Annotated in this window: 47 protein-coding genes and 4 pseudogenes; 23 read left to right on the top strand and 28 right to left on the bottom strand. The window is 65.8% G+C overall.

The window, feature by feature from the left end:
• Positions 1–363: 363 nt before the first annotated feature.
• From AC1DQR_RS33915 to AC1DQR_RS33900, 4 genes are read left to right on the top strand one after another with little or no spacing between them, the layout of a single operon-like run.
• Positions 364–627: a hypothetical protein gene (locus tag AC1DQR_RS33915; RefSeq protein WP_477134594.1), complete on the top strand. Its 264-nt coding sequence runs from the start codon at positions 364–366 to the stop codon at positions 625–627.
• Positions 624–1673: a multidrug transporter subunit MdtN gene (gene mdtN / locus AC1DQR_RS33910; RefSeq protein WP_416052623.1), complete on the top strand. Its 1050-nt coding sequence runs from the start codon at positions 624–626 to the stop codon at positions 1671–1673. The genes AC1DQR_RS33915 and mdtN overlap by 4 nt, the downstream gene beginning before the upstream one ends.
• Complete coding sequence (locus AC1DQR_RS33905; RefSeq protein ID WP_477134593.1) at positions 1654–3681, top strand: FUSC family protein; 2028 nt, start codon at positions 1654–1656, stop codon at positions 3679–3681. The genes mdtN and AC1DQR_RS33905 overlap by 20 nt, the downstream gene beginning before the upstream one ends.
• On the top strand, positions 3668–5206 hold the full coding sequence (locus tag AC1DQR_RS33900; protein ID WP_477134592.1) for a TolC family protein: 1539 nt from the start codon (positions 3668–3670) through the stop codon (positions 5204–5206). Before AC1DQR_RS33905 ends, AC1DQR_RS33900 begins: the two co-directional genes overlap by 14 nt.
• A 43-nt stretch (positions 5207–5249) precedes the next feature.
• Here AC1DQR_RS33900 and AC1DQR_RS33895 read toward each other — a convergent pair whose 3' ends face one another.
• The 5 genes from AC1DQR_RS33895 to AC1DQR_RS33875 form a co-directional block, all read right to left on the bottom strand.
• A complete protein-coding gene (locus tag AC1DQR_RS33895) occupies positions 5250–6584 on the bottom strand; it encodes a spinster family MFS transporter (protein ID WP_416052626.1) in 1335 nt (444 codons plus the stop codon).
• Positions 6585–6766: 182 nt separating this feature from the next.
• On the bottom strand, positions 6767–7738 hold the full coding sequence (locus tag AC1DQR_RS33890; RefSeq protein ID WP_477134591.1) for a quinone oxidoreductase family protein: 972 nt from the start codon (positions 7736–7738) through the stop codon (positions 6767–6769).
• Between the two features lie 228 nt (positions 7739–7966).
• Positions 7967–9025 carry a beta-keto acid cleavage family enzyme gene (locus AC1DQR_RS33885; RefSeq protein WP_477134590.1) on the bottom strand — a complete coding sequence of 353 codons (1059 nt, stop codon included), beginning with the start codon at positions 9023–9025 and terminating at the stop codon, positions 7967–7969.
• Between the two features lie 65 nt (positions 9026–9090).
• The gene (locus AC1DQR_RS33880) at positions 9091–9939 is read right to left on the bottom strand and encodes a TauD/TfdA dioxygenase family protein (RefSeq protein ID WP_416052629.1); all 849 of its coding nucleotides are present in this window, start codon (positions 9937–9939) and stop codon (positions 9091–9093) included.
• A gap of 163 nt (positions 9940–10102) precedes the next feature.
• Entirely contained in the window at positions 10103–10702 is a 600-nt protein-coding gene (locus AC1DQR_RS33875) for an RBBP9/YdeN family alpha/beta hydrolase (protein ID WP_416053260.1), read from the bottom strand.
• A gap of 224 nt (positions 10703–10926) precedes the next feature.
• On the opposite strand from AC1DQR_RS33875, the gene AC1DQR_RS33870 reads away from it, so the two are divergent.
• From AC1DQR_RS33870 to AC1DQR_RS33845, 6 genes are all read left to right on the top strand, one after another.
• Positions 10927–11964 (top strand): AraC family transcriptional regulator, encoded by a 1038-nt coding sequence (locus tag AC1DQR_RS33870; protein ID WP_416052630.1) that lies wholly within the window; start codon positions 10927–10929, stop codon positions 11962–11964.
• A gap of 495 nt (positions 11965–12459) precedes the next feature.
• Positions 12460–13146, top strand: coding sequence for a hydrolase (locus tag AC1DQR_RS33865; protein WP_416052631.1), 687 nt, complete (start codon positions 12460–12462; stop codon positions 13144–13146).
• Between the two features lie 217 nt (positions 13147–13363).
• Positions 13364–14185: an alpha/beta fold hydrolase gene (locus AC1DQR_RS33860; protein ID WP_416053261.1), complete on the top strand. Its 822-nt coding sequence runs from the start codon at positions 13364–13366 to the stop codon at positions 14183–14185.
• Positions 14186–14340: 155 nt separating this feature from the next.
• The gene (locus AC1DQR_RS33855) at positions 14341–16206 is read left to right on the top strand and encodes an amidohydrolase (RefSeq protein ID WP_253930547.1); all 1866 of its coding nucleotides are present in this window, start codon (positions 14341–14343) and stop codon (positions 16204–16206) included.
• 42 nt (positions 16207–16248) lie between these two features.
• Positions 16249–16689 carry a DoxX family protein gene (locus AC1DQR_RS33850; RefSeq protein ID WP_416052632.1) on the top strand — a complete coding sequence of 147 codons (441 nt, stop codon included), beginning with the start codon at positions 16249–16251 and terminating at the stop codon, positions 16687–16689.
• A 78-nt stretch (positions 16690–16767) separates the two neighbouring features.
• Positions 16768–17064, top strand: a complete 297-nt coding sequence (locus tag AC1DQR_RS33845; RefSeq protein ID WP_416052633.1) for a XapX domain-containing protein — start codon at positions 16768–16770, stop codon at positions 17062–17064.
• 31 nt (positions 17065–17095) lie between these two features.
• Here AC1DQR_RS33845 and AC1DQR_RS33840 read toward each other — a convergent pair whose 3' ends face one another.
• The 3 genes from AC1DQR_RS33840 to AC1DQR_RS33830 all read right to left on the bottom strand — a co-directional run bounded on the left by AC1DQR_RS33840 (position 17096) and on the right by AC1DQR_RS33830 (position 19143).
• The gene (locus AC1DQR_RS33840) at positions 17096–17611 is read right to left on the bottom strand and encodes a type II toxin-antitoxin system YhaV family toxin (RefSeq protein ID WP_416052634.1); all 516 of its coding nucleotides are present in this window, start codon (positions 17609–17611) and stop codon (positions 17096–17098) included.
• A complete protein-coding gene (locus tag AC1DQR_RS33835) occupies positions 17608–17937 on the bottom strand; it encodes a type II toxin-antitoxin system PrlF family antitoxin (protein ID WP_416052635.1) in 330 nt (109 codons plus the stop codon). The genes AC1DQR_RS33840 and AC1DQR_RS33835 overlap by 4 nt, the downstream gene beginning before the upstream one ends.
• A 267-nt stretch (positions 17938–18204) precedes the next feature.
• Complete coding sequence (locus AC1DQR_RS33830; RefSeq protein WP_416052636.1) at positions 18205–19143, bottom strand: LysR family transcriptional regulator; 939 nt, start codon at positions 19141–19143, stop codon at positions 18205–18207.
• A 97-nt stretch (positions 19144–19240) separates the two neighbouring features.
• Here AC1DQR_RS33830 and pcp point away from each other — a divergent pair, with 97 nt between their 5' ends.
• A complete protein-coding gene (gene pcp, locus AC1DQR_RS33825) occupies positions 19241–19888 on the top strand; it encodes a pyroglutamyl-peptidase I (RefSeq protein ID WP_416052637.1) in 648 nt (215 codons plus the stop codon).
• A gap of 122 nt (positions 19889–20010) precedes the next feature.
• On the opposite strand, the gene AC1DQR_RS33820 is transcribed toward pcp, so the two are convergent.
• The 9 genes from AC1DQR_RS33820 to AC1DQR_RS33780 form a co-directional block, all read right to left on the bottom strand.
• Positions 20011–20916, bottom strand: coding sequence for a transporter substrate-binding domain-containing protein (locus AC1DQR_RS33820; protein WP_477134596.1), 906 nt, complete (start codon positions 20914–20916; stop codon positions 20011–20013).
• Positions 20904–21776: a transporter substrate-binding domain-containing protein gene (locus tag AC1DQR_RS33815; RefSeq protein WP_416052638.1), complete on the bottom strand. Its 873-nt coding sequence runs from the start codon at positions 21774–21776 to the stop codon at positions 20904–20906. The genes AC1DQR_RS33820 and AC1DQR_RS33815 overlap by 13 nt, the downstream gene beginning before the upstream one ends.
• Before the next feature lie 130 nt (positions 21777–21906).
• Positions 21907–22689, bottom strand: coding sequence for an ATP-binding cassette domain-containing protein (locus tag AC1DQR_RS33810; protein WP_477134589.1), 783 nt, complete (start codon positions 22687–22689; stop codon positions 21907–21909).
• A complete protein-coding gene (locus tag AC1DQR_RS33805; RefSeq protein WP_477134588.1) occupies positions 22667–23734 on the bottom strand; it encodes an ABC transporter ATP-binding protein in 1068 nt (355 codons plus the stop codon). Before AC1DQR_RS33805 ends, AC1DQR_RS33810 begins: the two co-directional genes overlap by 23 nt.
• Before the next feature lie 77 nt (positions 23735–23811).
• Positions 23812–24642, bottom strand: coding sequence for an ABC transporter permease (locus AC1DQR_RS33800; protein ID WP_416053263.1), 831 nt, complete (start codon positions 24640–24642; stop codon positions 23812–23814).
• A 161-nt stretch (positions 24643–24803) separates the two neighbouring features.
• Positions 24804–25790: an ABC transporter permease gene (locus tag AC1DQR_RS33795; RefSeq protein ID WP_416052639.1), complete on the bottom strand. Its 987-nt coding sequence runs from the start codon at positions 25788–25790 to the stop codon at positions 24804–24806.
• 23 nt (positions 25791–25813) lie between these two features.
• Positions 25814–27445 carry an ABC transporter substrate-binding protein gene (locus AC1DQR_RS33790; protein WP_416052640.1) on the bottom strand — a complete coding sequence of 544 codons (1632 nt, stop codon included), beginning with the start codon at positions 27443–27445 and terminating at the stop codon, positions 25814–25816.
• A 101-nt stretch (positions 27446–27546) separates the two neighbouring features.
• Entirely contained in the window at positions 27547–29268 is a 1722-nt protein-coding gene (locus AC1DQR_RS33785; RefSeq protein WP_477134587.1) for a hydantoinase B/oxoprolinase family protein, read from the bottom strand.
• Positions 29265–31418: a hydantoinase/oxoprolinase family protein gene (locus tag AC1DQR_RS33780; RefSeq protein ID WP_477134586.1), complete on the bottom strand. Its 2154-nt coding sequence runs from the start codon at positions 31416–31418 to the stop codon at positions 29265–29267. The genes AC1DQR_RS33785 and AC1DQR_RS33780 overlap by 4 nt, the downstream gene beginning before the upstream one ends.
• Positions 31419–31848: 430 nt before the next feature.
• On the opposite strand from AC1DQR_RS33780, the gene AC1DQR_RS33775 reads away from it, so the two are divergent.
• Positions 31849–33576 carry a carboxylesterase/lipase family protein gene (locus AC1DQR_RS33775; RefSeq protein WP_477134585.1) on the top strand — a complete coding sequence of 576 codons (1728 nt, stop codon included), beginning with the start codon at positions 31849–31851 and terminating at the stop codon, positions 33574–33576.
• Between the two features lie 76 nt (positions 33577–33652).
• On the opposite strand, the gene AC1DQR_RS33770 is transcribed toward AC1DQR_RS33775, so the two are convergent.
• Positions 33653–34444, bottom strand: a complete 792-nt coding sequence (locus AC1DQR_RS33770) for a phosphate/phosphite/phosphonate ABC transporter substrate-binding protein (protein ID WP_477134595.1) — start codon at positions 34442–34444, stop codon at positions 33653–33655.
• Positions 34445–34497: 53 nt separating this feature from the next.
• Positions 34498–35520, bottom strand: a complete 1023-nt coding sequence (locus AC1DQR_RS33765) for a fatty acid desaturase (RefSeq protein WP_416053265.1) — start codon at positions 35518–35520, stop codon at positions 34498–34500.
• Between the two features lie 357 nt (positions 35521–35877).
• Between AC1DQR_RS33765 and AC1DQR_RS33760 the strand changes: the two are divergent.
• Positions 35878–36120: pseudogene (locus AC1DQR_RS33760) on the top strand (ATP-binding cassette domain-containing protein); the annotation flags it as partial.
• A 339-nt stretch (positions 36121–36459) separates the two neighbouring features.
• Positions 36460–36870, top strand: coding sequence for a CBS domain-containing protein (locus tag AC1DQR_RS33755; RefSeq protein WP_477134584.1), 411 nt, complete (start codon positions 36460–36462; stop codon positions 36868–36870).
• A 63-nt stretch (positions 36871–36933) separates the two neighbouring features.
• On the opposite strand, the gene AC1DQR_RS33750 is transcribed toward AC1DQR_RS33755, so the two are convergent.
• The 7 genes and pseudogenes from AC1DQR_RS33750 to AC1DQR_RS33720 all read right to left on the bottom strand — a co-directional run.
• Complete coding sequence (locus tag AC1DQR_RS33750) at positions 36934–39015, bottom strand: HEAT repeat domain-containing protein (protein ID WP_477134583.1); 2082 nt, start codon at positions 39013–39015, stop codon at positions 36934–36936.
• Positions 39006–39137, bottom strand: a complete 132-nt coding sequence (locus AC1DQR_RS33745) for a hypothetical protein (protein ID WP_477134582.1) — start codon at positions 39135–39137, stop codon at positions 39006–39008. The genes AC1DQR_RS33750 and AC1DQR_RS33745 overlap by 10 nt, the downstream gene beginning before the upstream one ends.
• 255 nt (positions 39138–39392) lie before the next feature.
• Positions 39393–40601 carry an acyl-CoA dehydrogenase family protein gene (locus AC1DQR_RS33740; RefSeq protein WP_477134581.1) on the bottom strand — a complete coding sequence of 403 codons (1209 nt, stop codon included), beginning with the start codon at positions 40599–40601 and terminating at the stop codon, positions 39393–39395.
• 118 nt (positions 40602–40719) lie between these two features.
• Positions 40720–41868 carry an FMNH2-dependent alkanesulfonate monooxygenase gene (gene ssuD, locus AC1DQR_RS33735; RefSeq protein WP_477134580.1) on the bottom strand — a complete coding sequence of 383 codons (1149 nt, stop codon included), beginning with the start codon at positions 41866–41868 and terminating at the stop codon, positions 40720–40722.
• A 17-nt stretch (positions 41869–41885) separates the two neighbouring features.
• Positions 41886–42452: an FMN reductase gene (msuE, locus tag AC1DQR_RS33730; protein ID WP_477134579.1), complete on the bottom strand. Its 567-nt coding sequence runs from the start codon at positions 42450–42452 to the stop codon at positions 41886–41888.
• 491 nt (positions 42453–42943) lie between these two features.
• A pseudogene (gene groEL / locus AC1DQR_RS33725) lies at positions 42944–43984 on the bottom strand (chaperonin GroEL); the annotation flags it as partial.
• A gap of 4 nt (positions 43985–43988) precedes the next feature.
• A pseudogene (locus tag AC1DQR_RS33720) lies at positions 43989–44153 on the bottom strand (co-chaperone GroES); the annotation flags it as partial.
• Between the two features lie 354 nt (positions 44154–44507).
• Here AC1DQR_RS33720 and AC1DQR_RS33715 point away from each other — a divergent pair.
• The 6 genes from AC1DQR_RS33715 to AC1DQR_RS33690 are packed head-to-tail and all read left to right on the top strand — an operon-like array spanning position 44508 to position 50394.
• Positions 44508–45122, top strand: a complete 615-nt coding sequence (locus tag AC1DQR_RS33715; RefSeq protein ID WP_416052649.1) for a phosphatase PAP2 family protein — start codon at positions 44508–44510, stop codon at positions 45120–45122.
• A 50-nt stretch (positions 45123–45172) separates the two neighbouring features.
• Positions 45173–45787: an ABC transporter ATP-binding protein gene (locus AC1DQR_RS33710; RefSeq protein ID WP_416053266.1), complete on the top strand. Its 615-nt coding sequence runs from the start codon at positions 45173–45175 to the stop codon at positions 45785–45787.
• The gene (locus AC1DQR_RS33705; protein ID WP_416052650.1) at positions 45784–46581 is read left to right on the top strand and encodes an ABC transporter permease; all 798 of its coding nucleotides are present in this window, start codon (positions 45784–45786) and stop codon (positions 46579–46581) included. The genes AC1DQR_RS33710 and AC1DQR_RS33705 overlap by 4 nt, the downstream gene beginning before the upstream one ends.
• A gap of 43 nt (positions 46582–46624) precedes the next feature.
• Complete coding sequence (locus AC1DQR_RS33700) at positions 46625–47296, top strand: response regulator (RefSeq protein WP_183036434.1); 672 nt, start codon at positions 46625–46627, stop codon at positions 47294–47296.
• Positions 47293–48612: an ATP-binding protein gene (locus AC1DQR_RS33695; RefSeq protein ID WP_477134578.1), complete on the top strand. Its 1320-nt coding sequence runs from the start codon at positions 47293–47295 to the stop codon at positions 48610–48612. Before AC1DQR_RS33700 ends, AC1DQR_RS33695 begins: the two co-directional genes overlap by 4 nt.
• Positions 48613–48663: 51 nt before the next feature.
• Positions 48664–50394 (top strand): glycosyltransferase family 39 protein, encoded by a 1731-nt coding sequence (locus AC1DQR_RS33690; RefSeq protein ID WP_477134577.1) that lies wholly within the window; start codon positions 48664–48666, stop codon positions 50392–50394.
• 546 nt (positions 50395–50940) lie between these two features.
• Here the strand turns inward: AC1DQR_RS33690 and AC1DQR_RS33685 are convergent.
• Entirely contained in the window at positions 50941–51222 is a 282-nt protein-coding gene (locus tag AC1DQR_RS33685; RefSeq protein WP_416052653.1) for a hypothetical protein, read from the bottom strand.
• 12 nt (positions 51223–51234) lie between these two features.
• Here AC1DQR_RS33685 and hpnI (AC1DQR_RS33680) point away from each other — a divergent pair, with 12 nt between their 5' ends.
• From hpnI (AC1DQR_RS33680) to AC1DQR_RS33670, 3 genes are all read left to right on the top strand, one after another.
• Positions 51235–52518, top strand: coding sequence for a bacteriohopanetetrol glucosamine biosynthesis glycosyltransferase HpnI (gene hpnI / locus AC1DQR_RS33680; protein ID WP_416052654.1), 1284 nt, complete (start codon positions 51235–51237; stop codon positions 52516–52518).
• 106 nt (positions 52519–52624) lie between these two features.
• Positions 52625–53860 carry a bacteriohopanetetrol glucosamine biosynthesis glycosyltransferase HpnI gene (gene hpnI / locus AC1DQR_RS33675; protein WP_416052655.1) on the top strand — a complete coding sequence of 412 codons (1236 nt, stop codon included), beginning with the start codon at positions 52625–52627 and terminating at the stop codon, positions 53858–53860.
• 117 nt (positions 53861–53977) lie between these two features.
• The gene (locus AC1DQR_RS33670; protein WP_416052656.1) at positions 53978–54964 is read left to right on the top strand and encodes a lysylphosphatidylglycerol synthase domain-containing protein; all 987 of its coding nucleotides are present in this window, start codon (positions 53978–53980) and stop codon (positions 54962–54964) included.
• A 274-nt stretch (positions 54965–55238) separates the two neighbouring features.
• Here AC1DQR_RS33670 and AC1DQR_RS33665 read toward each other — a convergent pair.
• Positions 55239–55380: pseudogene (locus tag AC1DQR_RS33665) on the bottom strand (IS30 family transposase); the annotation flags it as partial.

Here is a 55380-nt window from a genome sequence, read left to right as displayed (position 1 = left end):
TTGAAGCGGTCAACTTCACGCAGACTCATGGTGATCAACCCTCGATCCTTCACGGCGCGCTCCCGTCCAACCCAGGCGCTACCAGTATAGGTCTATCCAGAGGACATTCTGATGTGGCTGGAAGCGGACATTCTGATTTGGCCTTTACACACCTAAAAGACGCATAATTAGCCTTATGTTAAATCATGAAAATTCTAAATCCACGCCTGAGACGCTGACTGGCTGAACGTCCATCCCCCCCATCCTTGGCTCCCCAGCAGCGCCGCGCATCGTCAGCCCGGCGTTGACCAACTTTTCCTTGTCCCTTGGACAATCGCGAATACTCGCTGCTATATTGCGTGAACCAATCCTGCCCCAGATCCCATGGCACGCTCGCTTGTGCTTGTCGCGTTGGCCGCTTCGCTCTACGGTTGCGCCGGTGCTCCGTCCTTCAGCCTGTTTGGCGCCTATTTTCCGCTTTGGCTCTTGAGCGCCCTGATCGGCATCGTGGGCGCCGTCATTTCCTGGCGGCTGTTTATCCTGGCCGGCTGGGCGGATATCGTCGGCTTCCCGCTGCTGGCGAACACGGCAATCGGCCTGATGGTCGCTGAAATCGTCTGGCTATCGGCTACGGGACACATCCTATGAAAATGGCCGGCGTCCGCAAAAGCCCGCTACGCGGGAAACTGATCGCCCTGGCGATCGTCGTTCTGGCCATCCTGCTCTCCATCTATGCCTGGCATCGCACCGTGCGGTTTCCGTCTTCCGATGATGCCGGGCTCGATGCTGACATGGTGCATGTGGCGTCGCCCGTGGGCGGCCGGATCTCGAGGATCCTCGTCAGCGAGAACCAGCACGTGGCCAAGGGCGACGTGCTGTTCGAGATCGATCCTGTGCCATACCGGCTAGCCGTGGCCCAGGCGACTGCCGATCTGGAACTGGCGCAGGCTGCGCTGGGCACGCGCAGACGCACGATTGCCACCGAACACGCCAACGCGGCGATTGCCTCGGAGCAGACCGCCCGTACCGAGCAGAACTACGCGCTGACCGCGCGCACCGTGGAGCGTCTGCGCCCGTTGGCCGCGGATGGCTACGTGCCGAAGCAGCAGCTCGACCAGGCCGAGGTGGCGCAGCGCGACGCGGCGGTATCGCTGAAACAGGCCAATGTGCAGCGTGCCGCGACGGCAAAGGCGGTGGGCACGGAAGACGACGCCACGGCGACCGTGCGAGCGCGCGAGGCGGCGCTGGCCATCGCCCAGCGGGCACTGGACGACACCGTGGTTCGCGCCCCGCATGACGGCCGCGTGAGTGGCCTGACCGTGTTGTCCGGCGAAGTGGTGATTCCCAATCAGTCCCTCTTCCTGCTAGTGCATACCGGCGAATGGTTCGCTGTCGCCAATTTCCGTGAAACCCAGCTGGCCGATATCCGTCTGGGCGATTGCGCCACGGTCTATTCAATGATCGACCGCAGCCATGCCATGCGCGGCAAGGTCGAGGGCATTGGCATTGGCATCACCGATACCGAGCGCCTGAACCTGCCGCGTTCCCTGCCCTATGTCCAGCCGTCGGTGAACTGGGTGCATGTTGCCAAACGATTCCCGGTGCGGATCAAGCTTGAAGAACCGCCGGAAACGCTGGCCCGGGTGGGCGCGAGTGCAACCGTCGAGATCCGGCATGGCGCAGCCTGCCGCTGACAAGTTGCGTCTCGGGCTGGCCGATCTCGGCGCCCTGCTGGCACCGTTTCCGGGCCGCGCATCGGCCACCACGCGCATTGCCGTGGCGTGCACGTTGACGGTGCTCGTCACCAGCATCTATGGCACGCCGGAGGTGGCCATCTCCGCCTATATCGTCTTTTTCATCAACCGGGCGGATCGCACCACCAGCATCGTGATGAGCGTGGCGGCGCTGGTGCTGGTCAGCATCATCATCGGACTCGTGATGCTGCTGGCCGATTTCAGTGTCGATGATCCACTGCGCCGGGTGGCGTGCATGGCCGTGCTGTCGGCCGCCCTGCTCTTCCTGACCTCAGCCAGCAAGCTGCGCCCGGTGGGCGCCATCATCGCCATGATCATCGGGTTCGGGCTCGACGAACTCGGCCTGGTGCCCGGCGGTGAGATCGCCACGCGCGCCCTGCTCTATGCCTGGCTGATGGTGGCGATTCCGATTGGCGTGAACGTGGCGGTCAACCTGGTGCTGGGGGCGGCGCCGCGCCGGCTGGCCTGCGACCGGCTGGCCCATTGCCTGCGCGTGGCTGCGGCCTGCCTGCGCGATCCGCCACCGGACGGCGCCGCGCTGCACGCAGCCTTGCACGCCGGCGTTCAACCGGTGGCGGGCTGGCTGAAGCTGGCAAGGATCGAAGGCTCGGCCAATGCCAGCGACGTAGCCGCGCTGCGTCATGCCGCGGCGTCAACCATGGCGATCCTGCTGGCGGTCGATGTCGCCTGCCGGCAGCCGGGCGCACCCCTGCCCGCCCCGGTTGCCGACCCGATCGCCGACACGCTTGACGCGATGGCGCGCATGCTCGATGCGGGCGGCTATCCGGTGGAAATCGGGCTGAGCCCACCGGACGCCAGCCAGCTTGCGCCGGCGCAGGCGGCGGTTGCCAGGGAACTGCACTCGGCCATCAACGGCTTTGCCGAGCCCCCTGAAGCGGACACGGCGACCGATACAGCGACAGCCCCGATGCCGCCAGCCAGCCATGGCGGCTTCCTCGACGCAGATGCCTTTAGCAATCGCGGCCACATCCACTACGCGCTCAAGACCACCGGCGCGGCGATGTTCTGCTACCTGCTCTATCAGCAGCTCAACTGGCCGGGCATTCATACCTGCTTCATCACGTGTTATCTCGTGTCGCTCGGGACCGCCGCGGAGACCGTGGAGAAGCTTTCGCTGCGGCTGGCCGGCTGCCTGGCCGGCGCGTTCATCGGCACGGCCGCCCTCGTCTATGTCGTGCCTTCGCTGTCGTCGGTGGGCGGACTCATGTTGCTCGTCTTCGCGGGCTCGTGGATATCCGGCTGGGTTGCGCAAGGCTCTGCGCGCATCGCCTACGCAGGCTTCCAGATCGCGTTCGCGTTCTACCTGTGTGTCATCCAGGGCGCAGGCCCAGGCTTTGACCTGACCATCGCGCGTGACCGGGTCATCGGCATCATGCTTGGCAACCTGATGGTCTACCTGGTGTTCACGCGCATCTGGCCGGTCAGCATTGCCGCGCGCATCGAAGCGGCGCTGGGCCGGCTGGTCGAGCAATGGCAGCAACTGGCGCATGCCAGGCGGCCCGACGACCGGCGCGGGCATGCCACGGCCGCGCTGGCCTTGCAGGGCGATATCGCGCAGGACCTGATCCTCGCGCACTATGAGCCGGCGTCCGTGGGCCCGGCACCCGAGTGGGTCGAAGACCGCCAGCGGCGCCTACGCTCGCTCGACGCGATTGCCGGTCCGGCGTTCCTGTTCGCCGAGCGGTACCCGGGCGACCCTGACCTCGCGCGGCGGCTTCGCACGCTGCGGACCCACGATACGGCGCCGCAGCCAGTGCCGCCCGCTCACGCCACTGAGGCCACTAATGCCACCACTGAGGCCCACGCCGCCGGTCACGACGGCCCGGCCCGCGACGCCTTGCTGGCCCTCATCGACAAACGCCTGGCCGCCTCCGTTGCCGACGCCGCGCAGGCGGCCCACCCTTCCCCAATCCATGCGCAAACGTGATTCGCTGGTGATTCCGCTATCGCTGATTGCTGCGACGCTGGCCGGTTGTGCCACGTCGTCGCTGAATCTCGCGCCTGTGCAAGCCGATCGGCCGTGGCAGCCCGCCACCACGGCATCCGGAGACATCGTGCCCGGCGCCGCGGCCAGGGCCGCACCCGCGCCAGGGCCTTCCGACTACACGCTGCCCGCCAATTCGGCGCTGGCGTCGATTGCACCGCCGCCCGCGCTCGATCCGGCGCACGCGTACTCGCTGCCGGAACTAATCGACATGGCCGAGTCCGCCAACCCGCTGACGCGCATCGCGTGGAACGACGCACGCAATGCGGCGCTGGCCGCGGGCATCGCCAAGGCCAGCTACCTGCCGCACATCTCGGCCGCGGCCATGGGCGGCTACCAGAACGGGCATCTTTCCACCAGCACGCCCCTGGGATCGGCTGGCACGAACACATCCACCCACGGCGCGGTGTCGGTACTGTCGCTGCAATGGCTGCTGTTCGATTTCGGTGAACGTGCAGGGATTGTCGATGCCGCGGAGCAAACTTCGATCGCCGTCAATATTGCGTTCACGGCCGTTCACCAGCGCATCGTGCACGATGTCAGCGTGGCGTTCTACCGCTATCAGGCTGCCCGGTCGCGCGGCGGCACGGTGCAGCAGGCCATGACCAACGCCGAWGCCGTGCTCGCGGCCGCCAARGCCCGCTACCAGCGCGGCATCGGCACGGTCGTGGAGGTGGCGCAGGCCACCCAGAACCGTGCGCAGACCAACCTTGCGATGGTGCAAGCACAGGGCGCCGAGACCGACGCGTATCTGGCCCTGCTCACGGCCATCGGTATCTCGCCGTTGTCCAAACCACGCATCGCCGAAATGCCCGTGCGGCCCTTGTCGCCCGCCTTGCGCGGCTCCATCGAGCAGATCGTCGAAAGCGCGATCGCGCAGCGGCCCGACGTGCTGAGCGCCTATGCGGTCGAGCGCGCCAGCCAGGCCAAGGTCAAGGCAGCCGAGGCGGCGTTCCTGCCCAAGGTGTTCCTGTCCGCGTACACGTCGTATGCGTCGGGTGGATCGTCCATCTCCGCGATTCCGCCAATCGGCCAGCAGCCGCCGACGCTGAACCTCAACGGCTATCGCTACGGCGCTAGCGTATTCCTTGGCGTTACCGTGCCCATCTACGACGGCGGGGTGCGCTCGGCGGTGGTCGCGCAGTCGCGCAATGACGTCGACAGCGCATCGGCCCGGCTGACGCGCGCCAAGGAAGAATCGGTGCGGCAAGTGGTGATCAGCCAGAGCGCGCTCGAATCGAGCCTGGCGGCGTACGACGCGGCCAAGGCGCTGGCCGACGCCGCCCAGGTCACCTACAACGCGGCCTTTGCTGCGTATAGCAAGGGCGTGGGATCGGTAACCGATGCCAACCTGGCGCAGAACCAGTTGCTGCTGGCATGGAACGCGTCGACCGATGCGTACAGCGGCGCGCTGGCCGCCGCCGCCACGCTGGCGCTCGCGACCGGGGCGATCGGCTCGACGCGTTGAGCCACCCGAATCCGACTCCGTCCGCCTCGGCTTCCAAAACCCATCACGCGGATGCAGATGCGAGCGGTACTTCGTTGTAAGTCTGCAGGCGGTTGTCGGCCCGATGCAGATCCGATTCATACTGGCGCGCCGCCAAAAGGAAACACGCAGCGGCGACCAAGCCGAATGCCGGCATCACCGCAAGGGCCGTCTGCAGGCCAAGGGCATCTGAAATCGCCCCTCCGACGAATGGCCCAACCGCAAGGCCAAACATGTTCTGAAAGAGCGACAGTAGTGCGGCGCCGGTGGAACGGACGCCCGGGTGAACGACGTCGAGCACAATACCCGCCGCCGGCCCGACCGTACACGTCATCAGGAAGCCGCCGAACGCAATCAGCAGGAACTGCTGGCCGGCCGGCATCGTAACAGTAAAGGCCGCAACAAAAACCAGCAGGGTCGCCACGCACAGGAACGCCACGGCGAGAGGCTTGTTGCGTGGCCGGCGCGCAGCCGCCCTGTCCACCACGAGACCCCATACGAAGGCCCCCAGCGCGCCGCACAACACGATCAGCGCCGCCTGCTTGGCGGCAACATCCGGGGCTGCGCCGTGGAACCGGTTGAAGTAGCTGGGGAGCCAGGCCCAGACGGTAGACACCACGATGAGCTGAAACGCTGCGCCGACGCAGGTCCACCAAACCGTACGCGAGTCAGACAACGCGCTTGCGACGTGCCTGATGAAGTTCCATGGTGATTCCTTCGCCTTGTGCAGCCGGGATGTCAGTTCCACGGTCTTGTAGTCAGGCACGAACAGGTACAGCAGCGCGATTGCCAGGCCCGGGAAGCCCACCACACCGAACGCTGCCTGCCAGCCCCAGCGCTGGGCGATCACGCCGCCCAGCATGACGCCGAGGACAGCGCCAATGGAGCCGGCGGCAAAGAACGCTCCCAGCAACATGGAGCGCATGCGCTTAGGGAACAAGCTCGCAATCAGTGCCGCACCGACGGAACCATAGCCACTTTCGCCAACGCCGACCATGGCGCGTGCGGCAAACAACTGACTGTAGTTGCGAGTAAACATGCATGAAATGGTCGCTACGCTCCATACCGTTGCCATCACGGCGACACTCTTGACCCGGCTCATCCGATCGGCCAGAAGAGCGACGGGCAGGCCGCCCAGTGCGACAACGATCGAGATGATCGACACCAGTGCGCCAAGCTGCTTGTCCGACAAGCTCCACGCCTCCTTCAAGTGGGGAAACAACGAGACAATGACCTGCCGGTCGATGTAGTCGAACAGCATCAGCGCAAAGGTCATGGCAAAGGCAAACCAGGCTCGGGGCCGGCTGACCAGATAGTCATCGCGATCATCGGGTCCGGAATGCGGGGTGTGCGGGTTCATGCGTGTCTCCATAGTGGGTTGGCTCTTGCATTGAGAGCCACCTCTGATGCTTGCACAGTCTGCTACGTGCAACTGACATTGCCGGCAGCCTTCCGGCATGGTGCGTTCAAAGTCAGGCGGACACGCCAGCAATGCGTCCTTGCTGCTTGCCGCTTGTGCTTCGGCAACGTGACAATGCCCTGTCAGGGCACCAGGATGGTCGAGCCTACTGTCTTGCGCGAATCGAGCGCCCGATGCGCGTCGGCGGCATCGGCCAGGGCAAAGGTCTGCTGGGGCTCGCTCGCGATGCGCCCGGCCAGCACGTGGTCGAACAGTTCCTTGGCCATGTCCAGCATGTGCGCGCGCGGCTGGATATAGTGCATCATGGCGGGCCGCGTGAACCAGATCGATCCCTTCACGGCCAGCATCTGGGAGTCGACGATCACCGCTCCCGACGAGGTGCCGTTGCTGACCAGCGAACCGCGCGGCTGCAGGCAGTCCAGAGAGGCTTCCAACGTGTCCTTGCCCACTGAGTCATAGACCACCGGAACGCCCTTGCCGTCGGTGATCTCCTTGACGCGCTGCACGATGTTCTCGCGCGAGGTCACGATGGTGTGCGCACAGCCGTTGGCCTTGGCGATCGCGGCCTTCTCATCGGTACTCACGGTTCCGATCATGGTGACGCCCATCGCCCGCGCCCACTGGCAGGCGATCAGCCCCACGCCACCCGCAGCCGCGTGGTAGAGGATGGTCTCGCCACCCTGGAGCGGGTAGACCTGACGGAACAGGTATTGCGCCGTCATGCCCTTCATCATCAGCGTGGCGGCGGTGCGCTCGGAAATGCCATCGGGCAGCGGGATCAGCACCGCGGCCGGCATCACGCGCACCTGGGAGTAAGCGCCCTGCGGCCCGATCAGGTAGCCGACGCGGTCACCCACGCGGATGTCCGTCACGCCGGAACCCACGGCCTCGACCACACCGACCGCGTCGGAGCCCAGCCCGTTGGGCAGCGCCAGCGGGTAGCGGCCGGTGCGGAAATAGATATCGATGAAGTTCAGCGCGACGTAGCTGTGGCGCACGCGAGCCTCGCCGGGGCCGGGCTCGCCGACCTCGACGTCCTCGAACTTCAGCACTTCCGGGCCGCCGGTTTCGTAGAAGCGAATGGCTTTTGACATGATTGTCTTCCTATGTATGTTCTGTGGGGCTTTGCGCCGCCGGCTCAGTTGGTCACTGACAGCCCGGCGACGGGGTTGGTGGGCGGACCAGAGGCGCAGACGCGTAAAGGGCGAGGGGCGAGGGGCGAAGGGCGACGGCAACCCCGAGAAGCGTCGCGCGCCGGCCATACCTGGTTGCTTGCTTCATCATGGGTCTCCTCGTCGTCGTGAGCCAGGGCGTGGCGGCGCTCAGGCGACCTTGCGCAGGTGGCCCTGCTGGCGGCCGATGCGGTTGGGCGCGAAGCCGTTGGCCGCCAGGGACGCCTCCACGGTGTCGTAGAACACGCCGATCTTGGAAATCTCGCGCGCCTGCTGCGCGGTGGCGATCGGGCGGCCGAACTCATGTGAAATGCGCACCAGTTGCTCGATCTGCTGGACCGTGCTGAATTTACTGGAGCGCTGCTGGTTCCAGAGGTTGTCCTCGATGCCGCAGCGCACATGCAGGCCCATGGCGATGCCCATCATGTTGATCGGCAGCACGTTGAGCACGGAGCTTTCCACCGTCAGCACTGCGCCATCGGGCACGGCGCGCACGATGTTGGCCATGTTGTAGATGTTGGGCGCGTCCATGCCACCGCTGATGGCCACCCAGTTCATGACCAGCGGGCCTTTGTAGATGCCCCTGCGCATCAGGCGCTCGACCGACTCGAAGCTGTTGATGTTGTAGCACTGGAAAGCGCTTTGGATGCCGGCAGCCGACAGGCGGCGGATGTGCTCCTCGACCCAGCCTGGCTGCGAGGGCACCGTCATTTCCTTGTAAGCCTGAAAGGTGGCCGGATCTTCCATCGACGTGCCGCGCAGGTCTTCGTAATCGAAGTGCTCCAGCACATTCATCTGCGAGGTGTTCACAGTCACGGTGACCTGGTCGGGCTTGGGGTCGAGATCGGCCAGCATGTGGCGCGTATCGTCGGAGAGCCACTTGGCGGCGGCGCCATCGGTCTCTGGCGCGAAGGAGATCGAACCACCCACCTGGATGATCATCTCGGGCACGGCCTTGCGCACGCCGGCGACCAGCTCGTTGAATTTGGACAACCGCTTGGAGCCGCGGCCATCGAGTTCGCGTACGTGCAGGTGCAGCACCGTGGCACCCGCGTTGTAGCAATCCACGGCCTTCTGGATCTGCGCCTCCATCGTCACCGGGATGTCCTCGGGAAAGTCAGAGGGGACATAGGACGGCGCGTAGGGCGCGGCCGTGATGATGAGTGGTTGCTGGTTTTCGGGGAACAGGTGTCCATCGAGAAAGTTCATGGCGTGTCTCCAGGGGGAAAGAAGAAAGGGATAGGGCTAGCGGGAGTGAGGGTCAGAACACCAAGTCAGAACACCTTGTCGCCGATGATGCCGGCGCGCTCCATCTTGCGATGGCAGGGCGGGTAGTCCATCACGGCGTAGTGCTGCGTCGAGCGGTTGTCCCAGATGGCGATGCTGTTCGGCTTCCAGCGCCAGCGCACCTGATACTCGGGGATCAAGGCCTGGCCGATCAGGTACTGCAGCAGCGCCGATCCGCCTTGGGTGAAGTCCTGGCCGTAGCGCACGTTGGCCGCCGTGTGGAAGTTCGAAAAATGGGTGGCGAAGCCGTTGACGAACAGCACCTTCTCGCCGGTCTCGGGATGGGTGCGCACCACGGGATGTTCGGCATCCGGGTACTGGGCCTTGAGTGCCAGGCGTTTCTCAATCGGCATGGCCGCACCGAACGTGGCTTCGATGCTGTGCCGCGCACGCAGGCCGGCGATCTGGAGCTTGACCTGGTCGGGCAGCTTCTCGTAGGCCAGCGCCATGTTGGCCCACATGGTGTCGCCGCCCACCGGCGGGCATTCCACGCAGCGCAGCACGCAGCCCATTGGCGGCGTCTCGCGCCAGGTGGCGTCGCAGTGCCAGCCGTTCTCGTAACGGTCGTTGGGAGCCTCTGGCGATTTGTAGATGCGCACCAGGCCCGGGTGATCCGGGTCGCTGCCGACCACGGGGTGGTCCTCGAGCTCGCCGAAGCGGCGCGCGAAGCCCACATGCTCGGCGCGCGTGATGTCCTGGTCGCGCAGGAACAGCACCTTGTGCTTGAGCAGCGCGGCCCTGATCTCGGCGAACAGCCCATCGTCGTGCACGGCGTCTGCCAGGTTCACGTTCACAAGCTCGGCACCGATGGCGCACGTCAGCGGTTTGATATGCATGGTTTGTCTCCTTCGTTTTTTTGTTCAAATCACCACCACGGACGGGCCCGTCGTCTTGCGGGACTCAAAGTCGCGGTGGGCACGCCCCGCTACATGCGGCGCGTAGCGGTGGTCGGGCCGCTCTTGCGTTGAGAGCTGCCGCCAATGCTTGATGCTTGCCCGGTCAGTGCTGCAACGTGGGCTCGGAACGGCTAGAGCGGCGCCCTGTGTCAAGCCGCTCGATCAACTGCGAGGCCATCGGCCAGGGCCCATAGCCAGATGCCGGGTTCAGATGGCCGACCTTGCCCAGGTCCACCGTGTCACTGCCCCAGGCCTGCGCGAGTTCGATCACCCTGGGCAGATCGCCCAGCGGATCGTCTTGGCTGGTAGCGACCAGGCTGGGAAACGGAAGCCGCTGGCGTGGTACCGGGAGCCAGCCACTAGACTTAATCGCGGAGAGTGTCGGGTAGCCTTCCGGCATGGGGCGTTCAAAGTCAGGCGGACATGCCAGCAATGCGCCCTTGATGCGTGCTGCGTGTGCGGTTGTCAGGGCCCAGTGGGCAAGCATGATGCAGCCACCGCTGTGGGCGACCAGCAGTACAGGGCCGCCAATGTCTGCCACCGCCTGCTCAATTGCCGCGACACGGCGAGAACAGTCCAGGTTCTCGCGCCCCATCGGCGGCACTGTGCGTGCACCGGGCAGTTGCTCAGCCAGTAATGTCTGCCAATGGTCGGCAACCTGGTCACGCAGGCCGGGGACGATAAGCACAGTGGACGTTGTCATGATGGATTTCGATTTGAGTTTGTGCTGGGACTCGGGTCTGTCAACAGCTCGCGTCTGCGCATGAGGTCCGGCTTGAAGACTGAAGCCACGCTGTGTGCCATCGATCTCGCACCGCCGGACATCGGGGATCAGATCCACATCAGATCCACATCGAAAGACTATCTCTGCAAGACCAAATGCGATGTATTATTTGGGACATTCAATATCTAAATTGGGACACACCCATGCCCGGCTACACGCCCTTGATCCGAAGCGCCAGTCTTACCGGCTACATGGAACTGGCGCGCCACCATGGACTCAACCCTGAGGCGATGCTGCGCAAGGTGGGATTGAGTCCTCGAAGCCTTCTCGATCCCGACATGCCGGTCACTTCCATGGCGGTACGCCAGCTGCTTGAGGACAGCGCATCGATGGCAGGGGTGGAAGACTTCGGCTTGCGGCTGGCCATGGACCGGCGGCTGGCCAACCTGGGCCCGATCAGTTTTGTGATGCGTGAAGCACCCGATGCCAGGCAGGCACTGGACAACCTGTGTCGCTATATGCGCCTGATCAATGCGGCGCTGCTGACTAGCATCGAAGACTTTGGCGATGCCGTATTGATTCGCGAAGAGATCCTGGTCACCGGCAAGTACCCGGTGCGGCAGTCCATTGAAATGGCCGTGGGCGTGCTATACCGCGCGATCCAGGAACTACTGGGGCCAACCTGGCGGCCCCGAAGCATCTGTTTCGAGCATCGTCAACCGCACGGTGCTACGTGTCACAAAGCGCTGTTTGGCTCCGTGGTTGAATTCAATGCGAGTTTCAATGGCATCGTCTGTGCGGCAAAGGACCTCGCTGCGCCCATGCCGGCCAATGACTACCGTATGACGCCCTATGTCCGTCGCTTTCTCGACCAGGCCCTGTCTGGATCCGAGGAGAGTGCGACGCACACCGTTCGGCAGGTCGTGATTGCCATGTTGCCCGGGGGCAGGTGTACGTCGGACCAGGTGGCGAAGCACCTTGGCGTGGATCGCCGAACTTTGCATCGCCGGCTCGTTGCGGAAGGCACAAGCTTTTTGTCACTGCTCCAGGCGGTCCGAGCGGAACTCGCCTCCCGCCAGATCCTCGACAGCGATCGCTCCCTTGCCGAACTCGCCGATCTGCTCGGCTTCTCAAGCCCCAGCGCTTTCGCTTTCTGGTTCAGAAAGCACTTTGGCATGACGGTGTCGAGCTGGAAGCAAAGCGCACAGGCAGTCGCAAGTGCATTGCCGCAACGTGACTGATCTTCGCCCTCTCCCACTGTAATCTCCGCACCGAGGCGGGCCAGTTTCTGGCCGGGCTCGCCGGTATGATCGCCTCATACCAAAGGGCAATAGACGCACCCTGCCCCTGCGCCTAGCCTTGCGCTGACCTGGCGGCAGATATTCCTGGCCCGGACGCTGCGCGGAACGGCGCTTGGCCCGGCGCTGCGCCCATCTCCTTTCCGGGTCTTGGCCATATCTGCGTCAAAGGACGGGAATTCCACGGGATTCCCGAACGCGGGCGCGTTGATCCGCGCCTGACCAGCAGCAGCCCGCCCTGCCCATCTACGCCCCACAACGGCTGACTAATACGAAGAGACAATGGCGATGAGCACCATGCCCCTTTAACCTTCGTTCGAGGTGCTTGCGCAGAGCTCCGCCACACTCCCGCGCTGCACCCGACCAGGAATCGGCCGTCCGTGGCCTGTGCCGCGCCATGCCGGCACGATCCTGCCAACCCAACTTCAGGAGAGAATCATGACCAATCCCAAGCTAGAAGTGCTGACCCCTCAGAACAGCCAGCTGATCTTCATCGATCATCAGCCGCAAATGGCTTTCGGCGTGCAGTCGATGGATCGCCAGGCCATGAAGAACAATGTGGTTGGGCTGGCCAAGGCGGCCAGGATCTTCAATATTCCCACCACCATCACCACGGTGGAGAGCGAGTCGTTCTCGGGCTATACCTACCCCGAACTGCTCGACGTATTCCCCGGCCAGAAGACGCTGGAACGCACCTCGATGAACTCGTGGGACGACCAGAAGGTGCGCGACGCGCTGAAAGCCAACGGCCGCAAGAAGGTCGTCGTCGCCGGCCTGTGGACCGAAGTCTGCAACACCACCTTCGCCCTGTGCGCGATGCTCGAAGGCGACTACGAGATCTACATGGTTGGCGATGCCTCCGGCGGCACCAGCAAGGAAGCGCATGACTACGCCATGCAGCGCATGGTGCAGGCCGGCGTGGTACCGGTGACCTGGCAGCAGGTGCTGCTCGAATGGCAGCGCGACTGGGCGCACCGTGACAGCTATGACGCCGTGATGAAACTGGTCAAGGAACACTCGGGTGCCTACGGCATGGGCGTGGACTATGCCTACACCATGGTGCACAAGGCCGAGCAACGTACCGCCACGCCGCACGAGTCGCTCGCGCCGGTACCGGCCCGCTGATTCGCCGCCAACACCACCCTTATCTCTCGGGCAGACAAGCATGAGCGCGCAATCCAATCAGCAAGGCATGGCCCAGAACCCAGCGCGGCGCGAGCTGCTGGTTTCCGGCGCCAGCACGGCCGGTGCCGCCGCCCTCGCGGCCCTGGGCAGCACCGCCGCCGTTGCCGCCGGCAAGCCGCAGGGCCACGCCGCATCCCACCATACCGGAGCACGCAGCATGAACACCGTTACCACCAAGGATGGCACCCGGATCTACTACAAGGACTGGGGCACCGGCCGCCCGGTCGTGTTCTCGCACGGCTGGCCGTTGAATGCCGACGCCTGGGACGCGCAGATGCTGTTCCTGGTGCAGCACGGCTTCCGCGTGATCGCGCATGACCGCCGTGGCCATGGCCGCTCCGACCAGCCCGCCAAGGGCAACGACATGGACACCTATGCCGACGACCTGGCAGCGGTGATCGAAGCGCTGGACCTGAAGGGTGCGGCGCTGGTTGGCCATTCCACCGGCGGTGGCGAGGTGGCCCACTACATCGGCCGCCACGGCACCAGGCGCGTGGCCAAGGCCGTGCTGATCGGCGCGGTGCCGCCCATCATGGTCAAGACCCCGTCCAACCCCGGCGGCCTGCCGATGGACGTGTTCGACGGCATCCGCAAGAACACGGCTGAAAACCGTTCGCAGTTCTTCAAGGATCTGGCGGTGCCCTTCTTCGGCTTCAACCGTCCCGGCGCCAAGGTCTCGCAAGGCACCATCGATGCGTTCTGGGCGCAGGGCATGACCGGCAGCATCCTGGGCCAGTACCTGTGCATCAAGGAATTCTCGGAAGTCGACTACACCGAGGATCTGAAGAAGATCGATGTGCCGACGCTGATCCTGCACGGTGATGACGACCAGATCGTGCCGATCGACGATGCGGGCAAGCTCAGCGCCAAGATCGTCAAGAACGCCACGCTGAAGGTCTACCCGGGTGGCGCGCATGGCATGTGCGTGGTGGAAGCCGACAAGGTCAACGCCGACCTGCTGGCCTTCCTCTCGGCCTGATGAACACGCCGTCCCGCGACCAGCAGACAGGCCGGGACGGCGTGTCTGCATCCGATGCCCCCCGGTCCCCCTCGCCTTCCGTCTCACTGACCCGCCGCCAGTTCATCGCCGGCGCCGCCGCGCTCGGCGCGGCTGCCGCCAGCCGGAGTTTCGCCATGACCCAAACCAGCACGCCCGAGCTCATCCTCGTCAACGGCAAGTTCGCAACGCTCGACCGCGCCAATCCGCAGGCCGAAGCCGTGGCCATCAGCGACGGCAAGTTCATCGCCGTCGGCACCCGGCACGAGATCATGCAACTGGCCGGCGCCGCCACCAAGGTGGTCGACCTGCAAGGCCGCCGCGCGATTCCCGGGCTGATCGACAGCCACATGCACATTATTCGCGGCGGGCTGAACTACAACATGGAGCTGCGCTGGGACGGCGTGCGCTCGCTAGCCGATGCCATGCGCATGCTCAAGGACCAGGTGGCGCGCACGCCCGCGCCGCAGTGGGTGCGCGTGGTCGGCGGCTTTACCGAGCATCAGTTCGCCGAAAAACGCCTGCCGACCATCGAGGAGCTGAATGCGGCGGCGCCGGATACGCCTGTGTTCATCCTGCACCTGTACGACCGAGCCATCCTCAACGGCGCCGCCCTGCGCGCCGTGGGCTATACCAAGGACACGCCGAACCCGCCGGGCGGCGAGATCGTGCACGACAAGGCCGGCAATCCCACGGGCCTGCTGCTCGCCAAGCCAAACGCCACGATCCTCTACGCCACGCTGGCCAAGGGCCCCAAGCTGCCGCCCGAATACCAGAAGAACTCCACGCGCCACTTCATGCGCGAGGTGAACCGTCTTGGCGTGACCGGCGTCATCGACGCTGGCGGCGGCTACCAGAACTACCCCGAGGACTACCACATCATCGAGGAGCTGCACAAAGACGGGCAGCTCACGGTGCGCCTGGCCTACAACCTGTTCACGCAGAAGCCCAAGGACGAACTCAGCGATTTCAGCGGCTGGTCCAAGCAGATCAAGCCCGGCCAGGGCGACGACCTGTATCGCCACAACGGCGCCGGCGAGATGCTGGTCTACAGCGCCGCCGACTTCGAGGACTTCCGCGTCGAGCGGCCCGACATGCCGCCGTCGATGGAAGGCGACCTGGAGCCGGTGATCCGCCTGCTGGCGGAGAACCGCTGGCCCTGGCGCCTGCACGCCACCTACAACGAGACCATCTCGCGCGCGCTGGATGTCTACGAGAAGGTGGCGAAGGACGTGCCCTTCGACGGCCTGCACTGGTTCTTCGACCACGCCGAGACCATCACGGACCGCAACATCGACCGCATCGCGGCGCTGGGCGGCGGCATCGCCGTGCAACACCGCATGGCCTACCAGGGCGAGTATTTCGTCGAGCGCTACGGCGCGCGCGCGGCCGAGGCCACGCCGCCGATCAAGCGCATGCTCGAGCGCGGTGTCAAGGTCGGCGCCGGCACCGACGCCACGCGCGTGGCCTCATACAACCCGTGGGTGTCGCTGTACTGGCTGACGACCGGCAAGACGGTGGGCGGGCTGTCGATGTATCCGCAAGCCAACCTGCTCGACCGCGAAACGGCGCTGCGGCTGTGGACCGAAGCCAACACCTGGTTCTCCTCCGAGGAAGGCAAGAAGGGCCAGATCAAGGCCGGCCAGCTGGCCGACCTGGCGGTGCTCTCCGCCGACTACTTCAGCGTGCCCGGAGACGATATCCAGGACATCACCTCGGTGATGACCGTGCTGGGCGGCAAGGTGGTGTATGGCGACGGCGATTTTGACAAGCTCGCGCCGGCGCTGCCGCCCGCCATGCCGGACTGGTCGCCGGTGCGCCACGCTGGCGGCTACCAGCCACGGCCGCAGGCCAAAGCGCTCGCGCTCAACACCGCGTGCGCCTGCGCCAGTGCCTGCGGCGTGCACGGCCACGGCCATGCGAACGCGTGGACGGCCGGCGTGCCTGCGTCGGACGAAAGCACATTCTGGGGCGCGCTCGGCTGTTCCTGCTGGGCCTTCTGAGACGCGCGTCCGATCCACGCATCCTGCCAGGGAGACTCCAAGATGCGCCCTTCTGCCTCCACCCACCCTTGCGCGGCGGGCGCCGTCCCGCTCCCGTCCTGGCTGCGCTGGCTTGCATTGCTGGCGCTGTGCGCCGCCTACCTGCAAGGTGGCCTGGTCAAGGCCATGGACTTCGCCGGCGCCATCGGCGAGATGCAGCACTTCGGCCTCGCGCCGGCGGCGCCGCTGGCCGCCGCGGTGATCGCGCTGGAGCTGGGCGCGTCGCTGATGATCCTGTGTGGCATCTATCGCTGGCTCGGCGCGCTGGCGCTGGCGGTCTTCACGCTGCTGGCGACCCTGCTGGCCAACCGCTTCTGGGCGGCGCCGCCAGCCGAGCAGTTCATGATGGCCAACGCCTTTTTCGAGCATATCGGCCTGGTCGGCGGCTTTGTACTGGTGGCGTGGGAAGACCTCTCCCGCCGCGCCGCCGGGCAAACGGCATGAGTCTGGCCATGCCGCGAGCTCGGCAACCCACGCTGAACACTGATCACTGAACACAGAACACAGAACACTGGAAATGCGATGAAGCTCTATATCGTTTCGCTTGGCGCCGGCATCCTCGTCGGCATCATCTACGCCTTGCTGCAGGTCCGCTCGCCCGCCCCGCCCGTGGTCGCGCTGATCGGGCTGCTCGGCATGCTGATCGGCGAGCAAGTCGTGCCGCCCATCAAGCGCATGCTGGCCGGCGAGCCCGTCACCGCCGCCTGGTTCCACACGGAGTGCGTACCCAAGATCACCGGCGCACCGCCGCCGGCAACCTTGGCCGCGGCCCGCAACGACATACCACCAGCGCCGAGCGGCACCATCGATTCGCGCTGAGCCCGCCTCACAAGCCAAGCCTTCCGGCGATTCAAGGCTGCACCTGCGCTGCTCCCGCAGCCATCCGCCGCAAGCGCAGACCTTCTGCGCGCGCCTCGGCCAGTAGCTGATTCCAGTCGTCCGGAGGGTGGCCACTTTCCAGCATCTTGCGCAACACGCGGTAGGCGTCGTCACTGCTCTCGAAGGCGCGCTTGGTGTCTTCGTCGTTGACCCAGGCAAATACGATTACCTTGCTTTGCGCGTGGTAGCGGAAGAACAGCCGGTACTGTTGAAAGAACTTGGCCCGGAACCAATGTTTGTGATCGTCGCCGAGAGTGCCGCCCTGCCGGTATTCCGGCCGTGCCGGGTCCTGCGCGATCCCCTCGAACGCCAACCTCGTGATCGCCGCCAGCCGCTTGCTGGCGTTCTTCTTCACGTACCCGGTTGGGTCTCTTTGCTTAAGCGCTTCGACTTGTTGGGTCAGCCCCTCAAGTTGAGCGAGAAACAAGGGATGGGCGAAAACGGTCCAACCGTTGATGACCAAAGGCGCAGGCTGACTCGCGCTCATTCATCGTCTGCCGAAAGGGCGGCATCAAGATCAACTTCGATGCCACCGACCAGCGACTGGATGCGCCGCACAAAACCGGCATCGACGGCCTGCAGGCGCTCCGGATGGCTGGCAATGTCGCTGACAAGGAAACTCAGGAAGTTGCCCAGCACCGGATCGTCTCCCTCGGAAGCTTCGGCGCGCGTCAGCACGACCTCGCCGCCGGGGCGGATCGTATAGTGGATCTTGTCGCGCTTGCCCAGCCGCAGGGCGCGGCGCACGGTTTCCGGCACCGTGGTCTGATAGCGGTCAGTCAGCGTGGATTCGACTTCGAGGGTGGCAGCCATGGGGCTCTCCTGTCAAAGGGGTGGATGCCCTGCATAGTAATGCAATCGCCTTACCACATCAATGCAAGTGCATTGCCTCCGACGTGTGCCATCTCGCCCCCAAGCCCAGATGGAGACGGCCTACCAACCGACCACATCGAGATAGCGCTTTCTTCACTTTTCTCCGTGAGGCGCCGCCAGAACAAGAGCCGAAATGGCCACAATGCACAATCCCCAAGGCTAGGCCGGGACGAATGCGAGCCTGGCTAACCGCTGCATGCGCGGCAGCTAGACCGTGTCCTTCCTCTCCATATCGCCCACCGCTTCGCCGACGATGCGGCGTAGCCACTCAAGCGCGGCATTACCCAGCACGCGGCGGCTGCAGACCATGTCTATGCTGAACGCGTTTTCGCCCAGTTCCGGCGGCAGCGCATGCAGCGCGATCTGCCGGCCTGCCAATCGCAACGCTGCTCGCCGCGCGAGCGTTGCGAGGAGGTCGGTGTTCTGCACGGCATAGGGCAACGCAATAATGTGGGCGAAGGTCGCCGCCACGCGTCGCCTGACTCCCAGCCTGGCCAGGTTCTCATCGATCACGCCGCGGGTGGAACCGTCATCGCTCGGCACGAACAGCGCATGCGGCAACTCGATGAAGGTCTGCAGATCCAGCGCGTGCCGGCGCAGGCGCGGATGGCGGCGGTCAGCGATGCAAACGAATTGCTCCTCATACAGATGGGTGACAAGCATGCGCTTTGGCGGCGCCAGGTGGCCGCCGATGGCCATGTCCAGCACGCCTTCATCCAGTTGCTTGTAGATGGCAGCGCGATCGAGCTTGGCGACGCGCAGGTCGGTGTGCGGCGCCAGGCGACGCAGCCGCGCCAATATATGTGGCACGACCACAATATCGGCATAGTCGCTGGCGGCGATGGTGAAGCGCTTGCCCCTAGCCGTCGCGGGATCGAAGCCGGCGCCCTGGTCCAGCACCTCGCGGATCTGCGTCAGTGCGTGGCCGATGGACGGCATCAGGGCCATGGCCCGTTCGGTTGGCACCATGCCGGCCGCGGTCCGCATGAACAGTTCGTCTTGAAACAGCGTGCGCAGGCGGCTCAGCGCGTTGCTGACCGACGGCTGGGCTCTGTGCAAACGCTGCGCGGCTAGCGTGACGTTACGCGTTTCGAACACTGCCTCGAAGGCCACCAGCAGGTTCAGGTCGATGGAAGCTAAATTCATGATTCCAATACTACGGATATTGATTATCCATTTCAAGAATTCATACCCGCAGGTCTATCCTTGCGGATCTACCACCTAGCGAGGTTTGGAGACCGCAATGACCAAGATTTTGCTCACCGGCATCGAACCCTTCGATGGCGAGACAATCAATCCGTCATGGGAAGTGGCACGTGCGCTCGACGGCGAGTCCATCAATGGGGCAAGCATCGTCGCCCGTCAACTGCCGTGTGTGATCGGTAAGGTGAACCAGGTCCTGCAGCGCGCCATCGAGGAGCTTGATCCGACCGTGGTCATTTGCCTCGGACAGGCCGGCGGCCGCAGCGATATCTCGATAGAGCGCGTCGCGATCAATGTGGTCGATGCACGGATCCCCGACAATGAAGGGCGCCAGCCTGTCGACGAACCGGTGGTCAGCGACGGGCCAGCGGCCTATTTCTCCACCCTGCCGATCAAGGCCATTGTCAGCGCGCTCCGTCAACATGGCGTGCCCGCCTCGGTGTCGCAAACCGCCGGCACGTACAACTGCAACGCGATTTTCTATGGGCTATCGCATTACATCGCCGAGTGCCGGCCCAGCCTGCGCGGCGGCTTCGTCCACGTACCCTATCTGCCTGAAATGGCGGCCCGCCATCCGGGCGCTCCCAGCCTTGCGCTCGATACGCTGATTGCCGGCGTCCGCGTAATCGTGGCGACCACGCTAGCTGTGGAGCAGGACATCCGAGAAGGCGCGGGCGCGCTGCACTGAAATGGCCGGGAACGCGGCATTGCCGAGCCTGCGCAGAGACCGGCACCGAGAGTCAGGATGGTCTCGGCCTGGGTGCGCAGGCTGTCTGCGCTGTAGCGATTCTCTGCCATGTGCATGTCGCCTCAGGCGGGAGTCTTGCGAAACTTCTCGTGCAGCTGGCGCAGCAGCGGCGTGGGCGTCATGCCGTTCTTTCTTTCTACGGCAATCAGCCAGCCGGTGCGATGCCAGTCCTGCACGATGCGGTCGATGGCGGCCTGGGTATCGGTCTCGCCCTTGCGCACCCAGATCACCGATGGCGACGGGATCAGGTCGCGTGGCGAAACGATCTCGTAGTCCTTCCAGTCGGCGTTGTTCTCCACCAGGTCGCGCAGCGTCGGACTCACATGCACCGCCGCCACGCAATTGCCGCCCCTGAGCGCCAGCAGCGACTCCGGCTGGCCGCGAAAGGCCTTGATCTGCGCGCCATACTGCTCGGCCAACGGCTTGGTGAAGTTGCTGCCCTGCGAAACGCAGACCGGCTTGCCTTTTGTGTCTTCCCACCTGGCCATGCCGCTACCCTTCCTGGCGATGGCCGCGCCACCGACCTCCTCAAAGGGCGTGGGCACGAAGGACAGGATCTCGCTGCGCTCCTGCGTCCATTGCATGTTGGCGATCAGGATGTCGACCTTGCCCTGCTGGAGGAACTGCACGCGGTTCGAAGGCTGCACCTGGATGGTCTCCAGTGTTACGCCAAGGCCCCTGGCCACGCCTTCGGACAACTCCACGTTATAGCCAATGTGCTTTTGCGTGGCCGGGTCGATGGTGCCAAAGGGCGGGCCGGACAGGATCACGCCGACCACGAGCTTGCCGCGCTGCCTGATCTTGTCGAGCGTGGCATCGGCATGCGCGGCAGTGGCCACCAGGGCAAGGCCGGCCAGCAGCGCGGCACGCACGCCACGCGAGGGGAAACGGAAACGGAAACGGGAATGGGAGTGGGAGTGGGAGTGGGAACGCAAGGTCTTCAGCATCTGCAATGTCACTTCCTGGATTGCTCGAAGGGCGCATGGTCGAATTCGCCCTGCTGCGCCTTCTGGTTACGGGTCTTGATGTAGGCATCCGGCACGCCATACTTGCGCGCGGTCCGCAGCAGCAGGCCGGAGCGGTGCCAGTCGCGGATGGCCTGGTCGACGAACGCCTGCGTATCGGTCTCGCCGCGCCGCATCCAGACCACAGTGGGTGACGGGATCAGCTGGTCCTGCGTGGCAAGCTCATAGTCCTTCCATTCGGCAGCGCCCTGGCCATGCAGCGTCTGGTAGAGCGCCGGCTGGATATGCACGGAGGCAGCGCAGGAGCCGCCCTTCAGGGCCAGCAACGATTCGGGAATGCCACGCAGCCCCTTGACGATGGCACCGTAGGTTTCCTGCAGCGGCCTGGCGAAATTGCTGCCTTGCGATACGCACGCGATCTTGCCGCGCAAATCCTCCCAGCGATGGATGCCGCTCGATCTGGCCACCATGGCGGCGCCACCGATGAGGTCATAGGGCGTTGGCGCGAAAGAGAGGATCTCGCTGCGCTCCTGTGTCCACTGGATATTGGCGATCAACAGGTCAACCTTGCCGGTATTGAGAAACTGGACGCGCGTGTTGGCGGTAACGGATACGGTCTCCAGTTGCACCCCCAGGCGCTTGGCGATATCGCTCGCCAGGTCGGTCTGGTAGCCGCCAACCTTGCCGGTAGCTGTGTCCATGAAGCCAAACGGCGGGCTGGCGCCGTCGATGCCGACGCTGATCCTGCCGCGCTGCTTGATCTTGTCTAGCGTGGCATCGCCATGGGCGGCGCCCGCCGCCAGGCAAAGCAAGGCGGCGGCTGCGATTTGGGGAAAAAACGGGAAGCGGAAAACGGAATTCATGCGGGCTACGCACCGAGGCAAGTGAAGGGGAAGCGGGGATCTTGCTGGATCGCCCAGACGATCACAAGAAAGGGTTTCGGATATGGATATGCGCGACTCCAGGTAGGGCCCGGAACCCCGCCCGGCTTGGCTAGGCCGCGCGCGCCCGGCGTGCAGGCGCGGGCTCGGCCGCAATCAGTGCGCGCGTGTAGGGATGCACCGGAGAATTCCAGAGCTGCTCCTGCGGCGCGTTTTCGACGATCTGCCCCGCCTGCATCACCATGACGCGGTCAGCCAGATAGCGCACCACGGCGAGATCGTGCGAAATGAACAGGTAGGCCAGGCCAAACTCGCGCTTCAAGTCAACCAGCAGGTTCAGGATCTGGGCCTGGATCGACACATCGAGCGCCGAAACCGGCTCGTCGCAGACCACCAGGTCGGGCTGCAGCAGCAAGGCGCGCGCGATGCCGATGCGCTGGCGCTGGCCGCCGGAAAACTCGTGAGGATAGCGCCCCAGCGCCGACAGCGGCAGGCCCACCCGGTCGATCATCAGCGCCACCTGCCGCAAGCGCTCCCTCGCGTTGGACACGCCATGCACACGCAGTATCGTCTCCAGCGTGTCGCGCACGCTGCGGCGCGGGTTGAGGGACGCGTAAGCGTCCTGGAAGATCATCTGGACGCGGGGACGCAATGCGCGTAGCGGCCCCGGTTTCAAGGCGCCCAGGTCCACACCGTCGAGCAGCACGCGTCCGGAAGTGGCGGGCACCAGTTGCAGCAGCGTCTTTCCGAGGGTCGATTTTCCGCAGCCGGACTCGCCTACCAGCCCCACGGTTTCGCCTGCGGCAATGTCAAAGGACACACCCCTTACCGCATGGGTAACGCCCGCGCGGGTGGCGTAGCGGGTATGCAGATCAATGACTGACAACAGCGGCATGAGTATCCTGTTTCTCGCTCTGAGCATAGCCTGGTGCGGCACCGCGGTGAGCGGGCCCGCAGGCCACGTGGTGCAGCGTTGCGCCCGGCGGCGCAACGCTGCACTGTTCGTATACCGCTGTGCGCAGCGGTTCTGGCCTTGGCGGCCGTACCAGGCACTGCGCCTGCGCCTGCGCGCAGCGCGGCGCGAAGGGGCAGCCGACAGCCTGCCGCGCGGACTCCACGCTGCCGGGAATCTCGGCAAGCCGGGTGTCGCGATAGAACCTGCCCTGATCCAGCCGCAGCGAGGCGTCGAGCAGGCCGCGCGTGTATGGGTGGGCCGGGGCTGCGAACAGCTCGCCCGCCTGCGCCTCTTCCATCTTTCGACCGGCGTACATCACCACCACGCGGTCGGCCCATTGCTCCACCAGGCCGAGATCATGGGTGATCAGCAGCAACGCCATCGACAATTCGCGCCGCAGCGTATCCAGCAGGGCCAGTACCTCGGCCTGGATGGTCACATCGAGCGCGGTAGTGGGCTCGTCGGCAATCAGCAGCTGCGGCTTGCAGGCGATCGCCATGGCGATCATCACGCGCTGGCGCTGGCCGCCCGACAGATTGTGCGCATAGGCATCCACACGCTGCGCCGGGGCGGGAATGCGCACCAGGTCCAGCAGCTCGATGGCCTGCGCGCGCGCGGCGCGGCGCGACAAGCCCTGGTGCCGGCGCAGCACTTCGGCAATCTGGTGGCCCACCGGCATCACCGGATTGAGCGAACTCATCGGTTCCTGGAAAATCATCGACATGGCGCGCCCCCGCAGGTCGCGCAGCGCCGGTGGCGGCAAGCCCAGCAAAGACTGCCCGGCAAAGCGGATGCTTCCCCCGCTGATTCGCCCAGGAGCTGGCAATAGCTGCATCAGTGCCAGCGCGGTGGCCGATTTGCCGCAGCCCGACTCGCCCACCAGCGCGAGGGTCTGCCCGGCTTCGATGGCAAAGCTCAGGTCATGCACCACGGGCTGGGTACCGAAGCGGATCTCCAGTTGCTCGACTTCCAACAGTGCGCTCATGCGCTCTCCCCTAGTGCGCCCGCATGCACGGCGGCAAGGCCACGGCCGGCCTTTCTGGCATCGGTCACAGTCATATCTCAGTCATGCCGCAGGCGAGGGTTGAGCGCATCGTTGAGTGCATCGCCCACCAGGTTCAGCGCCAGCACGGTCAGGATGATGGCGGTCCCCGGCAGCGCGCTCAGGTACCAGGCGCTGCGCAGCACCTCGCGGCCGGCGCCGATCATGCTGCCCCAGCTCACGACATTGGGATCTCCCATGCCCAGGAATGAGAGTGCCGATTCGATCAGGATGGCGCTGGCCACCATGACCGAGGTGGTGACGATCACCGGTGGCAGCGCATTGGGCAGGATCTCGGCAACGATGATGCGGCTGCTGCGGTAGCCCACGCTGCGCGCGGCCAGCACGAAATCCGCCTCCCGCAGGGTACGAAACTCGGCGCGCACCAGGCGCGCCACCGTGGGCCAGGAGGCCAGCCCGATCGCCAGCGCAATGGTGGTGACAGACGGACTGCCGATGGCCACGATCACGATCACCAGCAAGAAGCTCGGCACCGTCTGCACCAGCTCGATCAGCCGGCTCAGCACGGCGTCGGCCGCGTGCCCGAAGTAGCCTGCCACGGCGCCCACCAGCATGCCAATCAACAGGCTCAGCGACGCCGCCGCCAGCCCCACCAGCAGCGACACGCGCGCCCCGTGCACGATGCCGGCCAGCACATCGCGGCCGAGCGAGTCGGTGCCGAACGGGAAGGCGGGATCTGCGCCGGGCCACAGGAAGGGCTGGCCCACCATGTCAAGCGGATCGCCGGGAAACAGCACGCCGGCGAGCGCGGCCATTGACACCATCGTCAGCAGCACCAGTACGCCGCCCAGCGCGGCCGGGTTGCGCAGGAAAATGCGCAGCGCGCGCATGCGCGCAGTGCCCGCCTGCGATACGTCCACGGAGGTGGTGTTGGCGGTGCCAGCCGCGCCGGCCGGCCCGGAGGAAGACATGGAACTCATATCAATACGCGCCTTGTATGGCGCTCCGCGATTCGGTTGATCGGCGATCCCGCCATGCCGTGCTTGGTGCGTCAGGCATTCTTGATGCGCGGGTCCAGCCATGCTTGCAAGAGGTCGACCAGCACATTGGCAAGCACCACCAGGAAGGACGACAGCAACAGCACGCCGAGCAGCACGCTGAAATCCCGCGCCATCACCGCCTCCAGCGCCAAGCGGCCCAGCCCGGGCCAGCTGAATACCGTCTCGATCACCACCGTGCCGCCCAACAAGGCGCCAAAGTGCATGCCGGCCACCGTCGTGATCGGCAGCAGCGCATTGCGCAGCACGTGGCGCACGGATACCCGCAGCGGATGCAGCCCTTTGGCAGCAGCGGTGCGCACGAAGTCCTGGCGCTGTACCTCGAGCATGGCGGCGCGCGTCAGGCGCGCGTAGATGGCGATGAAGAACGTCGACATTGCCAGTGCCGGCAGCACCAGGTGGCTGGCCACGTCGCCAAGCCGCGCCCACCCGCCCAGCTCCGCGCCGATGGTGCCGGTGCCTTCGCTGGGCAGCCAGCCCAGATGGACCGAGAACAGCACGATTGCCATCAACCCGATCCAGAAGCCTGGCACCGAGTACAGCAGCAGCGCCGCGAGCGAGAGCGCGCGGTCCACCCAGGTGCCCACGCGCGCGGCCATGGCAGCGCCGCAAGCCACGCCGAGCACCAGCGCGATGCACAGCGCGGCGCCCGTCAGCAGCAGCGTATTGGGCAGGCGCACCAGGATCAGGTCCGCCACCGGCATGTTGTAGCGCGGCGAGAAACCCAGGTCGAAGCGCGCCAGGTGGCCCAGGTAGGCCAGCAACTGGTGCAGCACCGGCTGGTCCAGGCCAAAACGGGCCCGTATCAACGCCATGGTCTGCTCGGTGGCCGAGCCGGACTCACCCGCGAGCACGTCGGCGGCATCGCCGGGCACCAGCTGCAGCAGCAGGAAGTTGAAGACGATCACGCCCAGGGCGGTGGGCAGCGCGCGCCATAGCGTGCGCCGCAGCGCCGATCCGATTCGTAGCAAGGTTGGCATGGTGTGGCGCCCGGTCGGCCGGACTATTTGTCCAGGTAGACGTTGGCGAGGTTGGACTCGACCCCGTCGGCGGTCAGCGAATGGTCATGTACCCGCGTGTTGGCGATGGTGATGAACTGCGGCGACACGAGGTTCAGATCGGGCACCTCCTTGCCGACGATCTGCTGGAACTGCTTGAACTGCGCCACCCGCCTGGCGGGGTCGATCTCGGAAGTGGCGTCCTCCAGCAACCGGTCCACCTCTGGATTGCTGTAGTGGGTTGCGTTGGAGAACGGCACGCCCTTCTTGAAGTTCTTGGACCAATACAAACGCTGCACGCCGACGGTGGGATCGAACAGGTTGCTCGCGCCATTGACAGTGAAATCGTAGTCGCGTTCGGTATAGATGCGCTTGACGAAGGCCGGCAGGTCTTGCGAGCGGATGGTCACGTCGATGCCGACCTTGCCCAGCGCCGAGCGCAGGTAGTCGGCCAGGCGCTTGCTGTCCTCGCTGATGGGGTTGTAATCCAGCGTGACGCGAAAGCGCGGAGCGCCGCCTTTGCGTGGATAGCCGGCCTCATCCAGCAGCTTGTCGGCCGCTTTCGTGTCGAATGGGTAAGGCGTGGGCGTATTGTCGTGGAACGCGCTCAGGCCGGGAGCGATCGGCGATGCGGTTCGGGTGCCGTAGCCGTAGTAGACCGTGTTCAGCACCACATCTCGGTTGACGGCCTGTGCCACCGCCTGGCGCACTTTCAGGTTCTTGAAGTACGGATTGTCGAGATTGAACTCCAGTCGCGTCACATTGAAGGAGTAGCTGTTGCCCTTCGTCTCGAACATCAGCTTGGGCACCTTCTTCAGCCGCGCCAGATCGGACAGCGGTACCGGTGTGCGGTAGCCCAGGTCCACCGCGCCGGTCTCGAAGGCAATGGCGCGCGCGGCCGGATCGGGGATGAACTTCACCACGATGCGGTCCACATAGGGCTTGGGCTTGTCCCAATAGTCCGGGTTGCGCTCATAGACGATGTGGCTGCCGCGCACCCATTCCTTGAAACGGAAGGGGCCGGTGCCGATCGGGGCATTGTTGTTGGGATTGCCGATGGCGTCCGTGTTCTCGTAGATATGCTTGGGCACGATCGGTGATTCGGTGGCCACCAGCGCCTTGATCAGGTAAGGCGCGGGCCTGGACAGCACGATGATCGCGGTGTAGGGATCGGGGGTTTTCACCTCCGTCACGTTGGCGAAGGTGCTGCTGCCGCGCGGGTGGACCTTCTTGAGCAGCAGGATAGAGAACGCGACATCGGCCGAGCTGAAGTCCTTGCCGTCGTGCCACTTGACGCCCTTGCGCAGATGGAAGGTGTACTGCTTGCCGTCCGGGCTGATGCTCCACGAGGTGGCCAGTTGCGGGCGCGGGGTCAGGTCGTAGTTGTATTCCAGCAGGCCTTCCGTCACCTTGGCACTGACGCTGAGTGCGGGCGTGGCCACGTTGGCAAGCGACACCAGCGTGGGCGGCTCGTAGTTGAGCAAGAGGTTGAGYGTGCCACCGTGAGCTGGCGCGGGCGCGGCGTGCGCGACCGGTATCGGCAGCGCGGCAATGCCTAGCGAGACAACCAGCACTGCCGACAACACACCGGACAGCAAGCGTTCATGCAGTTTGGGCAACGAAGGCTTTGAAGACATGAGTGGGAAATCCTGATGAAAATGCGGATGGATGGCGGTGCCGGGCACCGCCGGGCCGGCGGCAGCGCCGCGAGCCGGTGTAGGGAGGTGAGGCAAATCCTTCATGCCAATGCGGCATTGCCCGGCGCGGCATCCAAGCCGTAGCTGGCGCTCGCCTGCGCGGCGCTGACCAGGCCGTTGCGCAGATCCGCCGCCAGTTTCTCCGAATCGCGCGCCGCGGGGTTGCCGATGCCACCGCCGCCTGGCGTTTCCACCACCAGGCGCTCGCCACCCGGCACCAGTTGCCGGCCCTTTCCCCTCAGGGCCTGGCCAGAGGCAAGCGAGACCCGGCCGGGCGCGCCAGCCAGGCCGCCATCGGCGCCCCGCGCCGGAAACAGCAGGCGATCCCACGCGGCAGCCAGCACCATGGGCGCGCCTTCGGCGTTGGCCACCTCGATGACCTGCCCCAGGCCGCCGCGCTGCTGCCCGGCGCCTCCCGAATCCGGACGGTACTCTTTGCGCCAGAACACCAGCGGGCTCACCGTTTCCAGGATTTCCACCGACACATTGCGCACCCCGCTGGGGAAAGACGTGGTGGACAGCCCGTCCTTGCCTGGACGCGCGCCGGTGCCGCCAGTGGAGAAACTGGTGATGRCGAAGCGCCGGCCTTGCAGCAGCTCGCCTGCGCCAGCGCCGGCCAGCGGCTGGCCGCCCGAGAGCTGGATATTCCACAGACTCGACGAACCTTCGGCCGGCACCACGCCAGCGCGCGCCTGGCGCAGGCAGCCAAACACAACGTCCGGCAGCATCTGGCCGATGATGTGGCGCGCGGTCACGGCGCAAGGAAACGGCGCGTTCAGGATCGAACCCTCGGGCGCATGCACGCGCACGGGGGCCAGCGAGCCGGCGTTGTTGGGAATATCAGCGCCGATCAGGCAACGGATGCCGAACGAGGTATAGGCGTCGGTGTAGGCCTTGGGCACATTGATGCCGCGCGCCACCACCGGCGACGAGCCGGTGAAGTCCACGTCGATGCCGTCCGGCGAAATGGTCAGGCTGGCCTGCAGGGTGATCGGCGTTTCATAGCCGTCGATGGTCATGCTGTTGTGCCAGGTGCCGTGGGGCCATGCGGCGATCGCGGCGGTCATGGCCTGGCCGGCCTGGCGGATGATGTACTCGCCCACCGCATGCAGGTCGCCGAGTCCGAACTCATCCATCATGGTCCGCAAGCGGCGCCCGCCGATCTCGTTGCAGGCAACCAGCGCATGCAGGTCGCCGATCACCTGCACCGGCTCGCGCACGTTGGCGCGCACGATGTCGAACACGGCTTCATTGGGCTGGCCGGCGTCGAACAGCTTCAGGATCGGCAGGAACAGGCCTTCGTGATAGACCTGAGTGCCATCCGGACCCGCACCGATACCGCCGATATCGACCACGTGCAGGGTCGAGGCGAACAGCGCCACCACCTGGCCCGCGCGCACCACCGGCGTGACCATGGTCATGTCGAACAGGTGGCCGGTGCCCTTCCATGGATCGTTGGTAAGGTAGACATCGCCCTCGGCCATGGTTGCGGCGGGAAATGCCAACAGGAAGTGCTTGACCGATTCGGCCATCGAGTTGACGTGCCCCGGCGTGCCGGTGACCGCCTGCGCGATCATGCGGCCATCGGGCAGGAACACCCCGGCGGATAGATCCCCGGCTTCGCGCGTGGAGGTGCCAAAGGCCGTGCGGATCAGGGTCTGCGCCTGCTCCTCCACGACCGACAGCAGCCGGTTCCACATCAACTGGGCGTGGATGGTGCCGCGCAGCGCGGCATGGGTGACTACGGGATTGGCCGGGCTCATTGCGCCACCTCCACAAGATCGGTAAGGCCCGCTTGGGCCGGGACGGGTATCGACGCCGCGAGCACCAGATGGCCATCCGGATCCAGCGAGAAGGCAAAGCCAGCCGGCACCACGGTCGTGGTTTCGTCCTCCACCACCAGCGCGGGGCCGTGTATCGGCGAGCCGCCGGACAACGCGGCACGTTCGTACACCGGTACTTCGCGCCCCGCACCGTGCTCGCCGTCGAACAGGATCCGCTGGCCACCGCTGGCCACCGCCGCGGCGCCCGCCGCCACGCTCTGCCCCGCGCGTGCAATCGCCGGCTGCGCGGTACTCACATTGATCGACCAGCTGATAATCTCGACCGGGTTGCCGGGCAAGGTGCGGCCGTACAGGGCGGCATAGGCACGCTCGAAGCTCTCGCCCAGCGCCGCCGCATCTGCCGCGCGCAGAACCTGTGCATGCAGGGGCACGGGAATTTCGTGCCCCTGGCCTGCATAGCGCATGTACGCCAGGCGCTGTTCGCCCAACGCCTGGCCGGGTGCGGCCTGGCTGACGATATCCCGCGCGCTGGCCGCCAACTGCCCGAGCACGGCATTGACTGCCGCTGCGTCGAAGGCGTCAAGGCGTTGATAAAAGCTGCGCACCGCCTGATAGGCAATCGGTGCCCACAGGAAACCCAGCGCCGACCCTACCCCGGCGGATTGGGGAACGATCACGCGGTGGATGCCGAGCCGCCTGGCCAGTGCCGCCGCATGCAATGGCGCGGCGCCGCCAAACGCGATCAGGGTGTAGTCCTCCACCGTCTTGCCGAGCTCTGTGGCATGGACGCGGGCAGCGTTCGCCATGTTCTCCGTCACGATCTCGGTCACCGCCAGCGCGGCGAACTCCGGTGTCGTACCCAGTCCATGCGCGATATCGGTGCCAAGCGCAACACGCGCGAGCTCCGGCTGCAGCTCCACCTTGCCCACGGCAAAGCGCTGCGGATCCAGCAGGCCCAGCACGCAGTTGGCGTCGGTCACCGTGGCGGCGCTGCCACCCAAGCCATAGCTGGCCGGGCCGGGCTCGGAACCGGCACTATCCGGGCCAACCTGCACGCGGCCCAGCGCGTCGATGCGGGCGATCGATCCGCCACCCGCGCCGATCTCCACCATCTCGATCACCGGGATGCGGATCGGCAAGCCCGATCCCTTGAGGTGCCGGTGCATGCGGCCGAATTCGAAACTACGCGAGATCTGCGGCTGGTAGTCGTCGATAAAGCAGATCTTGGCGGTCGTGCCACCCATGTCGAAGGACAGCGCGCGCCCGATGCCACCCTGCTCCGCCACCCGGCGCGACAGGATGGCGCCCCCGGCGGGACCGGATTCGACCAGCCGCACCGGCTGCGCGATGCCCGCTTCGATATTGGTAATGGCGCCGCCCGATGTCATCAGGAAGAGCGGACTGCGCAGGCCCAACGCCGCGACGCGCTCGCGCAGGCGTCCGAGATAGCCCGCCACCAGCGGCTGGACGTAGGCATTGGCGCTGGTGGTGGACAAACGTTCGTACTCCCGGATCTCCGGGCACACGTCGGAAGACAGCGAGACCCACAGATGCGGTGCCAGCTCGCCCAGGATGGCGCGCACCCGCTGCTCGTGCGCGGGATTCACATAGCTGTGCAGGAAGGCGACGGCCACGCTTTCCACGCCCTGCGCCTCGAACTGCGGCACCAGCGCGGCCACGGCCTCCTCGTCGAGGGACAGCGGCGTGTTGCCGCGGCCGTCGACGCGCTCCGGTACGCCAAAGCGCAGGTAGCGCGGCACCAGCGGTGCTGGCTTGTCGAGGAAGATGTCGTACTGCGCGAAACGATCCTCCCAGCCGATCTCGACCAGATCGCGGAATCCCGCCGTGGTGATCAGCGCGGTACGCGCGCCCTTGCGTTCGATCAGCGCATTGGTGGCAAGGGTGGTGCCGAGGATAAAGAGGTCGACTTGAGCCAGCGAGAGCCCGGCGCTGGCCAGGAGGTCCTGTACGCCGTGGATCACGCCGTTCTCGGGCGCGGCCGGCGTTGTCAGGACTTTGCTGGTGTAGCGGCGCGTGCCGGCCAGCAGGACGGTATCGGTAAAGGTGCCGCCAACGTCGACAGCGAGCCGCACGCTCGCCTGATGTGAATTCTGGTTGTCTGCAGGCATGCCGTTGTTCGTGGAGTGGGAATATCTGGATTCAGCCCTCGCGGCGGGGTGCCGCAGCGCACTCGACAAACGACGACCATCGGGAACTTCCCCTGGATAGATACATCTCCCCTGCCCGAAGGCAGGGAGCGAGCGCCGGACTTCGCTCAAAGCCAGCGCGCAGCATAGTCGGCCGCGGCGGCACATCGGAACGAAGAATTTCGCGCTTGCTTATGTTGTGACAATGGCTATGGATAGACGCAATCCATCCTTGCGCCAACGCGCGCGCGAGACTATGTCGCGCCCCGGCCGGGCCTTCGCACGTCGGCAAATACCCATATGAGCGAACCTTCGTATGCAAAGCATTGGGGCGGGGCTAGGATCATCGCCTATTGCCGTGCGGGGTCCGCGTAAGCCGACCTGCCCGCCATGGCGCTCACTGGAATCCACCTTGACTCTCGCCGTCCCGCCCTTCTCTCCCAACGCTTCTCGTACCTCTTCTCGCACTTCCCGGCGCACTTCCCAGCGCACCTCCCGGCGCATCTTCCTGCTCAACACCGCGCGCGCCGGGGCCAGCCTTGCCGCATTGGGCGCGCTGTCGGCATGCGCCACGGTATCGGGCACCGCCGAGCCGATCGTCGATACCACATTGGGCCGCCTGCGCGGCACGCGTGCGCGCGGCGCGTTCGCTTTCAAGGGCGTGCCCTATGCCGCGACAACCGCTGGCGACAACCGCTTCCGCCCGCCCGTCGCGCGGCAACCGTGGGCAGGCGTTCGCGATGCCCTGGAAGGCGGTGCTTCCGCGCCGCAGCCGCAAGTCGGCAGCCCGGTCGAGTTCGCCTGGTACTGGTCGGGCATTCCGGCGAGCGAGGACTGCCTGTCGTTGTCGGTGTTCACGCCCGCGCTGCGTGACAATCAGCGCCGCCCCGTGCTGGTGTGGCTGCACGGCGGGGCATTCGCCATCGGCGCCGGCACGTCGGCGGGCTTCGACGGCAGCTATCTGGCGACATCGCAGGACGTGGTGGTAGTGTCCGTCAACCATCGCCTCAACGTATTGGGCGGGCTGTTCACCGGCGAGCACCCCGAGCAGTTGTCCGCCGAATCGGGAAACCTCGGCACGCTCGACCAGCTTGCCGCGCTGAAGTGGATCAAGGCCAATGCCGAGTCGTTTGGCGGCGACCCGGCCAACATCACGGTGTTCGGCCAGTCGGGCGGCGCGGCCAAGGTCACGGCGCTGCTGGGGCTGCCCGCCGCGCGCGGCTACATCCAGCGGGCCATCGTGCAGAGCGGCTCCGGCGCCTGGAAGCTGGCAGGGCCGGATGCGGCGGCACGCGCCGCGCATGCGTTCCTGCGTGAGTTCGGCTTGACCGCCGCCAACGCGGGCCGCCTGCGCCAGCTGCCGGTGGAGCAACTGGTGGCCGCATTCGCCAAGGTGTCCGGCGCCGCCGGCGGCGTCAGCGAGTTCCGGCCCACGCTGGACGGCAAGGTGTTCGTCGACGATCCGTTCGACCCGGTGGCATCCCCGCTGTCGGCGGACGTTCCGGTCCTGATCGGCAATGCCGCGCAGGAGGCTACCTTCTTCCTCGCCGCCGACCCGCGCAATTTCTCGTTGAGCGCCGGCCAGGCGCGCCAGCGCATCCAGCGCTTCCTGAAGCTCGACGACGCCGGCACCGCTCGGCTGATCGATGCCTACCGCGAACTCGACGGCATGGCCACGCCCAGCGAACTGCTGATCCGCATTGCCGGCGACTACAACTACCGGCTGCCGACGCTGGCCGTGGCCGAGCGCAAGGCCGCGCAGAATGGCGCGCCGGTCTATGCCTACGAATTCGACTGGCGATCGCCGGCGCGCGGCGGCGTCCTGGGGGCTGCGCATACGTCGGAGGTGCCGTTCATCTTCGGCACGCTGGACGCGGCGAGGCCTCTGGTGCAAGACAGCGCCGACCAGCTGGAGGTGCGCGACCGCATGGGGGCAATCTGGGCGCAGTTCGCACGCACCGGCAAGCCGGGCAGCGGCGTGGTGGCGGGCTGGGCGCCTTACGACGGCTCGGCGCGCACCACCGCGATGCTGGGCAAGTCATGGGAGGCACGGCGCGATCCCGCCGCGCGCGCACGCGCGGCGTTTGCGGGTATCCCGCTGTACGCGTACAGCGTCCCGGTGTCGTTCACCCGCGACTGACCCGCGACTGACCCGCGGCGCGCGCTGGCAAACGCGGCTGCGTGCGCGACGCGCATCAGGCAGCGTTGCGCCGCGCTCAGACCAGCCGCGCGTAGCCGGCCGCCACCGCGGCGCGGGCCATCAGGGCCACCGGCTCGTAGTGCGCCAGTCCGGTCCGCGCGATGCCCCGCAAGCGCAAGCGGCACGCCAGTGCCGGCTCGCCGGAAAGCACCTGGGCCAGCGCCGCGCCAACGCGCGCGCTAAGCGCCGGGGCGGCGTGGCGCGAAGACACCAGCGGCAGCCCGGGGGCGGCCTCGGTGCGGCCAATCTGGCGCAGCGCGACAAGACGCTCGGGCAGGTGATCGCGCGCGAACGCCAGCGTGACGCAATCGATAGCGGCGACATCCGCCGCGCCGTTGGCCACGGCGTCAAGCGATGCCAGATGCGAGCCGGTGCGCACCGTGGCGGAGAAGAAGCGGCCGCCCCGCGCCAGCGGTGCCACCGCGTAGCGCAGCGCATTCATGCCGCTGTGCGAGCCCTCATCGTTGTAGGCCGCGCGCAATCCGCGGCACGCGGCGAGCGTGGCGGGCCCGTCATTGGCGCGCACCACGATGGCGCTGGTATAGCTGGCGCCCTCGCAGCCCGGCGCATTGAACCGAGGCGTGCCAATGATGCGCACATGGCGCCGCAGGCCCTGCACCAGCGGATAGCCGCAGGTTTGCGAGAGCAGCAGGTCCGGCCGGCGCCAGAAGTCGTGCAGCGCCTCCACCGTCCCGGCGGGTTCGACGACGCTCAGCTGGAGCGGGTCGCGTTGCCGCGCGAGCAGGTCGGCCACGCGCGCGATCAACGCCAGCCAGTCCGTATGCAGCGCGGGTGTCAGGTTATACATGGGTAGCGCGGCCACCCAGTGCTTGCGTTCGGTCGTCGGCTGGTCTTCCACGTTCACCCCGCCAGTTGCGCACGGGCATCGTTGCTGGCCTGCCCGCTTCCTGTTGCAACGGGCACCGCGTCACGTACAGGACCGTGAAACAGCGGATGCACCACGGGCGCGGCCGGACGCAGCGCGAAGCGCGCCAGCCATTCGCCATAGCCATGTACCACGAAGCCGCCGCTGCGCCGCTGGTAGTCGGCCACGCGGCGGCGATAGATACGCCCCAGCGCGAACCAGGGCACCGCGGGCAGATCATGGTGGACCAGGTGATAGTTGTTATTGAGAAAGAGCAAGCGCCATGGCCACGCGGCCTCGTTGATCACGCTGCGGCATGCCGGCAAGGCATGAGCGCGGTGCTCCTGGAAGGAGCGTACCGCCGACAGCGACAGCGCCGGATAGGCCACGCCGCCCAGCATCAGCCACGGCGCTATGCCGCAAATGCGGTCGAGCCACGCCAGCAACGCGGCCAGCGCCAGCAGGTGCGCAAGCCACATCGGCAGGTCGCGCAGATCGCCATCGCGCACCTTGCGCCCCGCGCCGGCCGCAGTCTGCGCAATGGCAAAGGCCGGGCCGATCAGCACACGCCCCGCCAGTGTATTGCGACAGCGCAGCAGCACCCGCCCTAGCGAACCGGCCGCCTGCCAGTCGCTGGAAAGCATGAAATAGCTCTCCGGATCGGCGCCCGGATGGGTGAGCTCATCGGCCTCGTGATGGCGCAGGTGTTCGCGGCGATACAGCCCGTAGGGAAACCAAACCGCCAGCGGCGCCATGCCGAACAGTGCATTGAGCCAGGCCAGCCGGGTCGGATGACCGTGCAGCAACTCGTGCTGCACAGACATATACCAGGCAGTGACAAGGGCCAGCAGCGCGACAGCCAGCGGCAGGCCAATGCGCGTGGCGTTGAGCGCGATGCCAAACCACGCGCCATAGATCGCGGCGATCAGCAGCCAGGTGGGTACCTCCGTTCGCCATAACCAACGGCGGGAGGCGCGCGCAATCTCGGCGCGTTGAATGTCATCCAGGTAGATTGCCATGGCTTCGTCATCGTCGATCGGTGGCGGGCTGGTCGGCAATCGAGGCGATGCGAACACCCAGGGCATCCCGCACCCGGCGCTCCGCCATGTGCATGGCTTGCGGCGCGAGGGATGTCGCTTCAGCTTAGCGGCGCCGGAAAATAAGGGAACGAAGGAATGCCGATAAGGATATGCGCAGCGCAGGATCGGCTATCCGCTGCTGTTGCTGGACTGCTCGCCGGGCCAGCAGGCATCGGGTTTACCGCCTCGGCAGGCGTTCGATAGCTTACTTCTGCAGCAAGCGTACGCGCGGAACCGAGTAAGCATCTACAAAAAAATTCGTGGGAAGGAGCCGAGGCGCCATGCTGCAATGCGCGAATGGTTTACTTAGCGCATCCAGCCTCCAGGCCGGGCAGCCACGCTGCTCCATCGCCCTCCCCAGTCACGCAAACCGGTACACAGTCCGGCGCGGTGGCCCTGCAGCCATTACTGGACATCCATGGCCTCAATGTGCACTTTCCCGGCAATCATGCGCTGCGCGACCTGAACCTGCAAGTCGCGGCCGGAGAGATGCTAGCGTTGGTCGGCGAATCCGGCTGCGGAAAATCGACGACGGCCCTGGAAGGCAGCCTGCGCAAGAAGCTGTTCGCCGAAGACGACCGGCTGCCGGCGCGGCATGCGGCGGCGGGATTTCGCCATGGCCGGAACTAAGGCCCGCGCACCCCGTTGAAGGCACAGGGAAGGCACAGGGAAGGCGACGATCTCCCCACCTGGCGCCAGGTAGCGGTACATACCGAAATACCCTCCCATAGTAGGGTCAAGTTTCCTCCCCCGCGGTCGATAGAAAGGAGCATGGCTTTGGTCCGTGGCCGGCCGGCCAGGTGCGCGCACGCGCATGCGGATCGCTTACGATCATAGGAAAAGACAAACATGGAGCTAGTAGTGAGTATCGATAGCATCATGTCTAAGAAGCTCGTCACCGTCGTGTTCGACGACACGTTGGCAACGATCAAGAATATCTTCGACGAAGCTAAGTTCCACCACGTGCTCGTCGTAGAGGACGGGAAGCTGCATGGTGTTGTATCGGACCGCGATCTGCTGCGCGCGATGAGCCCGTTTATAGGCAGCACGGTAGAGTCGGCCAGGGACGTCAATACCCTCAAGAAGCGCGTGCACCAGATCATGACGCGCAAGCCGGTAACGCTGCGACCCGAGGCCGGGATTGCCGATGCCATTGCACTATTTCTTGCCCACCAGGTCTCGTGCATTCCCATCGTCGACGAGCAGTTCCGGCCGGTTGGCATCGTGAGCTGGCGGGACATTCTGCGATCGTTGGCGGCAAGTTCCACGCCGCCGGATAGCGCCGCCTAGGAAAGGCATGGCATCCGAGATATCCGGGCGGGGAGTACTGTCCTCCCCCTTGCAGTGCGGCCGCTACGCGTAGTGCACCGTTCCGATGCCGACGCGACGGGATCCGCCAGCCTCGTCGGGCATCGGGTCGTTTTCGAGTGCCTCGATCGCCTCCTCCAGCGCTTGCCTCACATCCTCGCGCCGTTTCGGCAGAGCCGATAGCAGATCGCGCAGTTCCGACACATCGCAGATCTCGGCCAGCGCCTGGACAGCCTGCTGCCGCACATGGGGATCGCTGTCGCCAAAGCTGCCCGTCAGCAGCGGCAGCACCTTGCCGGGCGTGAAGAAGCTCAGCGCCCAGACGACCCGGCGCCGGACATCCGGCGAAGGCTCCCGCTTGAGCCGCGACACCAATGGCGGAACCGCCTCATCGTCACCGATGGCCGCCAGCGCCAACGCCGCCTCGCCACGCACCGCATCGTCGTCATCACTCAGCAGTCCAAGCAGCAACGGCATCGCGCGCGGATCGGGTTGTTCCCGCAAGGCTTCGACGAGGCCAGCGCGCGCATCTGCCTGCGCGGTGGCGAGCACGTCGATCAGGTGCGCAATGGCTGCGGGGTCGCCATGCCGCGTCAGCGACTTCGCCAACGCCCCCTTTACTTGTGCATCCGCATCTGGGGCGCGCAGAAAGGCCAGTGCTTCCGGCGGTGTGACGGCACCATCGGGCAGCCAGAGTGCTTCGGCTGCGGACTGCTGAACGCGCCGGCTCGGATCCTGGAGGCAACCCAGGATCAGGGCGGCATGGTGCTTCGCGTCGATGCGGCTGATGGCCTCGATGATCTTGCACCGAACCTCGTCGTCGCCGTCGCGCAGCGCACCGGCAAGAAACGGGATGGCCCGCGCATCGCGCAAGCTGGCGAGCGCGTCGCAGACGCAGCGCCTGACGTTCGGCTCGGCATCGCTCAGCGCACGGCAGAGGCTTTGCAGCGTGGCCGTGGTGTCGGGATGCGCCTCCCACGGGAGGCTGCCGAGCGAGTCAGCGGCGCGCTCCCTGAATTCGGGGTCGGGATCCTGCAGGGCCGCATGCAATGCCGGCAGCGCGTCAAAGTCGTTGTTGTCGCCCAAAGCCCAGAGCACCGCCCAGCGGACCCGGCGTGTCTCGGCAGGATTGTTGAGCGCGTCAATCAGATGCTGCGTGGCGCCCGCGTGCCGCATCTCGCCCAGCGCATTGACCGCGTAATAACGGACCTCTTCGTCCGGATCGCTGAAGATACGGTCGGCGAGGATGTCGATGGCTTGATGCACCTGCATCGAACCCAGCGCGATAACGGCCTGCAGCCGCACGCCAGCCACCTCGTCGTTTGCCGCAAGCATGAGCGCCGGGATGGCCTCCGGCGACGAAAACCGCAAGGCTTCGGCTGCCGTTTCCCGGACGATTGCCGAGGGGTCCGACAAAGCGGCCAAGAATAGGCTGTGCAGCTCCGGCGCCGCTTCAAAGCCGGCGCACTCCCTGAGCGCGGATAGTGCCGTGGCCCGTACACCCTCATCCCTGTCGTTGACGGCCACGCGCAGATCCGGGATCAGGTCGGCACGCTGTAATTCACCGAGCATGGCGGCGGCAGAGGCGCGAACCCCGGCGTCCCGATCGTGGCGCAGGCGGTCTTTCAGTGCCTCGACTGCCGGCTCCGTGCGAAAGACGCCGAGCGCCAGGACGGCTTGCCTGCGGACTTCGGCACTGGCGTCATCGAGCGCCTTCACGAGCGCATGCACGTGCTTCGGCGACTGGCTCGCCAGGGCCGAAGCCGCGGCCGCCCGGATCGACGCGTCAGGGTCGCCCGCCAGCGCCCGATGCACCGCATGCGCCGCTTGCGCATGCGTCTCCATGTCGTAGTGCCCGAGCGCATGGATCGCGCTGGCGCGGATGTACGGGTCTTCGTCCCGCGCCGCGGCCAGCAACGGCGCAACGAACGCATCGGCCGTCCCCGGATCGGTGAGGCTGACGTTCGCGCCGCGCCGTTCGTCTGGGGGCTGCGCCCTCAAGGACACGATCAGGTCTTCGATTTCGCTCGGCGCACGCATCCCTTCTCCGTCCGAATCGTCAGCAGCGGCATCGCGATGGCCAGCAAGGGCTGCTTTCACGCGCATCATCAGTGCCTTCAGCCGCATGTGCCGGCCCCCGGACCTTCCCACGTGTCGTCGTCCGCAACCGGCAACGCGCGCAGTCGCCGCCGGTCGAACAGCGCATGGGACGCGCAGTCCATGCGCCGGATTTCCTTGATATCTCTCATGATACCTATCACGATGCGTAAGCTTCCCTCCCCATTGCACGGTCGCGAGGCCTACGCCTTGTTCGCCTGCCGTTCGCCAGCTTGACGGATCGGTGACCAGCTCGCCCGTCACCCGGCACACACTGCTCGCTTCGGCCTCAACGCAACCATTTCGCGTCGAACCGGCGCGACACGTTATCACAGGCGCTTTGTGCATCTCAAGTGCAGGCGCAACCCGGCAATGTGGACAAACGGGAGCTGATGCCCCCGCGACAATCAGGCCGCCTTCGCCCCAACCGACCAGTAGTAAGTCGGCGCCGTGCCGTTGATGACGTGATCGCCGACAGCTCTCCCCTTGTAGAGGGTCGGATTATGCGAAGCCAGTGTCCGCGCATTGCGCCAGTGGCGGTCCAGCCGGCGGTCTTCATCCAGCGCGGAAGCGCCGCCGATGTCGAACAGCCGCGTCGCCGCCGCCAACACCTGGTCGGCGATGCCGACCTGCGCCTTGGCGGTACGCAACTCCACATCGTCCAGCAAGCCGACCGGCACGGCTTCGCCCCGCTGACGCAGGCGATCGATCTCGCCAAGGCCATGCGCCACGGCGGCGACGGCGGCAGCCGCCACGAACGCCGTGCTGGCCAGTTGGCCCACCACCTGCTGCACCAGCGGATCCTCGGCTGGTGTGCGTCCGCTGCCGTGGCTGTACACCCGCTTGCGCGCGCGCACAAAGGCGGCCGCGTCGCGCTCGATGGCCCGGGCGATGCCGGCCAGCGTCGCCAGGTGCACCAGTTGGAAGTATGCCGTGATGGATGTGGGCTCATTGCGCGGGAAGCTCAGCACCTGTTCGCCGGACACCGCGACATCGCGAAAGCGTGTGGTGCCGGAGCCGGTGAGGCGCTGGCCAAAGCCCCGCCAGTCGTCGATGCGGTCGATGCCCGGCGCATTGGCCCGCACCAGCACATAAACCGGATCGGCACTGCCCTCGCGGCTGGCGCTGACGGCAATCCAGTCGGCATAGAGCGTGCCTGTGCTGTAGAACTTCTCGCCGTCGAGCCGCCAGCCTTCGCCATCTGGCGACAAGATGGTCTTGTGCTTGCCTGGCGCGCCGTCGCCAAGCTCGGTAGTGGCGTTGCCGAAGATCGCGCCCTGCGCGACGAGCCGCAGCCAGCGCTCCCGCAGTTTGGGCGCTATCTCCGCATAGAGCCGCTCGACAAAGCCAAAATGCGCGCGCAGGATCTGCGGCAAGTTGGAATCCGCTTCGCCCAGCTCGATCAGCAGTTCGAACAATTGCTCGACCGACGCGCCCAGCCCGCCGAGCGCCACCGGGACGCGCAAGGCACCGAAGCCGGCATCGCGCAGCAGGGCGACCGCTTCGAAAGCAAGCTCGCGCTCCTGTTCGCGCTGGGCCGCGCGTTCGGCGATCTGCGCAAAGATCGGGCGGAAGCGCGCAAAGAGATCTGCCTGGGAAGGATTGAGTTCTGGCATGCGTTTGTTGTCTGGGTTTAGATAGCGATGGCAAACACCGGAGGCTCGCCAGCGGCGGCATCTGGCTCTTCCGGCTCGCCGGGCTTGCGCCGGCTCTCCCGCAGCGCACCGATCCGGATCAGGCCGCAGCCTTCCTGCCCGGCAGCACGTCGTTGGCAATCATCTCGCCGAACGGCCCCGTCAGGTTGGTGGCGCCGCCGCGGCCCAGGCTGGCGTACGGCTCCGGCAGCAACGGGAACACCAGTTCGGCGAAGCGGTACGCTTCCTCGAGGTGCGGATAGCCCGAGAAGATAAAGCTCTCGATGCCAAGATCCGCGTATTCCTGGATCCGTGCGGCCACTTCCTGTGGATTGCCCACCAGCGCGGTGCCGGCACCGCCGCGCACCAGGCCCACGCCTGCCCAGAGGTTGGGATAGATTTCCAGCTGGTCGCGGCGGCCGCCATGCAACGCAGCCATCCGCCGCTGGCCGACGGAATCGAAGCGCGAGAAGGACTTCTGCGCGGCGGCGATCGTTTCGTCCGATATCTGCGCGATCAGTTCATCGGCGGCCCGCCRGGCTTGCTCGCTGGTACGGCGCACGATCACATGCAGGCGCACGCCAAAGCGCACTTTGCGGCCAAGGCGCGCGGCGCGCTCGCGAACATCGGCGATTTTCTGCGCTACGGCCTCGGGCGGTTCGCCCCAGGTCAGGTACACATCGACCTGCTCGGCTGCCAGCTCGTGCGCTTGCTCGGACGAGCCGCCAAAATAAAGCGGCGGGTAAGGACGCTGCACCGGCGGATACAGTGCCTTGGCGTTATCCACCTTGATATGCTCGCCATCGAAGCGAACCGCCTCGCCCTCCAGCACGCGGCGCCAGACGCGCAGGAACTCGGCCGATGCCGCGTAGCGCTGGCTGTGGTCGAGGTACAGCCCATCGCCACGATTCTCGTCCGGATCGCCGCCGGTCACCACGTTGATCAGCAGCCGGCCATTGGTAATACGGTCAAGCGTGGCGGCCATGCGCGCCGACACGGTCGGCGAGATGATGCCCGGGCGGATTGCCACCAGGTAGCGCAGGCGCTCCGTCCAGGGCRCCACTGCGGAGGCAATCACCCATGAATCCTCGCAGGAGCGGCCGGTGGGAATCAGCACGCCGTAGTAGCCCAGGTTGTCGGCCGCCTGTGCGATCTGCTTCAGATAGCCCAGCGAAACGGGGCGCGCGCCCTCCGTGGTGCCGAGATAGTGGCCGTCGCCGTGCGTGGGAAGAAACCAGAAGACTTTCATTGCCGCGGCTCTCCCCTTCAAGCCGCGCGCTGCAGCGGCAGTTTTCGGCTGGATTCGAACAACGGCGCGCAACGATCCGCAGCCAGGCGGATGCGTTCGGCCAGCGCGGTGCTGCTGACCTGGTAGTTGTGGAAATCCCCCGGGCTGCCGTACACGCCGATGGGCAACGTGAGCGCCTGCAGGAAGCCGAACAGCGGCCGCAACTGATGCTCCAGCACCAGCGCGTGGCGGTCGCTGCCGCCCGTCGCCCCCAGCAACACCGGCTTGTCCACCAACGCTTCCTGCCCCACCAGGTCGAAAAGGTGCTTGAAGTGGCCGGGGTAAGAACCGCGATACACCGGCGCGGCCACCACCAGCAGGTCCGCGGACTCGATGGCGACCAGCTCGCTTTCAATCTCGGCCGGCAGCTCCGCGCGCGACAGCGCCGCGCCCAGCGGACGCGCGATGTCGCCGAGGTTGACGATATGGCTTTGCAAATGCAGCCGGCTATCCAGTTCCGTGAGCAGTGCCTGCACGAGCGCGAGCGTGCGCGAGGGTTGCTGCGCGCTGCCGTTGACGGCGACCACTTTCAGCGGTGTAGCCATGGGAAGAACCTCCTGTCGATATCGATGGTTTGTGGATTCACGCGCAGGGCGTATTTCGTTGCCGGTATTGCGTCAGGCAAGAAGCAAGCCCGCGTGGATGGCCATGTTCTTTGCCCGTGCGCCATTCCTGGCGCGGATCCGCGCCGCGCTCCCGGAGCACACTGTTGATCTGCAGTTGCTGGTGCAACAGTGTGGCGTGGGGGCGTAGCCACCGCGGCCGTCTTAGGCAAGCGCTTACAAGTCCCTCACGATAGCGCAACGGAATCGGCCGTCGAAGGATGGATTTCGTATATGGATAGACACACGCCCCCCCTTCCAGGCGGCTGACAAACCTGAAGCACCAGCCGAAGCCGTCGAGCGGGCCAAAGCCGCTCGCCACGACGACGGCTGTCTCTCCCTCGCCCCTCAGGGGGAGAGGGCCGGGGAGAGGGGAGCACGGCAACGCAGATCCAGTTTTGTCAGCAAGTCGGATCCGTCTTCAGCCAATGGCCTCAGAAATCCAGTCCACCGCCTCCGCCAGCCGCGCCCGGCGCGCCGGGCTGCCCCTCATCCTTCGGCAGTTCGACGATCGCAGCATCCGTGGTAAGGATCAGGCCTGCCACCGAAGCGGCATTCTGCAAAGCGGTGCGTGTGACCTTGGTCGGGTCAACCACACCACCTTCCACCAGGTCACCATATTCTCCCGTCGCCGCGTTGTAGCCAAAATTGCCCGTCCCTTCGGCCACGCGCGCTACCACCACGCTGGCCTCTTCGCCGGCGTTGGCAACAATCTGGCGCAACGGCTCCTCCAGTGCCCGCAGCACGATCTTGATGCCTGCCTGCTGGTCCGGGTTGATGCCCGTCAGATCCTTGATGGCCTGGCGCGCACGAATCAGCGCTACGCCGCCGCCGGCCACGATGCCCTCTTCCACCGCGGCACGCGTGGCGTGCAGCGCGTCTTCCACGCGGGCTTTCTTCTCCTTGACCTCGACTTCCGTGGCGCCGCCGACCTTGAGCACCGCCACCCCGCCGGCCAGTTTGGCCACGCGCTCCTGCAGCTTCTCGCGGTCATAGTCGGAGCTGGCCTCGTCGATCTGGGTGCGGATGCGCTTGACCCGCGCCTGGATCTGCGCGGCGTCGCCGGCGCCATCGATGATGATGGTGTTCTCCTTGCCGATTTCCACCCGCCCTGCCTGGCCCAGTTGCTCCAGTGCGATCTTTTCCAGAGACAGCCCGACCTCTTCCGACACCACCTGGCCGCTGGTCAGGATCGCGATGTCTTCCAGCAGTGCCTTGCGGCGGTCGCCAAAGCCGGGGGCCTTGACGGCGGCGGCCTTCAGGATGCCGCGGATATTGTTGACCACCAGCGTGGCCAGTACCTCGCCCTCCACGTCCTCAGCCACGATCAGCAGCGGACGCCCCGCCTTGGCTACCTGCTCCAGCACGGGCAGCAGGTCGCGGATGCTGGAGATCTTCTTGTCCACCAGCAGCAGGTAGGGTTGCTCGAGCACCGCCACCTGCTTGTCGGGGTTGTTGATGAAATACGGCGACAGGTTCAATGCGTTCGCCGGCTTCGTTGCGCCGGCCTGGGCCGACGGCGATCACCTCGCCCTGGTCTGGCTATTCGGCGGCGCTGTCGGGAATGACGATGCCGGATTGCGTGCGGGTTTCGTTGTCGGACCGTTTGACGAGAACGCGGTCGTGCAGTGGGCGAAGGCTCATGCTGGCTCCAGAAGGAAAGGAAGAGAGAAGTGCATTGACGGCGGATGTCAGTGCCGACGGTGGCACTGCGGGCTGGCAATCAGCACTCGATGCCGGTGAGTGCTGAGTATAGAAAGCACCGCCATGCGCGGCCAACTGATCGTTTCGCATTTGCTTAGAAGCGCGCCTGACAGCGCGCCCGACGTGGCGAGCACATCGGGTTCGCACCCACGCTGCCTTGCGCGACCCGCATGATTTGCCCGGGCCGACGATGTCGGCATGGAGCGGGCCGGGCACGGCCGGCCCGCCAGCCTTAAGCGTTCCTTAAGCCGCTGTGCCCTATCCTTGTCGCATCGCCAGAATCCAACGTTCCCGATGCCGACGCTCCTTGCCCTGAACCTCACGCTGTTCCAGTGCCTGAACGCCCCCGCAGGGCTGTCTGGCGCCGGCCTCTGGGTGGCCGCTTTCCTTGCCGAGGGGCTGATCGCAGCCGCGCCGCTGGTGCTGGCCGCGGGCTGGCTGCGCGCGCGGCCGGGCGAGCGCCAGATAGTGACGAGCGCCTTGGCGGCCGTGGCGCTGGGCGGGCTCTGCTCGACCCTGTTCGGCCTGCTGCTGCCGATGCCACGGCCCTTCATGGCAGGCATCGGGCATACCTACCTGGCGCATGCCGCCGACCCCTCCTTTCCGAGCGACCACGTCACGCTGCTGGCCACGCTGGCCTTCGTCCTGCTGCGTGCGCCCGGCAAGGCCCAGCGCCTAAGCGGTACCGGCTTGCTGGTAGCCGCGGCACTAACGGGCTGGGCCCGCGTCTTCCTCGGCGTACACTTTCCACTGGACATCGTCGGCGCATTTGCGATAGCGGCATGCTGCGCGGCCGTGGCTACGTCTGCCTTCACGCGCCCGCTGCTTGCTGCTGTCACGGTGCGCGCGGAGCAGCTTTACCGGCACCTGCTGGCCTACCCCATCGCACGCGGATGGCTCAACCCATGACAACGGCTGACACGATGCCGCCCCTTGCCACCGTTGGCGCACTGCCGTCAATGCGCAGTGCCGACGCTAGCCTGGCCATCGTTGGGCTTGAAGGCGCCGGCCGCGGGCCGTTCAGCCTCACCGTCGCGCCCGGCAGTTGCGTGATCCTGTCCGGCGCATCCGGCGCGGGCAAGAGCCTGCTATTGCGCATGATTGCCGATCTCGATCCCAATCGCGGGCAGGTCCGGCTAGGCCAGTCCCCGCGCGAGAGCATGAGCGGGCCGGCCTGGCGGCGCCAGGTCATGTACGTGGCGGCCGAGTCCGGCTGGTGGGGCGACGACGTGCTTGAACATATGACGGACGTGCCGGCCGCCCAGGCGCTGCTGGCGCGGCTGCGCCTGCCCGCGGACATCCTGCAGGCGCCCGTGAGCCGCCTGTCCACCGGCGAGCGCCAGCGCCTCGCGCTGATCCGCGCGCTGGTGCGCCGTCCGCGCTTCCTGCTACTGGATGAGCCAACCTCGGCGCTGGACGCCGAGACCACGCTGGCCGTCGAAGCGCTGCTGCACGACTGCAAGGCGCAGGGGCTGGGACTGCTGATCGTCTCGCACAATCCCGCGCAGGCGGCACGCCTGCAGGACCGGCACTATCGCCTCGGCGCCGCCGGGCTGGAAGCGGTGCCGGCATGAGCCCGATCCCGCTCACAGCCTATGACCTGGCGCTGGCCAGCCTGCTGGTGCTGGCCGGCGCGGGCGCCTCGCTGGCGATGTCGCTGGACGTGCACCGCAACCTGCTCTGGGCCGCCGGGCGCATGGTGGTGCAACTGCTGCTGGTCGGCCTGGTGCTGCGCACGGTGTTTGGCTTGTCGTCGCCGCTGGTGACCGCGTTGACGGTAGCGGCCATGATCGCGGCAGCCGCCCGCGAGGTGGGCACCCGGCAGGAGCGCCGCCTGGCGGGGCCCTGGCATGCGCTGATCGGCGCTGCCGCCGTGAGCCTGCCGACGCTGCTGGTGACCGTGCTGGCGCTGACCACGGCCTTGCGCCCGACGCCCTGGTACGACGCCCGCCACGCGATCCCGCTAGCCGGCATCATCCTGGGCAATGTGATGAACGCCGCGAGCCTGGCGCTCAACGGCGCCTTTACCGCGGTCTGGCACCAGCGCGCTGCCATCGATGCGCGCCTGGCGCTTGGCGACGACCGCCAGGCGGCGCTGCGCGTGATCGTGCGCCAGGCGGTGCGCAGCGGCATGCTGCCCACCATGAACACCATGGCGGCGGCCGGCATCATCACCATGCCGGGCATCATGACTGGCCAGATCCTGGCCGGGATGGACCCGGTCGCCGCGGCCCGGTACCAGATCCTGCTGATGTTCCTGCTCGCCGGCGGCAGCATGCTGGGCGTGATCCTGGCCGCCACGCTGGCGGTCCGGAGGCTGACCGACCACCGCCACCGCTTGCGCCTGGACCGGCTGCAACGCCGTTGACCCGAAGGCATCCACACTCATCACCAACCAAGGAACCCATGCCATGCGCCTGCTGCTGGTGGAAGACGACCCGATGATCGGCGAAAGCGTAGAGGAAGGCCTGCGGGCTGAAGGCTACGCAGTCGACTGGGTCAGGGATGGCCGCCTCGCCGATGCCGCGCTAGCCGCCAATGCGCCCGGCACCTACGACGCCGTGCTGCTCGATCTTGGCCTGCCCGGCCGCTCCGGCGAGGCAGTGCTGCGGCAACTGCGCGCCCGCGGGCTGGCATTGCCGGTGCTGATCCTGACCGCGCGCGACGCCACCGCCGACCGCGTGCGCGGCCTGGATGCCGGCGCCGACGATTACCTGGTCAAGCCGTTCGACCTCGACGAGTTGTTCGCGCGTATCCGGGCCCTGCTGCGCCGTAGCGCCGGGCGCGTCAGCACCGAGCTGGCGCATGGCCCGGTGCGCCTGGACCCAGCCACGCGCGAGGTGCGCTGCGCCGGCGAGATCGTGGCGCTGTCGATGCGCGAGTTCATGGTGCTGCAGGCCCTGATGGAGCAGCCGGGCCACGTTGTGACCCACGAGCGCCTGCGCGAGGCGGTCTACAACATGAATGAGGAAATCAGCAGCAATACAGTGGAAGTCCATATCCATGCGCTGCGCAAGAAGCTTGGCGCCGACTTTATCCGCAATGTGCGCGGTGTCGGCTACAAGCTGGGCGGCCCGGCATGAGAACGATCCGCGCCCAGTTGCTGGCCGGCCTGCTCGGGGCCATGCTTGCATGCGCCCTGGTGGCAGGCGCGGCCGCCTACTTCAAGGTGCGCCGCGAAGCCAACGAGGTCTTCGATGCGCAACTGCAGCAAGCGGCACGCATGTTGCCGACACATCTGGAGCGCGACGCCACGCCGCCGCTGAACGGCAGCGAACTTGACGAGGAGATCGTGGTGCAGGCCTGGGATGTGCAGGGCCGCCAGATCTACGCCTCGCACCCAGTCACGCTGCCGCGCGCGGACCTGCCCGGCTTTCATGACCTGCATGCGCTCGGCAGCGAATGGCGCATCTACGGCGTGCTCGCCGGGGACCGCTATGTGCAGGCCGCGCAATCGGTGGTGTTTCGCCGCAAGCTGGCGGCCTCGCTGTCGCTTGGCGCGCTGCTGCCCATCCTGGCGCTGGTGCCAGTGCTTGGCTTGCTGATCCACCTGGTGGTCAGGCGCTCGCTGCGCCCGGTCGAGGAGATCGCGCGCGCGGTTGGCAGCCGCTCGGCAAACACCCTGGCGCCGCTGGACGCGCACGGCTGGCCGCCAGAACTGGAGCCGGTGGTGGAAGCCCTCAATGCCCTGCTGGCCCGCCTGCAGCAATCCATGGACACCCAGCGCGCCTTTGTCGCCGACGCCGCGCACGAACTGCGCACGCCGCTCACCGCGCTCAAGCTGCAGCTGCAGCTGGCCCTGCGCGCCGACAGCGAAGACAAGCAGAAACTGGCGCTCGCCAAGCTGGGCGAGCGCCTGGACCGCACCACGCACCTGGTAGCGCAGTTGCTGACGCTGGCACGTAGCGAAGACGGCGCCCCTGCCACCCAGGCCCCGCTTGCCGACGTGCGCTTGCGCGACGTAGCGGTGCAGGTGGTGCGTGAGCTGCTGCCCATGGCCGAAGCCAAGGATGTGGACCTCGGCATGGATGCGAGCGCGCCCGAATGCCGGGTGCGCGGCGTGGATGGCGATCTCTTCATCCTGCTGCGCAACCTCGCCGACAATGCGATCCGCTACACCAGCCCAGGTGGCCGGGTCGACCTGCGCATCGAATGGCGCAACGGCGCGCCCATGCTGGGTGTGAGCGACACCGGTCCGGGCATCGCGCCGGCCGAGCGCGACAATGTGTTCCGCCGCTTTCATCGCGGCGACGCCAGCGACGCGCATGGCAGCGGACTGGGCCTGGCGATCGTGCAGAGCATTGCCACGCGCCATGGCGCCACGGTGTTGCTGGAGGATGGCCCGTCGGGCCGCGGGCTCACGGTGGCCGTGGTGTTCCCGGCGCAAAACGGTGCGTGAAAGGCAACGCCGGTCGTGCACGGCTAGACTTCATCCTTACCCGGAGTTCCGATGCATCCCCAATCCGACTCTCGCTTCCCTGCGTTCTTCGCCCGGCGGGTGGCCGGCCTGCCCACAACCCTGTGGCTGCTCGCCGGCCTGCTGATCCTGCTGCTGTGGTTCGGCACGCTAGGTTTTCGCCACCTGCTCAGCTCCGATGAAGGCCGCTACGCCGAGATCTCGCGCGAGATGTTCGCCAGCGGAGACTGGGTAACGATCCGCTACAACGCGCTCAAGTACTTCGAGAAGCCGCCTTTCCATATGTGGGTGACGGCGCTGTCGTATACCTTGTTCGGCGTGGGCGACTGGCAGGCCCGGCTGTGCGTGGCGCTGTCCGGCATGGTTGGCCTGATCGCGTCGATGTTTGCGGCAACGCGCTGGTACGGCATTCGCGCAGGCCTGCTGACCGGCCTGGTGCTGGTGGCCGCGCCGATGTGGAGCGTGGCCTCGCACTTCAACTCGCTGGACATGACGCTGTCCGGCGCCATGGCCTGCGTGCTGGCCTTCATGCTGGTGGCACAGCATCCCGACACAACGCCTGTGGCCCGCCGCCACTGGATGTGGGCCTGCTGGGTGGCCATGGGCGTGGCGATCCTGAGCAAGGGCCTGGTGGGCATCGCCCTGCCCGGGCTGGTGCTGGTGATTTACACCCTGATCTCGCGCGACTTCGGCCTGTGGCGGCGCCTGCACCTGATCTCCGGCATCGCGCTGATGCTGATCGTCACGGTGCCCTGGTTCTGGCTGGTGTCGGCGCGCAACCCCGAATTCCCGAATTTCTTCTTTATCCACGAGCACTGGCAGCGCTACACCTCGACGGTGCACTCGCGCGGCGGGCCGGTCTGGTACTTCGTGCCGTTGCTGGTGGCGGGCTTCGTGCCTTGGCTGGGGCTGGCGCCGCGCATGTGGGAGGTGGTCCGCGACGATGGCGCCGCAGCGCGCGTGGCGACGGTTCGGCGGCTCCGGCCGGCGCTGTTGCTGGCTGTGTGGGCCATCGCCATCTTTGTCTTCTTCAGCCTGTCCGACTCCAAGCTGCCCGGCTATATCGTGCCGGTCTTCCCGGCGCTCGGCATGCTGGCAGCCATGGCGCTGGAGCGCATCGGCGAGCGCGGCTGGCGCCAGCAGCTCAACGCCACGCTGGTGATCATGGCGATCGGGTTGCTGGCCAGCCCGGTGGTGGCCACGCTGCATTCCAACCACACCGCGACCGCCGACTACCGCCGCTACGCGGTCTGGGTGGCCGCCGCGTTTGTCGTGATGCTGGCGGGCACGTGGCTGGCGCGCCGTCTGCTGCGCACCCACGGGCTGATGCCGAGCATCGTGGTCTACGCGCTAGCGCTGTTCACGGGCTTTACCACGGCGCTGCTCGGGCACGAAACGATCGGCGGCCCGGCCTCGGGCGCCAGCCTCGTTCCGGCCATCCGGGCGGTGCTCAAGGACGATATGCCGATCTACGGCGTGCGCACGCTGGACCACACCCTGCCGTACTACCTTCGCCACACCACCGTGATGGTGGAACACCCCGACGAGCTGGAGTTCGGCACCCGGCAGGAGCCGCAGAAATGGCTGCCCACGCTCGACAGCTTTATCGCCCGCTGGCGCGAGGGRCCGCCGGCGCTGGCAATCATGTCCGCCGATACCTACCGCGAGCTGACCACGCGCCAGGTGCCCATGCACCTGGTTGCGCAAGACCAGCGGCGCATCGTGGTAGCCAATTTTCCGGTGCCGCCTTTGGCTGGCCGCTAAGCGCGGCCGGGGCAAATCCAGCGCGCCGCAGCATCTAGCTTCTCATGGGTGGCCGGCGAAAAACAGTAACGATTTTCATTTGCAATCCGTACCCACCCCTCCCCTTGTTCCACGCGCCGTCTCACGTAAGGTGCCTCCTGTTCCTTGCCGGTGCATCCCCCGCCCGGCGCTACGATTTATCCCGGCCGGTACTGCCGGGACCGGCTACACCAGTGACTTCCCGCATCCATTCCAGGCAAGAACTCGACCTGACATATACCCGTTTTCGAACGACTTAATCCACGATTCCAATCAAATATGACGGCACGTTCGATAGCATATTTAAGCTGTCAATTTAATAGATCGCCTTACCCCACCAAAGCATGGAACACCATTCCTTGACAGCCCCCATCACTCTTTTTCCGGACGCATGCCGATCTGATTCCGCGCACCCTCACGGCCCCTTTCTTCCATCCACCCTTAAAATTCAAACAACAATCATTATCAATACATGCAATATTTCTCGCAGCAATTTGTCAATAACTGCAGATAATTGGGGGGAGAACCTTACGTTTTCATTTCAATGCCCTGCATAATTTTCCTGATCAGGCAGAGTGTCTTTCTTTCCAGTACCGTATGATTGAGCCTCATCGGAATCGACGTGCGCGGACCACGGTGAATGAATCGGAAGTAGCCCATGCAAATGATGTCTTCCCAGTTCAGTGGCTTCCGGTACGAGGAGCCTGCAGCTCCCGTCATCTGCCTGCGCGACGTCGCCCGCCCGTGTCTTCGTAAGCGGCCCACTGGCAACGCACCCGAAGCGCAGGGCCAGGCCAGCGTCGCTGCCAAGGGCTTCTCCAGATGAATTGGGGCGTGCTTGCCTACACCGTGCTGGCGTGCCTGGTGACCGGGTATGCCGCTACTGCGGCCTGGGCAGCAAGGCGGCCACCGGCTGCCAGCCACGATCCGGAAGGCACCGGCTTGCGCCCGGTGAGCGTACTGAAGCCGTTGTGCGGCGCCGACCCCCGGCTCTATGACAACCTCGCCGGCCTGTGCCGGCAACAGCATCCGGCGTTCCAGCTGGTGTTCGGTGTGCACGCGGCAGACGACGCCGCCATCGCCGTGGTGGAACGCCTGCAAGCGGAATTCCCGGATTGCGATATCGTCCTGGTGATCGATCCTCGCGTGCACGGTAGCAATCTCAAGGTCAGCAACCTGATCAACCTGCTGCCGCAGGCACGCTACACGTGGCTGGTCGTGGCCGACAGTGACATCGCGGTGCAACCGGATTACCTGGCCCGCGTCACAGCGCCACTGTCCGATGCCACGGTTGGCGTGGTGACCTGCTTGTACCGGGGCCGACCGGCGGGCGGATTGTGGTCCTTGCTCGGTGCACAATTCATCGACGACTGGTTTGCGCCATCGGTACGTGTAGCCCATGGCTTTGGCTCGAGCCGCTTCTCATTTGGCGCCACCATCGCGCTGCGGCGCGACGTGCTCGATGCCATCGGCGGTTTCTCTGCGCTCTCCAACCGGCTTGCCGACGACTTCTGGCTGGGCGAACTGACCCGCCACCAAGGCTTGCGCACGGTACTGTCGGACGTCATCGTCCTTACGGATGTGACTGAAACGCGGCTGGCTGCGCTGTGGGCGCACGAGCTTCGCTGGCTGCGCACCATCCGCTCGCTCAATCCGGCAGGCTTCGCCTTTACCTTCATCACTTTTACCTGGCCTATGCTGGCGCTCGCCTGCTGGCTGGCACCCACACCCATCGTGCTTGGCGTGTCGCTGGCCGGCGTATCGGCGCGCTGCATCCTGGCCGGTGATGCCGGCGCGGCATTGCGGGCACCGCTGCGCGATACGCTGCTGCTGGCCGGGTGGGCCACCGCCATGTTTGGCCGGCACGTGCGCTGGCGCGACCAGGTGCTGTCGGTACGCGACCGCACCTCGCCGGCCGAAGCCCGTCCGACTATATCGCCGGCAACACCGCCCGGCGCGGAGCCGCCACCGGTCACCAGCACGCATGCCCAGCCTGGCATTGCAGCCGGATTCGCCGGGCTCCCCCGATCCATGCAGACCGAGGGGACACAGAATACCGATCGCGACCGCTCGCCGCCACTGCCTGCTAACGGCATGATTCCCTAGATAAACGCCATGAAGACCCTGCCTTCCTTCGATGGCTTTGACGCCGGCGCTTAGGGCAACAGGACCATCACGGACTTCGGTACATACGTCGCCACAAAGGTCAAACATGAAACGTGCTGCTCTGCTTGCCACGCCGTTCGCCTTGTTGCCGCTGGTCGTGCTGGCATCGCCCGGAAACATGCCGCACACCGCCCACGTCATCCATGTGGGACTCTCGCTGTTCTGCGCTGCCGCCGCGGTCTTCGGCATTGTCTATATGGTGTCGGCAGGTGTCCTCATCCGGCGGTTCTTCGCTCGCGCACCAGCAGAGCCCGATAGTTTCCCGCCGGTTACCATCATCAAGCCGCTCCGTGGCCAGGAGCGGATGCTGCTCGATAACCTGTCGAGCTTCTGCAGGCAGGACTACCCGGGCCCCGTGCAGTTCCTGTTCGGCGTGCAGGACTCAGGCGATCCCGCGCTGGAAATACTGAATCAGCTTCGGCGTCTGCACCCTGAAGCCCAGATCACGGTGGTAAGCGATTCCCGCTTGTCCGGCCCCAACCGCAAGGTGAGCAACATCCTCAATATGCTGCCCCAGGTGCAGCACGACGTGCTGGTGTTCGCAGATAGTGATGTTGGCGTCGAACCTGGCTACCTTCGCCATGTCGTCGGCGAACTGCAAAAACCTGACGTTGGGCTCGTGACCTGTCTCTACCGGGGGCGGCCTGCCCCTGGCCTCTGGCCTCGGCTATCGGCAATGGCCACCAACTATCAGTTTGTTCCCGGTGTGGTGACCGGCCTCGCGCTCGGGCTCGCGCGCCCCTGCTTTGGCCAGACCATCGCAACGCGCCGGGCGACCGTGGAGAGGATCGGTGGATTCTTGCAATTCGCGCATCACCTGGCCGAAGATCACGCCATCGGCAAGGCCGTGCGGGAGGCAGGCGAGAAAGTCGCGATCCCGCCATTTGTCGTCACGCATGCTTGTGTCGAAGGCGACGCAACCGAACTGCTGTCGCACGAGCTGCGCTGGAGCCGAACGATTCGGACCATCGATCCGATTGGACATCTGGGCTCCGTGCTGACCTATCCTCTGATCTTTTCCGCGCTCGCCACTCTCGCATCCGGCGGCGCGGCCTGGTCATTGGCGCTGGTACTGACAGCGGTACTGGCAAGGCTGCTGCTCAAGTGGCAAATCGACCATGCCATGTGCCAGCCATACCGCGACGCCTGGCTGCTACCGATCTGGGACCTTTTATCATTCTGCATCTTTGTTGCCAGCTTTTTCTCCAGACGCGTGGTGTGGCGTGGATTCAGTTTCGAGGTCAGTGGCAATGGCCTGCTACACCCGATCAAGAAGGACTGATTCGCGATGCCGGTGCCCTGTCCGGGACGAACAGCTGTGTCCCGCCAGGCGGCGGCATCCGATTTCGATCCTCCTGTCGTCATTGACGCTATTCACCCTAGGAGCGGCAATCGCATCATGAAGTATCTCGGTTCCATAGCGGCCTTTGTCGGCCTGGTGGCTGCGCTCTGGCTCGTCTGGCACGAAGACCCCGGCCAGGTGTTCTCCTTGATGCGCGCCGCGGCGGGCGGACTTGTTATCGCCGGGCTTGCGCATTGGCTTCCCATGCTGTTCAACGCGTGCGACTGGCAGACACTGATTCCAGAAACGAAACGGCCCGGAATTGGCTCGATGCTGCGCCTGGTCTGGATCCGGGAGTCGGTGAACGGCTTGCTGCCTGTCGCCCGCGTAGGGGGCGAGATCGTCTCGTTCCGGCTGATGCGGCACTGGGGACTGCGCGCGTCGACGGCATCGGCCAGCCTGATCGTCGATATGCAGCTGACCTTGATCAGCCAGCTGATTTTTACGATGGTGGGAATCGGCTTCCTGCTCTCGGCACACTCGGACTCGAAGGCACTCCAGCTGGCCGGCAGTCTCGCCTGGGGTGTAGTCGCGCTCTTGCCGCTGCTGGTGTTGTTCGCATTGGTGCAGCACGCTAGCCCATTCGAACGGGCCAGTCGTGCTCTCAGCCGGTTGACCAGCGGCAAATTTGCCGCGCTGACTGGCCAGTCGGCCAGGATCGATCAATCGATCAAGCTTGTCTGGCGCCGCCGGGCCGTCATCATTCGCTACCTGTTCTTCTGGCAGCCGCTGCAGTACATGGCGACTGCGCTGGAGCTATGGCTAGCACTGTATTTCCTTGGGGAACCGGTGAGCATGATGGATGCCCTGGTGCTCGAAGCCCTGGTTCAGGCACTCAGCAGCGCGGCTTTTTTCGTGCCTGCGGCACTGGGGGTCCAGGAGGGTGGCTTTGTCCTGATCGGGACCGCGCTGGGTCTTGAGCCCACGACCTGCATTGCGCTGGCCGGTGCCCGTCGCATCCGGGACTTGATGATTTACCTGCCCGGGCTGCTTGCCTGGCAAATCTCGGAATCGCGCAGCCGCATCGGCCGGCTTCGCTCCTGACTCGATCTGCAGCGATGCGGAATATGCAGCGACTCATGAAAAAGGCGCGCTGCGCGCGCCTCGAATCCCGGCAGTGTGACCGCGAGCCACCAACGGGGCTGCCCGGAATGCGAAGTCCCACTTGTGCGCCGCCCTTTGCTTGTGTTTCGCATTGCTCGGTTTCCTGAGCGCACCGGCCTCGGCGGTGCTACCGGATGAAATCCAGGTGTACACCGGCGATATCAACGCGCCGGGAGAGTTCGGACTCGAACTGCATCTGAACACCACTGCGGATTCAACCGGTCAACGCAACAGCTTGATGGAATCGTTCAGCCGGTGTATCGAAGTTTAGTGTTTTGCGTGGGCGTTCGTTGAGTCTTCTGGCTATGGCGTTGAGCTTGGCTTGCGAGTAGCCCGAGAGATCGGTGCCTTTCGGG

It is taken from the genome of Cupriavidus sp. 05L411 (assembly GCF_056398045.1).
The sequence above is the reverse complement of the archived record's forward strand: the minus strand, read 5'-3'. Positions and strand labels throughout refer to the sequence as shown.

What these genes read in the sequence shown, in the direction of transcription:
- AC1DQR_RS33895 (WP_416052626.1), bottom strand. Translation starts at nt 6,584, where the DNA reads ATGAACCCGCACACCCCGCATTCCGGACCCGATGATCGCGATGACTAT.
- AC1DQR_RS33885 (WP_477134590.1), bottom strand. Translation starts at nt 9,025, where the DNA reads ATGAACTTTCTCGATGGACACCTGTTCCCCGAAAACCAGCAACCACTC.
- AC1DQR_RS33815 (WP_416052638.1), bottom strand. Translation starts at nt 21,776, where the DNA reads ATGAATTCCGTTTTCCGCTTCCCGTTTTTTCCCCAAATCGCAGCCGCC.
- pcp (WP_416052637.1), top strand. Translation starts at nt 19,241, where the DNA reads ATGACCAAGATTTTGCTCACCGGCATCGAACCCTTCGATGGCGAGACA.
- AC1DQR_RS33915 (WP_477134594.1), top strand. Translation starts at nt 364, where the DNA reads ATGGCACGCTCGCTTGTGCTTGTCGCGTTGGCCGCTTCGCTCTACGGT.
- AC1DQR_RS33905 (WP_477134593.1), top strand. Translation starts at nt 1,654, where the DNA reads ATGGCGCAGCCTGCCGCTGACAAGTTGCGTCTCGGGCTGGCCGATCTC.
- mdtN (WP_416052623.1), top strand. Translation starts at nt 624, where the DNA reads ATGAAAATGGCCGGCGTCCGCAAAAGCCCGCTACGCGGGAAACTGATC.
- AC1DQR_RS33855 (WP_253930547.1), top strand. Translation starts at nt 14,341, where the DNA reads ATGACCCAAACCAGCACGCCCGAGCTCATCCTCGTCAACGGCAAGTTC.
- AC1DQR_RS33870 (WP_416052630.1), top strand. Translation starts at nt 10,927, where the DNA reads ATGCCCGGCTACACGCCCTTGATCCGAAGCGCCAGTCTTACCGGCTAC.
- AC1DQR_RS33705 (WP_416052650.1), top strand. Translation starts at nt 45,784, where the DNA reads ATGAGCCCGATCCCGCTCACAGCCTATGACCTGGCGCTGGCCAGCCTG.
- AC1DQR_RS33805 (WP_477134588.1), bottom strand. Translation starts at nt 23,734, where the DNA reads ATGAGCGCACTGTTGGAAGTCGAGCAACTGGAGATCCGCTTCGGTACC.
- AC1DQR_RS33845 (WP_416052633.1), top strand. Translation starts at nt 16,768, where the DNA reads ATGAAGCTCTATATCGTTTCGCTTGGCGCCGGCATCCTCGTCGGCATC.
- AC1DQR_RS33670 (WP_416052656.1), top strand. Translation starts at nt 53,978, where the DNA reads ATGAAGTATCTCGGTTCCATAGCGGCCTTTGTCGGCCTGGTGGCTGCG.
- AC1DQR_RS33880 (WP_416052629.1), bottom strand. Translation starts at nt 9,939, where the DNA reads ATGCATATCAAACCGCTGACGTGCGCCATCGGTGCCGAGCTTGTGAAC.
- AC1DQR_RS33750 (WP_477134583.1), bottom strand. Translation starts at nt 39,015, where the DNA reads ATGCGGCTGAAGGCACTGATGATGCGCGTGAAAGCAGCCCTTGCTGGC.
- AC1DQR_RS33695 (WP_477134578.1), top strand. Translation starts at nt 47,293, where the DNA reads ATGAGAACGATCCGCGCCCAGTTGCTGGCCGGCCTGCTCGGGGCCATG.
- AC1DQR_RS33770 (WP_477134595.1), bottom strand. Translation starts at nt 34,444, where the DNA reads ATGTATAACCTGACACCCGCGCTGCATACGGACTGGCTGGCGTTGATC.
- msuE (WP_477134579.1), bottom strand. Translation starts at nt 42,452, where the DNA reads ATGGCTACACCGCTGAAAGTGGTCGCCGTCAACGGCAGCGCGCAGCAA.
- AC1DQR_RS33890 (WP_477134591.1), bottom strand. Translation starts at nt 7,738, where the DNA reads ATGTCAAAAGCCATTCGCTTCTACGAAACCGGCGGCCCGGAAGTGCTG.
- hpnI (WP_416052654.1), top strand. Translation starts at nt 51,235, where the DNA reads ATGAATTGGGGCGTGCTTGCCTACACCGTGCTGGCGTGCCTGGTGACC.
- AC1DQR_RS33765 (WP_416053265.1), bottom strand. Translation starts at nt 35,520, where the DNA reads ATGGCAATCTACCTGGATGACATTCAACGCGCCGAGATTGCGCGCGCC.
- AC1DQR_RS33835 (WP_416052635.1), bottom strand. Translation starts at nt 17,937, where the DNA reads ATGGCTGCCACCCTCGAAGTCGAATCCACGCTGACTGACCGCTATCAG.
- AC1DQR_RS33860 (WP_416053261.1), top strand. Translation starts at nt 13,364, where the DNA reads ATGAACACCGTTACCACCAAGGATGGCACCCGGATCTACTACAAGGAC.
- AC1DQR_RS33715 (WP_416052649.1), top strand. Translation starts at nt 44,508, where the DNA reads ATGCCGACGCTCCTTGCCCTGAACCTCACGCTGTTCCAGTGCCTGAAC.
- AC1DQR_RS33740 (WP_477134581.1), bottom strand. Translation starts at nt 40,601, where the DNA reads ATGCCAGAACTCAATCCTTCCCAGGCAGATCTCTTTGCGCGCTTCCGC.
- AC1DQR_RS33800 (WP_416053263.1), bottom strand. Translation starts at nt 24,642, where the DNA reads ATGCGCGCGCTGCGCATTTTCCTGCGCAACCCGGCCGCGCTGGGCGGC.
- AC1DQR_RS33875 (WP_416053260.1), bottom strand. Translation starts at nt 10,702, where the DNA reads ATGACAACGTCCACTGTGCTTATCGTCCCCGGCCTGCGTGACCAGGTT.
- hpnI (WP_416052655.1), top strand. Translation starts at nt 52,625, where the DNA reads ATGAAACGTGCTGCTCTGCTTGCCACGCCGTTCGCCTTGTTGCCGCTG.
- AC1DQR_RS33830 (WP_416052636.1), bottom strand. Translation starts at nt 19,143, where the DNA reads ATGAATTTAGCTTCCATCGACCTGAACCTGCTGGTGGCCTTCGAGGCA.
- AC1DQR_RS33810 (WP_477134589.1), bottom strand. Translation starts at nt 22,689, where the DNA reads ATGCCGCTGTTGTCAGTCATTGATCTGCATACCCGCTACGCCACCCGC.
- AC1DQR_RS33755 (WP_477134584.1), top strand. Translation starts at nt 36,460, where the DNA reads ATGTCTAAGAAGCTCGTCACCGTCGTGTTCGACGACACGTTGGCAACG.
- AC1DQR_RS33865 (WP_416052631.1), top strand. Translation starts at nt 12,460, where the DNA reads ATGACCAATCCCAAGCTAGAAGTGCTGACCCCTCAGAACAGCCAGCTG.
- AC1DQR_RS33700 (WP_183036434.1), top strand. Translation starts at nt 46,625, where the DNA reads ATGCGCCTGCTGCTGGTGGAAGACGACCCGATGATCGGCGAAAGCGTA.
- AC1DQR_RS33745 (WP_477134582.1), bottom strand. Translation starts at nt 39,137, where the DNA reads ATGAGAGATATCAAGGAAATCCGGCGCATGGACTGCGCGTCCCATGCG.
- AC1DQR_RS33840 (WP_416052634.1), bottom strand. Translation starts at nt 17,611, where the DNA reads ATGAGCGCGAGTCAGCCTGCGCCTTTGGTCATCAACGGTTGGACCGTT.
- AC1DQR_RS33710 (WP_416053266.1), top strand. Translation starts at nt 45,173, where the DNA reads ATGCGCAGTGCCGACGCTAGCCTGGCCATCGTTGGGCTTGAAGGCGCC.
- AC1DQR_RS33780 (WP_477134586.1), bottom strand. Translation starts at nt 31,418, where the DNA reads ATGCCTGCAGACAACCAGAATTCACATCAGGCGAGCGTGCGGCTCGCT.
- AC1DQR_RS33850 (WP_416052632.1), top strand. Translation starts at nt 16,249, where the DNA reads ATGCGCCCTTCTGCCTCCACCCACCCTTGCGCGGCGGGCGCCGTCCCG.
- AC1DQR_RS33795 (WP_416052639.1), bottom strand. Translation starts at nt 25,790, where the DNA reads ATGCCAACCTTGCTACGAATCGGATCGGCGCTGCGGCGCACGCTATGG.